The following is a 57,671-nucleotide window of genomic DNA, read 5'->3' on the forward strand; positions in this document are numbered from 1 at the left end:
GCCGGCATCCTACCGGCAGGCAAGCGCCAACCGCGCGATGATCTCGGATGCCGCGCGCCAGGTGCCGCACAGCCTTGTCAATTCTTCGATCATTGCGTTGAGCGCAATGCTGCTCAACATGCTCCTCGGCGCACCCGCAGCCTTCATCTACGCGCGCCATGCATTTCCCGGAAAGAAGCTCAGCTTCATGTTCCTGATCCTGTCGCCGCTGGTTCCGGCGATAGCGCTGGTGACGCCGATCTACATGATGCTCGAGGGCCTGGGGCTGACCGGAACCCGGATCGGGATCATCCTCGTCCACACGGCCAAGGCCCTGCCCTTCACCGTGCTGATCCTCTCCGTCTTCTTCCGCAAGATACCGCAGGAGCTGTTCGAGGCTGCAGTCCTCGACCATTGCAGTCGTCTGCAGGCCTTCCTGCGCGTCGCGTTGCCGCTCGCCTTGCCGTCGATCGGCGCGACCGGCCTGTTTGCCTTCATGCTCTCCTATTCCGAATTCATGTTCTCCATGGTCTTGTCCGGCGACGCCGCCACCCGGCCGGTATCGGTGGTGATGGCCGCCCTGGCGCGCAACACCGATGTCTCGTGGAGCCTGCTCAACACGGCAATCTTCATCGCAATCGTTCCGACCCTGGTGCTGGTCGTCCTCGTATGGCGCTTTGTCGTCGAAGGCCTGCTCAACGGCTCGGTCAAGGGATAGCATCATGGACGAGACAATCGGTAACGAAGCGCTGCATCCGCTGAAGAGCCGCCCGCGCGGCACCACACAGCATGTAACCGCCGGGCCCTATTCGCCGGCGCTGCAGGTGGACGCCCGTCATCTCGTCGTCATTTCCGGCCAGGTCGCCGTCGATATGGACGGCAATGTCGTGGGCGATACGATCGAGGAGCAGGCCGCCGCGACGCTGCAGAACTGCGAAAGGCAGCTGGCCACCGCTGATTGCGGGCTGCGCGACGTCTTCAAAGTCAACGTCTACCTCGCCGACCTTCGCCATTGGGCGCGCTTCAACGCCTCCTGCGAGAAGGTAATGGTAGAGCCCCTGCCCGTGCGCACTGCCGTGCGGTCCGCTCTTCTCCCAGGCTTCCTGGTGGAGATCGAAATGTGGGCCGTCGCTGCGAAGGGGTCGTGACTTGGCGTCCGTCGAACTGAAGAACGTCTCGAAGACTTTTGGCCGTGTCGAGGCCGTGCGCGACGTGTCGCTGACCGTGCACGACCGCGAGTTCGTTGTCTTCGTCGGCCCCTCGGGCTGCGGCAAGTCGACTTTGCTCCGGATGATCGCCGGGCTGGAATCCGTCAGTTCGGGGGAGCTCAGCATTGGCGGCAAGCCGATGAACGCGGTTGCGGCGGCCGACCGCGGCATCGCCATGGTGTTCCAGTCCTACGCGCTGTACCCACATATGAGCGTGGCCGAGAATTTGGGCTTTGCCCTGAAGATGCTTGGCACGGACAAGGCCGAGATCGACCGGAAGGTCGCGGAGACGGCGGCCACATTGCAGATCGAAGAGCTTCTTGCGCGCCGGCCGCGAGAGCTCTCCGGTGGCCAGCGGCAGCGGGTCGCGATCGGCCGCGCGATCGTGCGCAAGCCCGACGTCTTTCTCTTTGACGAGCCGCTCTCCAATCTCGATGCCGACCTGCGCGCGCAGATGCGGGTCGAGATGGCTCGGCTCCACAGGCAGCTCGAAACAACCATGATCTATGTCACCCATGACCAGGTTGAGGCGATGACGCTGGCGGACCGCATCGTCATCCTGGACAAGGGTCGGGTCGTGCAACAAGGCCGGCCGCTCGATCTCCACGAGCGGCCGGCCAACCGCTTCGTCGCCGGCTTTCTCGGCCAGCCGAAGATGAACTTTCTTCCGGCCGTCGCGGAGCGCGTCGGCGATGCCATCGCCTTCCGTCTCGCGGCGGACCGCCAGCCGCTCTTCTCCACGCGCGAAGGCCTGCGCCTCGCGCCCGGCGGCACCGCGGAGATCGGCGTGCGTCCCAACGCCATTTCGCTTGTCGCGGACAAGGGCATTGCGGCCGAGATCGTCCTCGTCGAGCGGCTCGGCGGCACAAGTCTGCTCTACCTGAAGGTCGACGGCCTGCGCCAGCTCCTGACAGTGGAACTGCAAGGCAAACCGGCCGCAACGATCGGTTCGTCTGTCCGCTTCCGCTTCGACCCGGCCGACGCTCATGTTTTCGACGGTCAGGGGCGCAGTTGCAGGCTCTAGGTAAATCATCGGCCAGATAGCCACGAGCCGGCCTTAACGGGACCGCCGGCTGCGGAATTCAAGCTAGATAGGGACTTGCCGGAGCGGGAAGACCGGCCCAACGAATCCCCTCGCGAGGGCACCGCCGATTCCCCGCCGCCGCTGAAACAACAGCCAGAGCTCGATCTTCGTCTCCCGACGATGATAAGGACATTCAATCAGCCGCACCCGGCCCGCGCGCCCGCCGGACCGCGGAAGATCCGCGGCCCGGCCTGTCGCTCAGTGTTTGAATTGGGCGACGTTATCCTTGGTAAGGCGCATCACGCCAGTCTCGACTTTTTCCGGCAAGGGGTTGACGCCAGCCGCTTTGTAGTCCGGCACGACCTTCATGCCATCGGTATTCAGCCAATGAAGGAGATGCACGGCGAGAAAAGCTTCGACATAGGATTTTTGAACCACGGCGCCGACGATCGTTCCATCCTCTATGTAGGGAAGCATGTCGTCGTTCCGGTCCATCGCGACGATCTTGACCTGACCTTGGCGACCGGTCTCATGCACCGCGATGGCAGCACCTTTGCCGCTGTCGCCGTCGGTGCCGCCGATACCGACCACGTCAGGATGAGCGAGGAGCGACTGGCTGTAGGCCGTGGGGGCATAAGACGGGTCCGCTTTGTCGTTGACCACGTCGACTACTTCGATTTCGGACGCGGATTCCTTGAAGTAGGCCTTGTATCCTTCGACCCGCTCCAGAACCGAAGGCGCGGGGAACGAACCGAGGATCACCTTGCCTTTGCCGCCGATCGCCTCGGCAAGCATCTTGCCCCCGACCTTGCCGGCTTCGAGGTTCGAGATGCCGAGATACACGGCGCGCTTGGTGCCCGGCGCGTCGCCGATGATCATGGCGACCGGAATTCCTGCATCGACGGCGCGGTCGATGCCGGCCGCAAGCGAGGCGGCGTCGCCAGGAAAGATCAGGAGGCCGGCCGGCTTCCGCGCGATCAGCTCATCGAGTTGCCGCGCCTGGGCGGCGGTGTCGAAGTCGAGCGGGCCAGTGAAGTTCGTCTTGATGTTTAGCGATCTAGCGGCGTCTTCGAGCGCTTTGCGGTGGTCGACCCAGAACGGCACCTGCGTGACGATGGAGAGAAACACGTATTCCATGCCCTCGCCCTGAGCGAGCGCTTCATCGCTGAATTGAGGTACGAGGCCGAGTCCCGTCCCGGCAAGGCCAATCCCGCCGAGCTTCATCAGGCTGCGGCGGTCGAGATCGAGTGTCGTCATCACTTTCCTCCCTTCTTCGGTTGGGGCCCCTGTAGGCCCTGGCTTATTCGTCGCCGCGGCGCACCAGCATGTCGAGCGCAACGGCCACGACAAGAACGGCGCCGGTGACGATCATCTGCCAGTAGATCGAAACGGCGAGCATGGTCATGGCGTTGTTGATCAAGGCGACGAAGACGACGCCGAGAAACGCACCTAGGACGGTGCCCTCCCCGCCGCGCAGGCTTGCGCCGCCGATCACGGCGGCTGCGAGCACCTGCAATTCGAGCGCGTTGCCTGCCGTAGGCGTACCGCTCATCAGCCGCGACGCGAGGAGCACGCCGGCAAGCGCGGCCAGCAGACCGCTCAGCATGTAGGCGAGCGTGCGGACGCGATCGACGGCCAAACCGGACAGACGCGCCGCCTTCTCGTTCGAGCCGATATAGTAGAGTTGCCGGAAGAAGCTTCCATGCCGCATGGCGAGGTCGAAGACGACCACCAATGCGAGCGCGACCCAAAGAAGAAACGGCAGGCCGAGAATCTCGGCGCGGCCGGCCCACCCGAAGGCCGGCGGTAGATTGATGAGCGAGAATCCTTCCGTCAGCACCAAGGCGATCCCGCGGGCGATCGACATCGAGCCGAGAGTGGCGACCAGGGGATTGACACCGATCCTGGTGACGACGATGCCGTTGGCAAGGCCGATGATGACGCCAAGAGCAAGCGCACCAAGAATCGCCAGCGGGATGGAGGCGCCGCTTAACAGAAGAAGCGCGGTCACGGTGCTCGCCAGCGCCAGCACGGAACCGACCGAGAGATCGAATCCACCAGAGACCAGGAGCACCGTCATGCCCACAGCGATGATCACGGTCGGCGCCATGCCGATGGCTATCGCACGGAAGTTAGCCAGCGACAGGAAGACCGGCGAAGCCAGCGACATTCCGACGATGATCGCAACGATAAGAACCAGGAGCGTCAACTCGCGCGTCTCGACGAAGCGCCGAAGGACACGGCTGCCGATACGCAAAGGCCACCGACCGACCTCGTCGACGCTCATGCCGCCTCCCCTTCGTGCTTGTGACCGGTGCCGGAGGCAAGAGCCATTACGCTCTCTTCCGTTGCCAAACGTGTCGGGAGATCGCCGACGATCTGTCCCTCTCGCATGACGACGATCCGATCGGAGATGGTGAAGAGCTCCGGGAGGTCGGAGGAGATCAAGAGAATCGCCTTACCGGCAGCAGCGAGGCGGCGGACTTCCTTGTGGATCTCCCTTTTCGCTTCGACGTCGACGCCCTTGGTCGGCTCGTCAATCACGATGATCGCCGGGTCGCTCGCAAGCCACTTCGACAACATCAGTTTCTGCTGGTTGCCGCCGCTGAGTTTTCCGGCCGCCGCCGCAAGGCTCGGCACTCGTATCCGGAAGCGTTCGACCGCCTCACTCGCCGCCGCCTTCGCCGCCGCCCTTTCGATCCAACCGAGCCGCGCGAACCGACGAAGCGCAGTCACGACGAAATTATCGGTGACCGACATCGACAAGAACAGGCCTTCGGCTTTGCGATCGTCCGGCACATAGGCAATGCCGCGGGTCATCGCGTCGCGGAGACAACGCAGGCGCGTCGGACGGCCCTTGATCTCGATCGCAGCGCCTCCTGGCGGCCGCTGCAGGCCGACGAGGCTGCGTGCGAGCTCGCTGCGGCGCGATCCCATCAGGCCCGCAAGACCGACGACCTCACCGAACCGTATTTCAAGTTCGAGATGCCGCGAGTTGCCCTTGGCTCCGTTGCCACGGACTGCAAGCGCCACCGGACCCGGCACGAGCGCCGTCGCGGCTGCGAAGATTTCGAGGTTCCGGCCGACCATGGCGCGCACGACGTCGTCGATGGAAGTCTCCGGCACGGCGCGCGTGGTCATCCTTCGGCCATCGCGCAGCACGGTGATGCGGTCGGCGATCTGGAAGACCTCGGCCATGTGATGGCTCACATAGACGATGCCGATGCCCCGGGTCTTAAGCCGAGTGATGATGTCAAACAGCGCTGCGACCTCATCGGAGGTGAGCGCCGAGGTTGGCTCGTCGAGGAGAAGGATGCGAGCGTCGAGCGACAGCGCCTTGGCAATCTCGACAAGCTGGCGCGTGGCCGCGGGCAAGCGGTCAACCGGGCGACCGACATCGATTTCGATGCCGAAGGGGGAGAGGATCTGCTGGGTCCGCCGCCGGAGCTCGCTCCAGCGTATGACCCCGCAGGCCGTCGGAGCTCGGCCGACAAAGACGTTCTCGGCGACCGTTAGGGCCCCGGCGAGGCTAAGCTCCTGGAAGACTGTGCTGATGCCGAGCGCCTGCGCTCTGGATGGGTCGTCAATGGTGACCGCCCGCCCGTCTATGTTGATCGTACCCTTGTCGGGCGCGACCACACCGGAGAGGATGGCGAGGAGTGTCGATTTCCCGGCACCATTTTCGCCGACAAGCGCATGCACCTCGCCCCGCTTCAGATCGAAATCGACGTCGCCAAGGGCCCGCGTCGTGCCGTACCACTTCGTGATGTCGCTGAGCTCGAGGAGCGGTGCCGCCATCAGCTCGCCTCCGGAATTCCTTTATCCGCGGCGGCAATGTCCTCGATACCGTTGGAATAGGTCTCGCGCGTCCGTCCGATATGGATATCCAGAACCGCTATCGTTGCGTCTGCGTCGCCACGCCGGATGGTGTCGAGCATCTGTCGATGCTCCTGGAACGACAGCTTCGTGTGAAGCGGCTTGCCGGCAAGGTGGGTCCGGAGCGCTGCGATCTTGCCGACATAGCGCGCATAGCTGTCGCGCAGATAGCTATTGCCGCAGTGCTCGAAGAAGGCCGCGTGATAGCGGGTGTCCAGGGACAGATAGAGCCGCTGGTCGCCCTGCCGCTGCGCGGCTGCCATGCCGCGCACGATGTCTTCAAGCTCCGCCGCGAAGCCATCCGGGCCGCGCGCGATGGCGAGCCTCAGCGCCGCCGTTTCTACCGCACTCCGGAATTCACAGATCTGATGAACCTCGCGAGCGCTCAGCGTGAAGACGAAGGCGCCGCGCTGCGGATAGATCAGCACCAGGCCCTCGGCGCGGAGCTGGGCGAGCGCCTCTCTGACAGGAGTCTTCGACACGCCGAGATCGTCGGCGAGCTGACGTTCAGAGAGAGGCTGACCCAACGCGAGGTCACCGTGGACGATCGACTCGCGGAGCTGGTGGAGCACGGTTTCCGCGAGCGATTTGGGTCGCTTGATCCTGGCGACGGGAAGCCGGCCGCTGATTTTGGTATTGCCTGCCATCTGCAAGGTGATATACCAGACACCAGAAAGTTCGGCAACAGGAAGCGGCTTCGCTGACGGCCCGTTACGAAGCCAAGGTACGTGCTCCGGGGAGGAGACATGGACAGAGCCGAGCTCGCGCTCGATTGCCGTAACCTGCACGGCGAGGGAATTCTGTGGCACCACCATGACCGCCGGGTCTGGTGGACGGACATCCACGGGAAGCGTCTGTGGTGGCTCGAACCCTCATCAGGTGCTTCGGGTTCAATCGCCATGGCGGACCGCGTCTGCTGCTTCGCGCCCCGCGAGAAAGGCGGTTTCATTCTCGCCCTCGCAAAGGAGGTGGCGTTCTTCGACCCCGGCACCGGCGAACTCGCGACGATCCATCGCTTCGAGCCCGACAAACCGGCGACGCGTCTCAATGACGGCCGCACGGATCGCCAGGGCCGGTTCATCGCCGGCGGAATGAACGAGGGTTCCGGACCGGAAAAATCGACCGTGTTGCGGATCGACCCCGACGAATCGGTAACGACGATCATTACCGGCGTTGGCTGCGCCAACTCGACCTGTTTCTCGCCCGACGGGCGCCGCATGTATTTCGCCGACACCTCCGTCGGAACCATCTGGGTCTATGACTACGATCCGGGCACCGGGGTTCCAGGCAACCGACAAGTCCTCAACGATTTCAAGGGAGAGCCGGGCATTCCGGACGGCTCGTGCGTCGACGCTGAAGGCGCCGTGTGGAATGCCGAATGGGAAGGGCGGCGAGTCGTCCGCATCCTGCCGGACGGGAGCATCGACCGGGTGGTCGAGGTGCCGGTGCTGAAGCCGACCTGCTGCGCTTTCGGCGGGCCTGAGCTCGAGACTCTCTACATCACCACATCGCGACTGGAGGCGACGCGGGAGCAGATCGCCGCCGAGCCGACGGCCGGCTCTCTCTTCGCTTTCAAACCCGGCGTGCGCGGCGTCGTGGACGCGCCGTTCGCCGGATAGAACCCGTCAAGCGTCCAAGGGAGGAAAGACATGAGCTTCAGCTTTCGATCGTTGATCGCGATAGCAGCGACAAGCGCGGTCGTAGTACTCACGGCGACCGGTATTGCCCTCGCCATCGACTACGCCGCACCGCAACCGCTTCAACCGGGCGCACAGGCGCCGATCACCAAGGGCGCCGGCAAGGACAAGATCCGCATCGCCTACATGCCGCCGGCGACCGAGTTCAACTACTACATCGCCATCGGCGAGGGCCTCAAAGCCGCAGCGGCCGAGAAGGGCAATGTTGAGACCTTCATGCTCGCCCCGCAAAGCGGCGCCGACATCAACGGCCAGATGGGCATGATCCAGGACGTGATCACGCAGGGCGTCGACGCCATCGTCCTGTCGACTCATGACGAGGCGGCCGCCGCTCCGCTCGTCAAGCAGGCCGTCGACAAAGGCATCTCCGTCGTCATCGTCAACTCCGACATCGCCAACTTTCCGACCCCGGTCCATGCCGTGGTCGGCTATTCGCAACGCAAAGGCACGCATAAGATCGGCGAATACCTCCTTGAGAGGCTCGCCGATAAATCGGTCAAAGCCGCGGTCATCGAAGGCCAGCCCGGCTACCATTCGACAGAGCGCGTCGGCGGCTTCCTCGACGCCGTCAAGGGCAAGCCGAATGTGGATATTGTTGCGAGCATTCCCGGCGGCTGGAATGTTGAGGGTGGCAACACCGCCGGCATGGACCTGCTCCAGGGTCATCCGGACGTCGACGTCATCTTTGCCGCGAACGACTACATGATCATGGGTGCCCAACTCGCCGCTAAGTCGCTCGGTCGAAACGACTTGATCCTGCTTGGCAATGATGGCGACACGGCCGCTCTCGAGGAGATCAGCAAAGGTACGGTCACCGCGACTGTCAACACGACACCATTCGTCATGGGCCAGATTGCATTGCAGGTCGCGATCGACGTGCTCGACGGCAATTTCGCAGGAGGGTTTGTCGAAACACCGACGACGATTGTCGACAAGGCCAATGTGCTGCCGGTTCTGCAGGCGCCCGACAAGCTCTATCCGAAGCCGTCGATGCAGTATTGAGACGAACTCATGTTCCCTAAGCAGCACCCCCCTCGCTCGGCCGGACCACTCGGTCGGGCGAAGCTAGGATCGCGTGGAGAGCTATGGAAGAGAGCGTTCCCGTCTGGGAGCTGAGGAACGTGACCAAGCGTTTCCCCGGCGTTGTGGCGAACGATTCCGTGTCGCTCAGCCTCGTTGCCGGGCGGATTCACGGCCTGCTCGGCGAGAATGGCTGCGGCAAGTCCACGCTTGTCAAGGTGCTGTGCGGGGTGCATCAGCCCGATTCGGGCGAGATCCTGTGTGCGGGCCGGCCGGTCGTGCTTGCCGACCCGATCGCCGCGCGGCGCGCAGGGATCGCCACGGTCTTTCAGGAGTTCTCGCTCGTCCAAACGCTATCGGTCGCGGAGAACATCTATCTCGGCCGGCTTCCGCGAAACCGATGGCGGATAGACTGGCCGGCAATGCGCGAGGGAGCCCGGCGCGTGCTTGGCCGCATCCACGTCGCGATCGACCCGGACGCGATCGTGGGCGAACTCTCAACCGCCGGCCAGCAAGTCGTGGAGATCGCCAAGGCGATCGCGGCCAACGCCTCGATGATCATTCTCGACGAGCCGACCACCGCCCTCGGCCCCGACGAGATCGCCGAGCTTCATCGCCTTCTCCTGCGCCTCAGGGACGATGGCAGGATCATCCTCTACATCTCGCATCGCCTGGACGAGGTCGTTGAACTCGTCGACGAAGCAACGATCCTCAAGGATGGGCGCGTGGTATCGAACGCAGCGGAAACGCCGGTCGAGATCAGGGCCATTGTCCGTAAGATGGTCGGCCGCGTCGAGGAACACTTTCCCAAGGCGGCGAATGCCACGGGTGACGCCCTCCTCGACGTGCGCTCCATCCACACCAGCAACCGCGTCGCCGGCGCTAGCTTTACGGTTGGCCGCGGCGAGGTCTTCGGCCTTGGCGGCGTGCTCGGCTCCGGCCGCACCGAAATCGCCCGCGCCCTGTTCGGGGTCGATGTGCTTCGGCAAGGCGAAATCCGGCTTCGCGGCAAATCGCTCAAGCTTCTGTCCTCGCGCGACGCGATCGCCGCCGGGATCGCGCTTGTGCCGGAGAATCGAAAATCCGACGGGCTCTTCTTCAATTTCAGTGGGCTCGAGAACATCTCGATCGCCGGGCTCGGCCGGATCACGCACCGAGCCATGCTCGATCACGCCCGCGAACGACGCCTTACCCACGGCCTGATCCAGAGCCTCAGAATCACGCCGACTGCCGGGACGGCGCTGGTCGGCGAGCTTTCTGGCGGCAACCAACAGAAGATCGTGATTGCCCGGTGGCTGTTCGCGGAGGCCGAGCTTTTCGTTCTCGACGAGCCGACCCAAGGTATCGATGTCGGCGCCAAGATCGCTGTGTATCAGCTCGTCAACGAGCTTACAGCTGCCGGCAAGGGCGTCATCCTGATCAGCTCCGACTATGACGAGCTGCTCGCGATGAGCGACCGGATCGGCATTGTAAGCCGCGGAAGGATCGTCGCAATCCGCGATGCCAGGAGCCTCGACAAGGCCGACCTGGTCAAGGCCTCCGCCGACCAAGAGGAGCTTGCCGCATGAAGCGGTTGGTGAGCAACCAGATCGTCGGTCCGCTTGCTGCCCTTCTCCTGGTGGCTGTCGTCGTGGCGCTCACCACCAACCGCTTTCTCGATGTCGGCAATCTGTCCAACCTCATTCTGCAGGTGAGCATCGTTGCGATCGTTGCGATCGGCTCGACCATCGTGATCTTCACCGGCGGCATCGACCTTTCCCCCGGTTCGGCCATCGCATTGATGACTATGGTTTTCGCTATGACGATCAAATTCGGGGGCGTGCCGCTGCCGTTCGCGGTTCTGCTCGTCCTTCTGATCGGCGTGTTCCTTGGCGCCGTGAACGGCGTCCTCACCGCCTACTTTCGTATCCCGTCGTTCATCACCACGCTCGCGGCACTCTCGGCGTTCCGTGGCAGCGCCTTTATGTTCAACAACGGCTCGCCGGTATTCTCTGTGCACCCGAAGCTTGAGCCGATCTTCTACGGCTCGCTCCTCGGGGTGCCACTGCCGCTCTTCTACGTTATCGGCCTCTACGCACTCGCCTTCTTCGTCATGCGCTACACCGCCTTCGGCCGCACGATCTACGCGGTCGGCGGTAACCCGCAAGCGGCGGCGCTCTCCGGGCTCAATGTCGCCCGCACGCGCTTCCTTGCCTTCGTCATTGCCGGCGCGATGGCGGCAGTCGGCGCTGTGCTTATGGCCGCACGGCTCAATTCCGGCTCGCCCAATTATGGCGTCGGGATGGAGCTATCGGCGATCGCCGCCGCAGTGATTGGCGGCGCAAGTCTCGCCGGCGGTCGCGGCCAGATCGTGAGCACCGTGATCGGCGCGCTTACCATCGTCATCGTCCAGAACGCGCTCAACCTTAACGCCGTGCCGGCGTCGGCCCAGAACGTCATCATCGGCGCCATCATCGTGACCGCGGTCGGCGTCGACATGTGGCGCGGTGAGATCGGTCGCGCACTCGCCTTCATCGTCGGCGCGCTCACCTCGCCAGGACAAAAAGGAAAGGTAGATCAATGACCGCCATAACCTTTTCCCACGTCGGCATCACCGTGCCCGACCTCGAAAAAGCAGTCGAGTTCTACTCGATGGCCTTCGACTGTTATGTGATCATGGGTCCGACCAGGGTCAGCCAGGACGACAGCGCTATCGGCCAGATGTGCGACGACGTCTTCGGAGCCGGCTGGGGAAGTTTCCGGATCGCCCACCTCTCGACCGGCGACGGCATCGGCATCGAGCTCTTCGAGTTCCCCAAAACCCGTCCGGAGGAGCGGCCCTTCGAATATTGGCGTCCGGGCATCTTCCACATCTGCTTGCAGGACCAGCATCTCGAAGAGCGCGTCAAGCGCATCGAGTCCCTCGGCGGCCGCCAGCGGATGAGCCAGGTCCGCTCCTACTATCCCGGTGAAAAGCCTTACCGCATGGTTTATTGCGAGGATCCCTTCGGCAACATCATCGAGCTCTACAGCCATTCCTACGAGCTCACCTATTCGGCCGGCGCCTATGTCTGAGGCGCGGGAGGGAAGTGGCATGGCGGCACACCCCAAGGTCGTCATCACCGACTACGATTACGGCAATCTGGATATCGAACGGGCCGTACTGGACGCAGTCGGCGCGCGCGTCGTGGGGCTCCAGGCCAAGTCGGAGGAGGAACTGGCTGCCGAGACGGTCGACTGCGACGCGGTGATGAACCAGTATGCCCGCATCGGCGCGAAAACGATCGAACGCATGCAGAGCTGCCGTGTGATCGCGCGCTATGGCGTCGGTGTCGACATCGTCGATGTCGACGCGGCGACCGCCAAGGGCATCCTTGTCACCAATGTCCGCGACTATTGCACAGACGAGGTCGCCGACCATGCGATCGGGCTATGGCTCGCGCTCGCCCGCAAGCTTTTTCAATACAACGTCGCGACCCATGAAGGGATCTGGCGTTGGCAGACCGGGCAACCGATCCATCGGTTGAAGGGGCGCACGATGGGCATTGTATCCTTCGGCAAGATCGGCCAGGCGATTGCCGAGCGCGCCAAAGGCTTCGGCGTCGATATCCTCGTTTACGATCCTTACATCGAGGAGGGCGTCGCCGAGGCGAGAGGCGCGCGCCGCGTCGGCAAGGCAGAGATCCTCCAAAACTCCGACTTTCTGATGATGCAGGTGCCGATCACCCCCGAGACCCGGCATTTCCTGGGCGCGGCGGAATTCCGCCAGGTGAAGAAGGGGGCAATTATAGTGAATACCGGCCGCGGTCCAACCATCGACAACCGCGCGCTCTATCGGGCGCTGACCGAAGGCCGCATCGCCGGCGCCGGCCTGGATGATCCTGAAGAGGAGCCGGCCAAGCTCGCCAAGTGGAACCCAAGCGGCAATCCGCTGTTCTCGCTCCCCAACGTCATCGTGACGCCCCACACGGCGTACTATTCCGAAGAGTCGATCCGGGTTGCCCGCGAAACCGCCGCGTCTGAAGTCGCGCGCGTGCTGACCGGCGGCATGCCGCTCAACCCGGTTAACGCAGTAGAGCTGACGCGAACGCCGGCTCGAAGATAAGGAAGGTCATGCAATGCTCAAGGTTTTCAACGATTTCAAGCGGCAGCCGGCGCTGCTTGCAAAATTCGATGAGGTCGCCAAATGCTATAGCGCCTCATGCGTCTTTGCCGACGCGCAATACCGTCAGGGCGTGATGGATTCGGAGATCAAGCCGCCGTTTCCGGCGAAAATCGTCGGCCAGGCTCTCACGGTCCAGCTCTCTCCGGGAGACCTCGTTGACCCGCTCAGGGCAATCGAGATGGGCAGGGATGGTGACATCATCGTCGTCGACGCGGGCGGCGACCGGCAGACCTCGGTGTGCGGCGGGCTGATGGGCGGGCTCGCCAGGAACCGCGGCATTCGCGGCATGATCATCGATGGCTCCGGCCGCGACATCGACGAGCTTGAGGCGATCGGCTGGCCGATCTGGACCCGCGCCATCACGGCGCGAGGCACGCACACAATGTTTTCAGGCCGAAAGGATGAGCTCTCGATCAACGTGCCAATTCAATGCGGCGGCGTACGGATCAGTCCCGGCGATTTTGTGGTCGCCGACACGATCGGCGTGACCGTCGTGCCGATAGCCAGCGCCGAAACCGTCGTGGAGCTCGCGCGCGAACAGGCAGCGCGTGAACAGAAGACCCGCGAATGGGTCGCCCAAGGCAAAACACTCGAAGAGCTGCTTAACGAGTTCGGTCGTCTTTGAGACCGAGGATCTTTTCGCGTCCGGCCGGCCCCTATATGCTTGTCCTATGGCGACGCCGTTTGCCCGTGAACGGCGAGAGACGCATCGATATCGGCACGTAAACCGATCACCAGCGGTATCATCAATTATCTTGGCCCGTTCCGGATGTCTTGATGCAATCCGAACGAAAAATTCACCATTGCGGAGATGCCGAACAACGCGGCGGCCGAGAAACCCGGTTCCACCGAACACGCTGACGACGCGATGGTTCATGGCAGCCATGGCTTAGACTTTGTCAGCTCATGTCGACCGTCTCGACCCGGCGGTTCAGGTCACGTGGACGGCACGCCTACTGACCACTATCTATCACTTGGGCTACCTCGTACAGATTGGGATCGATCTCGTCCGTCAACTGATCGAAATGACCCCACTCCTTGCGGAATTCCGGCGATTGATGAGCCGACCGTAGCAGATCGCGATTCTGCCATTGGACGTAGTTGACGATGCGCCGCCCGTCGAGGCTGCGATGCAGGCTGATTGAGATGAAGCCAGGCTGGCGCGCCATAAAGCGCGCTCGCTCGATCATGACCGACAATGCCTCGGCCTGCTTGTCCGGTTCGGAATCGACGATGGTGATTTGGGTCACGTGCTGGTTGTCGGCTCGGATCTGTGTCATAGGGACCTCGCTAGATTGGCAGTTGGATGAGCTGGCCGAGTTTGGGAATGGCGATGCCAAGTAGTCTCTCGGCCGGAAGGCAGAACGCATGCTCTTGGTTCATCGGCGCGACGTAATCGAGCCGGTTGAAGTAGGGCGGCGAGTCTCACGGAATCCGCCCAGTGGCCAACACGTGGCGGAATAGCAGGAGGCAACGATGGATTTCAACGACAGGCGTCTCTGGTACGGCGTGGCAGTAGCGATCGTAGTATTGCTCGTCATTGCGTATGCGGCTGGCTGGCTTGGCGGCACACCACCACCAGCGCCGCCACAGTGAGAGCGATCATGACCTGGATGGACCCAAGCAGGTTCACGACCCTGTCACGCCCCTGATGGTTTCGCTGGGCATGTCGTTCGCGCAGCAATCGTTTGAAGCCGCAGCGGCAGAAGCCCTCCTAATGTATCGGGCAAGCCTTCGTGCATCCGAAGATGTCGAAGCCAAGCTGCACAGGGTTCACTACGGCCAGCGAGCGGCTCCGATCCAAATGAATTTGACGAACTGCGGGCCGCATATCTTCGCTCATTTGAGCCTGCTCCGTGCCAGTCGAAGCGTCCTTGCGGCGTTAATCGACAACTCGGCTACATTCCGGCGAATTGGCGAAACCGGGCAACCTGGCGTTCGGTCGCGATGGCTCCAATGACATTGACGCAAATGCGGTCTGGTGGAGCTCCGTAGCGAGCGTGCGGGAGAGATTACCAGGTTGGTGACATTCAAAATTTCAGTTCCTCCATGTGTCGCATGGCCTTGGCGAGGTCATCGTCTTCACGGCAGCAATGGGTGCCAGCAGTCATGACATCTCGCGCCGTCGGCTTGCGGCCATCAAAACCATCCTCTGCCGTTCCTTTGCAATCCTGTTCAACATAAGCGGGCAAGATCATCGATCCCGGCGTTGCCGACGAAATCAGGAACTCGTATCCGAGTCCGGCTTGACACCGGTGGTGATCCTCGGTGAAGCGGATGATCTCACACAAGTCCTCAAAGCGCTCGAATGTGGCACGTACGGCTATATTCCAGTCTCGGTCGGCATCGAAATATGCGTCAAGGATCAATCTGGCATTGGCAGGGGGCATTTTCGTGCCGGCAAGCAGCGTGTTTGCCAAGCAGAAGACAATCGACTCCGTCAGACCAGACCGTTGTCCCACAACTGACATATTCACACCGCGTCAGACGACGGTCGCGGATGCTCTCCGACGGGGCAAGGCAAACAAGATCATTGCCTATGAGCTCAACCTTCGTGAAAGCACGGTGAAGGTCATATCGGCAACATAATGCGGAAACTGAAGGCCATAAATCGTACCGGGGTCGCCTACAAGATGAGGGACCTTTTGCCGCTCAAATACGCCACCCTTGTTCTTTACGGCGGTCCGCCGGCTCAGACGAGCCCGCTTCAACAATGATGCCGCGAAACGTCGCCGGCTTATCCGACGAACGCCTCACGAATCCGAGCGAACATGCCGGGCTGTCTCCCTGCAATCGCCGCACGGACGTGACGGGCGGCCGTTACGGCGTTCACCGTCGCGCCGAAATGACAATAGCAGATGATCTCATGCAATTGCCTGTCGGTCAGTTCGAAGAACCGCTTCGCTTCGCCGTAGTTGTCGTTTTCCAACCCGGCGGCACGGAGAACAGGATCCTCGAAAGCGACTGAGATCGGCGAGCCGTCGCCGCGCATGGCCCCGCGTGCTGTAACCGGCTGATACTCGGTCTGGTGCAGCGTCGAGAGGCACCGGTCAGGGTTCCGTTCAAGGAGCTCCGCCCAGCGTTCAAGACGTTCGCTGCGCGACATGGCCTGGCGCGGACAGGCCTGATCGATCTCGGCGACGATCTGCAGTTGCTCGATCGTCTGGTGTTTCATTTTGGCCTCCTATTCGAACGATAGTCGGTCCACCCATATCCTTCTTATACCTGCAGCCAGCGTGACTCCAACCGATCGTGAAGTCCAATCACGATGATGCTGGGAGGGCTCCGCTCACGAAAATACGGAGGCCTCGCAAGGGTTCGGCCAGTTCAATTGGCGAACGCGGTCAACAAGCGCGGCTGCTCGCCGCCCCCTACCATGGCGGCTAAAAAGGTCGCCCGAAATTCGATATGCCAAGAGCAGCGATATCCGCATCTCGGGCACAAGCAGAACGTGATCGACCTTATGCACCGCTGGATGCAGGAGGGAGAAACGAGTGATAGAACTGAACCTGGCCGAGCGCCCGCCAGAAAAGGACTACCGGCACATCGTGCGCCTCGAGGGGGTGCAGAAATTCTTCGGCGCAATCCAGGCGGTCCGCGACATCGATTTTTCGGTCGGCAGGAATGAAATTGTCGGACTGATCGGCGACAACGGCGCGGGAAAGTCCACGCTCATCCGTGACCGGGAGCTCAACCTCGCCGAATATTCGGTGCGTGATGAACCCAGCGCCGGTAGCGCCAGCCGTGCCTTTGGATGAGAGCATCGCGACAAGCAGCAGAAGGATCTGGTCACCAATCGAAAGGTGGATGTTGGTCGCCTGCGCGATGAACAGGCAGCCAACCTCATGTAGATGTGGCCCAGCCTTTTCGCCGCCAACGGACAGTCGTCGTTTGCAAGCGATTCAGCACCTGCTAAAATTGCCAAAACTTCAGCGACGATCTGGTGAGCGTCGGCTGAGCATCAAAGGTCAACTCGGGAGGTGAAAAATGTCCAAGAGACAGCTTTGCCTTGCACTGATCACAGTGCTGGCTCTCGCGGCAGCTCCGCAGGCTGCTGCCGCACAACACAAGGTCAAGATCGGCTTTCTGCCTGGCGTCGTCGATCCTTTCTATCAGGTGATGCAGATTGGCGTTGAGGCTGCGGCGACGGACCTCGGCGTCGAGGTCGTGACGCAGATCCCGCAGACGTGGGGCGTCGAGGCCCAGACGCCGATTTTGGACGCCATGGTGGCGCGCGGCGACCTCGACTACATCGTGACCGCGCCGACTGACAAGGACCAGATGATCGGTCCACTCAAGGCGGCGGTCGACGCCGGTATCAAGGTCATCACCGTTGATACGTTCCTCGGCGACGGCGACTACGTGAACGGCCCGGTGACCTTCCCGATCAGCTATATCGGCTCCGACAACGTCGAAGGCGGACGCATTTCAGCCCGGGGCCTCGCCAAGGCAATCGACGGAAAGGGTATTGTCTACATCAACTCCACGAACCCGAACGTCAGCTCGGTCGAGGGTCGCGAGCAGGGCTTCAAGGAGGTGATGGAGAAGGAATTTCCAGACATCAAGGTCCTCGGGCCGGACTACAATCTCGATGACCAGAACAAGGCGACGCAACAAACCGCGGCGGTCCTCGAACGCGAACCCGACCTCGCCGGGGTGTTCGGCACCAACGTGTTCAGCGCTCAAGGCGCCGGAACGGCCGTCGTCAACGCCGGCTTGGGCGGCCACGTTCAAGTTGTCGCCTATGACGCGACGCAATTGGCAATCGAGCTGATGAACAACGGCGTCGTCTCGCTGGTATTGGCACAGAAACCGTTCGACATGGGTTACATGGCTGTGCAGTTCGCCGCGGCCGATGCTGCCGGCGTCACGAGCCTGCCGCGTCGTGTCGAGACCGGGTTCGCCATCATCGACAAGGATAACGTCAAAGACCCGGCGATTGCCCGCTTCATCTATCAGGTTCCGGCCAAATAGCGGGCGACGGTTGACTGGCCTGCCGGGAGCGGCGCTCCCGGGATTAGCTCGCGTCCGCTCATGAGGACAAGGTTTCGTGGCCCGCGTGGAAATGAAGGCGGTGGCGGAGATGGCCCCCGCAGCGCAAACCCTAACGCCGCCGAAGCGATTCGTGCTGGCGCTGAGCCGGTCCTGGGCCTGGGCTTTCCTCGCCCTGATGATCGTCTTCTTCGTCGTGACAGTACCGATCGTCAGCTTTGGCGCCGTCAATTTCCTCACCGTGCGCAACTCGCAGAACATCCTCGTCGCCATCACACCGATACTTTTGCTCGGCCTCGGCCAGACCTTCGTCATCATCGCCGCCGGCATCGACCTCTCCGTCGGTTGGGTCATGAGTCTCGCCTCGGTGTTGTCGGCGCTGGCGATCCGCGCTGTCTTCAATGCCGGACTGCCGCTTTTTCCCTCGGTCGTCGTCGGATTCCTCGCCGCGGTGGCTGGCGCCGGTGTCGTCGGTTTCGTCAATGGCGTCATCATCGCCAAGCTGAAAGTGCCGGCCTTCATCGTGACGCTGGGGAGCTCGTTCATCGTGCGTGGCGTCGCGTTGTTGATGTCCGAGAACACGACGGTGATCGGCCTGCCTCCAGGAATTCGCGCCTATGGCAATGACGCTCTCGTCTATTTCATACGCGGCGAGGCCGGCGGCCTCCATTTCCTCGCAGCGCCGGAGGTAAGCGGCGAGCTGCTCCGTCGCATGGACCGCATCCTTCCTTATCCCGTGGTGCTCACCGCCATCATTGTCGCGATCGCGATCTTCGTTTTGCGAAAGACCCAGTTCGGCCGGCACACCTACGCCATCGGCGGCAATGTCGAGGCGGCCATCCGCACCGGCATCCCGGTCGACCGCCATATCATCTCGCTCTACATCCTCTCCTCCGCAACGGCCGGTATCGCCGGTTTCCTGTCGACACTCCGCTTCACTGCCGGCTCGGCGGTGATCGGCGATGCGTTGCTTCTCTCCTCGATTGCCGCCGTCATCATTGGCGGCGTCAGCCTGTTCGGCGGCGCCGGAAGCGTGATGGGCACCGTCATCGGCGCTTTGATCATCGCAGTGCTAACTACCGGTCTTGTCATGCTGAACGTCGAGGCGTTCTGGCAATTCATCGTCGTTGGCGTTGTCGTGATCGTCGCCGTTCTGATCGACCAGTCGCGAGACCTGATTATCGGCCGGGCGACACGAGGGCCGCCGACGTGACGGAGCCTGTCCTTTCGATCAGGAAGCTGACTAAGCGCTTCGGCGGCCTTGTGGCCGTCGACGACGTAAGCTGGGATGTCTACCCTGGCGAGGTCGTTGCTCTGCTCGGCGACAACGGCGCCGGCAAGTCGACCCTTATCAAGTGCGTGTCGGGCGTTTATCAGCCGGACGAAGGCGAGATCTGCTTCGAGGGCCGGCTCAGCCATTTTGCCCGCCCGATGGATGCGCGCCGGCAAGGCATCGAGACGATCTATCAGGACTTGGCGCTCGCCAACAATCTCGATGTCAGCGCCAATATCTTCCTTGGGCGCGAAGCGAAGAAGCGCTACCTCGCCGGCCTCATCCGGACGCTCGACGAGCAGATGATGCTTCGGGAGTCCCGGGCGGCGCTGGAGTCGCTCGCGATCCAATTCCCGAGCCTCACGCAGCCGATCGAGAGCCTGTCCGGCGGACAACGTCAGGCCGTCGCAATCGCTCGCGCCGTCTATTGGGACGCCCGGTTGATGATCATGGACGAGCCGACCAACAATCTCGGCGTTCCCGAGCAGCACAAGGTCCTGGAGCTCATCAGGAAGCTGCGGGACCAGGGGGTCCCCGTCATCCTGATCACGCACACGCTGCCCGATGTTTTCGCGGTCTCAGACCGCCTCATGGTGATGCGCAGGGGGCACAAAGTGACGGAGAAGCGGACGACGGAGACGCATACTGAGGAACTTGTGCAATACATGGTGGGCGCCCTGGACGATACGCGCGTACAATAGATGGCGGCGCTCGATGTACTGGAAGAGATGACACCGAAGAGTGACACGAACACAACGCGCCCCAGCGGGGGAAGCGCTCAAGCACGGCCATCAGTGCGAACGATACGTCTTCGTCGCGGATAGGAAGCGGTTCGTTGCGAACAACGGTGCGCTCCTGGCCGCTGCCGCCACCGCGGGGACCGACAATCTCGTACTGACCCGACCGGGGCGTATTCGTCACACCGTGGAGCCCGCATCCACTTCAACTGAAGCAGCCAAGATGTTAAAATGGTATGCAGCGCACCTCGGTGCACCTACGGGAGATGTGGGTTGTGACGACCCACGAGTTGCCCCGCAGTATTGATGCTTTGGCGGTCCAAGTGGCCCCCTGCGCCGTTCGTACCCCCCTTTCAAACGTTGCCGTCTGCGACGGAGCGCTCGCGCGCTTCGTAAGCGGTCAAACGCGTGCGAGCGGTTCTGGCACCGGCCGCCCGACGGGCTGGAGCGGAAAAGGGAGGAATAAGATGGTCAGAAGATTTCTTTTCTCCGTGGTCTTCGCGCTGTCGTCGCTGATGGCGACGCACGCGTGGGCCGACATAACCGTGCTCGTTCCCTCGGGAAGCGAGGGCGACGGCCTGAGAGCCGCTGCCGCCGACTATGCCAAGCTGAAGGGCACCAAAGTCGAGATCGTCCAGGCTCCCTACAGCAACGTCTTCGAACAGGCGGCCAATGCCGGCCAGACAAAATCGGGCGCCTTCGACATCGTTCTGATGGACGATCCGTGGATTCCGTTCTTCGCGGAAAACGGGCATCTTGAGGATCTGACGCCCTATTTCAAGAAGGCCGGGCTCGAAGGACCGGACAGCGACTTCCTGTCGAAATCCCTGGCGGTCTGCCGCAATCCTTACAACAAGGGGCCCTACGTGTGCCTGCCCTATGTGGGAAACGCGCAGATGTTCTTCTATGACGCCGCCAAGTTCAAGGAAGCAGGCGTTGAGGCACCGAAGACGTGGGACGACGTGCTGAAGGCAGCCAAGGCGCTCTCCGAAAAAGGCGGCGGCCGCTATTTCGGCTACGTTTTCCGGGGCGGCCAGGGCAACCCCGTCGTCGCCGACTTCATGCCGATCTTCTGGTCCTATGGCGCCGACATGTTCAACGCTGACCGGACAAAAGTGACGATCGACACGCCCGAAGGTGCGGCCGCGATGAAGACCTTCATGGCCCTGCGCGACGTCTCGCCGAAGGGTGTCGAGAGCTACAACGCCAATGAGGTCGGCCAGGCGCTGGCGGCGGGCACCGCAGCCTCGTCGATCAACTGGCCGAACTGGGTCGCGACCTTCGAAGATCCCAGCCAGTCGAAGATGGTCGGCAAGATCTCTTACTCGCCGATCCCGGCGGGCACCAAACCGGGCAGCTCGGAAATCGGCCACTGGACGATGGGCATCATGGCCGCTGCGAAGAACAAGCAGGAGGCCTTCGACTTCATGCTGTGGGCGACCTCACCGGAACAGATGAAAATCTCGGCCCAGCGCGGCAACCCGCCGGTGCGCAAGTCGATCTTCACTGATCCCAGCCTGACCGGCCAGGAAAAATTCCGGCATTATCCAGTGCTCATGCAAGCGATCGAAGCCTCGACGCCGCGTCCGCGTCATCCGAAATGGCCCGAGATCGAGAACGCGTTCGGGATCGAGCTTTCCAAAGCTGTAGCTGGCACCGAAACGCCGGAGGAGGCGCTGAAGAGATCCCAGGCTGCGGTCGAAGAGATAACCGGCATCAAGTAGCTGGCCGCATATGGTGAATTGAAGTGGAGCGGTATCCGGTGATGCTGCTCCATTTTGCCGGATCAGCTCTCCGGGCAAGCACGAGCGCGTACGCGCCGGTTTGGATCTCGGGTTCGCCATGCTATGATTGATTGATATGACGGATAGAACTTCCGATGACCGTCTCTATCGGTGCGAAGTTCGAAAATTCGTTCGAGCGGTGGTTTGAGCGCCACCTCCGGGTATTGATGCTTGCGCCAGCTATGCTCGTGCTCCTGGCGCTCACGATATTCCCGTCGATCTACATGATCATTGCGGCGGCAACGCGGATCAGCCCGAATCCAGACCTGCCCTGGCAATTTGCCGGCGCTGACAATTTTCTGCGGCTTCTCACCGACGAGCAGTTTCACGTCGGCTTGTGGAACACGCTGGTGTTCACCGTCTTCGCTGTCGGCACCGAGTTCCTTTTTGGCCTCGGCCTCGCCTTGCTGCTCGACCGATACATCCGGCGCTTGAATTTCCTGAAAACGATCCTGATGCTGCCGATGATGCTGCCGCCGGTTGCGGTCGCGATCACCTGGAAGCTCATCTACGAGCCGCAATTCGGCGTGCTCAACGAGATCATGTTCCGGCTCGGCCTGCCCCTCCAAGCTTGGGCCGGCGACGTCCGACTGGCTATGTTCTCCGTGATCGTCGCCGACGTTTGGCAATGGACGCCGTTCATGTTCCTGCTGATGCTTGCCGGGCTCGCCAGCCTGCCGGACGAGCCGTACGAGGCGGCGGCGATTGACGGCGCCTCCGCCTGGCGGCAGTTCTGGGATCTGACGCTGCCGTTCCTGAAGCCGGTCATCGCCATCGCGCTGCTGTTACGCATCATGGACGCGCTGCGGCTCTTTGACCTCGTCTTCATCTTGACCGGCGGCGGCCCCGCCGACCGGACCAAGACGCTCAGTCTCTATATTTACCAAGTGGCGTACCGCTTCGCCGACCCCAGCTATGCGGCCGCCATCTCGCTTTTCGTGCTGTTCACGACCGTCGCGTTCAGCACCTGGTTCATCAAGCGCATGCGGCTTGCCGACTAGAGGACCTATGGCGCACCGCCGAAAGAGTATCGGAATCCAGCGCATCGCCGCCTATGCGGCGATCGCCGTAGCGCTCGTGGTCACCCTCTTCCCGGTCTACTGGATCGCGGCCAACTCGTTCAAATACGACATCGACATCTTCTCGATACCGCCGCAATGGGTCCCCGCCAATCCGACGTCGAAGCATTACCACGCCGCCTTCGTCGAGCGGCCCTTCCTAATCTACGCATTGAACAGCCTGATCATCGCGGTCTCGACGACGCTTGTCTCGGTCGTCTTCGGCTCCCTGGCCGGCTATGCGCTCGCCCGTTTCCAGTATCCGGGCAGATGGCGCTACCAGATCTCGTTCTGGATCCTGTCGACGCGCATGATGCCACCCATCGTGACGATCATCCCGCTCTACATCGCCTTCAACCATCTCAGCATGCTGAACACGAAGCCTGCGGTGATCATCGCCTATACGGCGTTCAACCTGCCTTTCGCAACCTGGATGATGAAGAGCTACTTCCAGGACCTGCCGGTCGAGCTCGAGGAGGCGGCGATGGTCGACGGCGACACGCGATGGGGCGCGTTCCTGCATGTCGCTTTGCCGCTCGCCCGTCCTGGGCTGGCGGCCACAGCCATCTTTTGCCTGATCATTTCGTGGAACGAGTTCCTGCTCGCCCTCATCCTGACCCTGACCGAACGATCGCAGACGCTACCGATCGGCATTGCCGGGCGCGTCACGCAGTACAACACCTATTGGGGCGAAATCAGCGCCGCCGGCTTCACCGCCTGCATCCCGATCATGATCTTCGCCTTCGTCGTCCAGAAACACCTGGTTCGCGGCATCTCGTTCGGCGCGGTCAAGGGGTGAGCCATGGCCTCGGTCGTCTTCCAGGACGTGGTCAAGAAGTTCGGCACCTTCACCGCGGTCAGCGACCTCAATCTTGAGGTGCGCGACAAGGAGTTTCTCGTCCTACTCGGACCTTCGGGCTGCGGCAAGACCACGACCATGCGCATGGTAGCCGGCCTCGAGGAGGTTACGGCCGGAGAGATCTTCATCGGCAGCGACCCGGTCAACGACGTGCTGCCGAAATATCGCGACGTCGCGATGGTCTTCCAGTCCTACGCGCTCTACCCCCACCTCAGCGTCGCCGATAACATCGGCTACCCCTTGAAGATCCGCAAGGTGCCGCAGGACAAGATGCGCCAGATGGTCATGGAGGTGGCGCGCCGCGTCGAGCTCGACGGCCTGCTCGACCGGCTGCCGAAGCAACTCTCCGGCGGGCAGCGCCAGCGCGTCGCGCTGGCCCGCGCCATCATCCGCACACCAAAGGTCTTCTTGATGGACGAGCCGCTGTCCAATCTCGACGCCAAGCTGCGGGTCCAGATGCGGGCCGAACTCAAGCACCTCCAGCACGAGCTACAGGTGACGACGATCTACGTCACCCACGACCAGATCGAGGCGATGACCCTCGCTCACCGGGTGGCGGTGATGAACAAGGGCGTGATCGAGCAGCTCGGCACGCCGAAGGAGATCTACAACGACCCGCGCACTCTTTTCGTCGCGGGCTTCATCGGTTCGCCGCCGATGAACCTGATCGACGGTGAGGTCAAGGACGGGGTCTTCACGAGCTTCGGCGGCGTCAGGGTCGACGGCCTCGGGAGCGCGACCGTTGCGAGCGCTGTACTGGGCGTCCGCCCGGAGGACATCCACGTCCTTCCTGCCGGAAGCGAAAAGACCAATATCGTGGCCCCGATCTATTCGGTCGAACTGACCGGCGAAAGCACGCTGGTCACCCTGCGCGCCGGAGCGGCGTTGCTCACTGTTCGCGCCGACAAGAATTTTGTGGGCGACTTTGATCAGATGGTGGAGGCCGGCTTTGCGCCCGGACGGGTGTTCCTGTTTGATCGCCAGAGCCAGGACCGTGTTGACTTCTAGGATGCTCCTCGCCGTCGCGGCACTCCTGTGTACCGGAGGCGCCGCGGCAGGCGAGGATGTCATTGCGGACAATCCGCTTGTCGAAATATCGGGAGGCCCGTTCGTCTTCGGCAACGACACGGGCGATGAAAACGAGCGGCCGCGACATGTCGTCGAAGGCCAGGCCTTCGCCATGAACCAGACCGAGATCACCAACGCGCAATACCGCCGCTTCGTCGCGGCGACGGGACATCGCGCCGCTTTCTACGACCGGCATCCGGCCCTCGGCCTGCCTGACCACCCGGTCGTCGGCGTCAGCTTTGCCGATGCAGAGGCGTTCTGCGCCCATTATGGCCTGAAGTTGCCGTCCGAGCAGGAATACGAACGCGCGGCGCGCGGGCCGCAGGGAGCACACTTCCCCTGGGGTGATGCGCCGGTCGACGCGACACGCGCCAATTTTGGACGCGGCGCCTGCTGCGACGAGGACGCCAGCGACGGTCATGACATGACCGCACCCGCCCGGTCGTTCCCACTTGGGGCGAGCAGGGAGGGCCTGCTCAACCTCGTCGGCAACGTGTGGGAATGGACCCGCGACTTTTATGCACCCTACGGCGGCCAAGCGCTGCCCGAAATCGCCGGAAAGTATCGGGTGCTTCGCGGTGGCGCGTGGAACAGCGACCCCACCCGCCTGAGCACGACCCGCCGGCTTGCCTATGACCCTGATTTTCGCTTCGCCGCCAACGGAGGCTTTCGATGCGTACGCTCACCGGATTGATTGCCCTTTCGCTCATGGCGATCGCAACACAAGGGTCAGCGGAGCCGAAGGCAGCGTCGGGATACGAAGTCGAAATCGTGCGAAAGCCGGGGGCGATCTTTGCCGGCCTTGTACGCGACGGCGATGCGCTTCTGGTGACCGACCTCGCCGACGGCCGCCTCTACAGGCGCTCCCCAGACGGCCGTTTCACCGCTTTCGGGCCGGTCCTGCCGCATGGCACCGACGTCATGGGCGACCCGACCGGGCCCTATCGAGTCGAGCGCCATGGCAACGGCTATCTCGTCGCCCAGGGCTGGACGCCGGCGGACCATGACGAGGACTCCAACGACCACGCAATGCTCGAGGTCGACGAGGGCGCCGTCACGAGGGTCGTCAGCAACGACTTCTGGAACCCGTACGACTTCGCCTTGTCGGGCGACACGCTCTATGTCGTCGACGCCGCGCGGAACTCCGTCGAACGCCTTCTGGCCGACGGGAGCGACCGGACGCAGCTTTTCGCCTTTGCCCGGCTGAGCACCAGCGGCCAGGCCCTAACGGCCCTGTCGCCGACCGAGTTCGGCGACAAGCAAAAATACGACTTCGACGCGGTTCCGACCGGCATCGCCGTGCACGGCGGCCGGCTTTACGTTTCCCTGTTCGGCGGATTTCCCTTCGTTGCCGGCAGCGGCCGTATCGTCTCGCTGCCGCAGGCCGGCCAAACAAGCAGCGCCCGCATCGAGGCCGTCGGCTTAAATGCTCCGGTCGATGTCGTCTTCGATACGAAGGGCGGGATGCTGGTCCTAGAGCACGGCACTTTCGATCAGTCGGATGGCTGGGCTTCTGGCAGCGGCAGGCTTCTCGGGTTAGACCTCGTCTCAGGAAAAAGGCAGGTGCTTCTCGATGGGCTGACCCGACCGGTCGACGTGCTCCCCTTCGACAATGTCGCTATCGTCGTCTCGCAACTGGACGGGAAGCTCGTCTTTCTCAAACAGGCAGGGCCTGCCCAGCCGCACCCCTAAATATCTGTTATCGATGGCGTCGCCGGCGCTATAGGAAGGCGCACCGGCGCCGGCGCGCTTGCCGCCATCGACTCTCAGATATTCCTCGCGGATTGGCCGGCCTTCCTTTGCCGTTCGCCATAGGCCTGAGCAACACCAAGACAGGTCGCTTCACGCGCAACAACGGAGGAGATATCGGAGATTTTGATACCTGTGTAATGCTCATCGAGCCCTACCAGGCAGGAGGCGATGTCGCCATGATCATGCTGTGGGATCGACGCGGTCTTTATCCCGAGCATGACCAATAGTCAGTCCGCGACGGTTAGACTGAATGTCATGGACACGCCTGCTTCCCTTTCCGGGGACCGCAGATCATTCAGCCTACAGTTGGTCATGCACGGCAATCGAATTTCGTTCCACGAGGTGGGCCGCCAGGACACGGTGCTCGAAAGGTAACGTTGCCTCCGTTAGCCTCTTTAAGAGAAGCTCCGCCGCCGCCGCTCCGATCAAATGCGCTGGCTGCGCGATGGCGGTGAGACCCTGGGCCACGAACTGCATCCAGTCGAGGTCGTCGAAGCAAAGCAGCGAAACGTCTCCTGGAATCGCAAACTTCAGTGCGGAAGTCGCCTCCAGAACGCCTGTCGACATCACACCGTCGGCGGTAAATAGAGCGGACGGTGCATTGCGCATTGTCAGCAGATCGAGCGCTTCCTTGCGGGCTGCCTCGCTAGAATAGACCGCCACGCGGCGGATCAACCGCGGATCCGGCGTAATGCCTGCGGCGCGATGGGCTTCGAGGTAACCCAACAGCCTCTGCCAGCTTGGATGATGGTAGCGAACATCAGCACTGGAGAGATCAGCGTTCGCCACAAACGAGCCAACATCATCGCGTTGGCCTGGGCCTAGTTCCGCCAGTATACCGATGCGACTGTGTCCGGCCTCGATCATGGTCGCGATACTGCTGCGCGTTACAGACACATTGTCGACCACGACTGAATCGGTTTCCAGGCCCGGCACGATGCGGTCGAACTGCACGACGGGACAGCGGGCCGCGACTGCCTCACGAAGATGATCTGGCTCGTCGACGAAGGTCGATGAGACGATCAATCCGTCGACCTGCTTTTCCAATAGCAGCTGCACCGCCTCTCGCTCGAGTTCGGCATTTTCATCGCTATTCGTAACGATAACCCCGAAGCCGCCATGGCGCGCGACATCCCCTATTCCGCGCAGGACGCTCGCGTAGAAGGGACTTTCAATGTCGCCGACCACCACTCCGATGGTCTGCGTCTTGCCGGTGATCAAGCCCTTGGCCAGGCGATTGGGGCGATAGCCCAGCTCAGTTGCGGCGGCGCGTACCTTCTCCTGAACCTCAGGACTGCTGTAGCCGTAGTCGCCAAGCACCCGTCCCGCCGTGGCAGAGCTCACTCCGGCACGGCGAGCGACCTCGATGATGGTTGCGTTTTTCGACGATCTTTGAGTCACTCAGCAAGCCCCGCCGCGCACGCGTGCGTCGTGACGAGGAGCTAGCGGCAGTTGGGCCCGCCCCGCAAGGCAGAACAGCGCAGTACTCGCCGTTGCGCACACCATTGCAATCACAGCACCTCGGACAGAAAGCGACGAAGACGTGGGCTTTGCGGATTGTCGAAAAGGTCCGCTGGTCGTCCTGCCTCGACAATTCGTCCCTCATCCATGAATACGACTTGGTTCGCAACCTTGCGAGCGAAGTTCATCTCGTGCGTAACGACCACCATCGTCATCCCGCCCCGTCCGAGATCGGCCATCAAGTTCAGGACACCTTTCACCAATTCCGGATCGAGAGCACTGGTGACTTCGTCGAACAGCATAACCTCGGGTTCGAGGGCCAGCGCGCGCGCGATAGCCACCCGCTGCTGTTGTCCGCCCGAAAGATTTGCCGGCCTATGGTCTTTGCGCTCCAGTAGTCCGACTTCATGCAGCCTCGCCAAGGCCGCGCCCTCAGCCTCCTCGCGCGACATACGTTTTACTTTGCGCAGCGCCAGGGTGATGTTGGCGAGCGCGCTGCGGTCGGGGAACAAGTTGAATTGCTGGAAAACCATGCCAACCCGCCGCCGGAGTTGATCAGGGGTCTGCCTGTAGATGCTGTCGCCATCGAGAAGAATGTCACCGGCTCGACACTCTACGAGGCGGTTGAGGCAGCGCAGCAAGGTTGACTTGCCCGAGCCGGACGGCCCGATCAGGCAGGTGACCGTCCCAGGCTCCACTTTCAGACTGACGTTATGGAGCACCTGGACGGCGCCGTAGGCCATGTCGATATTCTTGACCTCAATACCGCCGCCCTTGAAGCGTGTGGGCGCTGCTGCGGGCAACGTCGCTGCGCCCGGCACGACGGCTTCGGCAAGCTCGGCGACCTCCTTGAGGCCGCTCTGCACAGCGGTGATACGTTTGCCAACGCGCATGCGCGTGTCGATGTAATTGACGAGGTGGGTTAGCGGTACCGTGATCACGAGATAGAACACGCCGGCCAGCAACAGCGGTGACAAGTTGCCGGTCAGCACGGCCTGGTCTTGGCCGACGCGGAACAGTTCGCGTTCGGAGGCGAGAAGGCCAAGAAAGTAAACAAGACTGGAATCTTTGACATTGCCGATGAACTGGTTGACCAGTGCAGGCAGGACGCGGCGGATGCCTTGCGGGATCACCACCAAGCGCATGCCTTGGCCATATGTCATGCCGAGAGTGCGGGTGGCGTCGATCTGACCACGCTCGACGCTCTGAATGCCGGCGCGGAAAATCTCTCCGATGTAGGCGCCGGCAATCAGGCTGAGTGCCAGAATGCCCAGCGGGTAAGGCGATGGACCGAACAGATCTCGGCCCAACCGCGCGAAGCCTTGGCCAATGATCAGGATCGTGACAATGGCGGGCAGCCCACGGAAGATATCGGTGTAGACTCGCGCAAGGAGTTTCAGCGGCCGGTTCTCGGAAATCCCCATGACCGCCAGAACGATACCGATCAGCGTCCCGAAAAACGTCGAGGCGAGGGCCAGGACCAGGGTGTTCTTGAGGCCGACCATCACCATGTTTGGCAGAACTTCTGCCATCGCCTGGAAATCAAGGAAGCTGCGCGTGAAGGTATCGAACCAGCTCATATCAAGTCCATCTATAACTCGGCCGGGCACCGTTGCTCACGGGCCCGGCCGGAACGATAACGGATACGCGCGAATTTATTTCTTGGGCAGATATTGATCCGGCATCGGAGTGCCTGGGAACCATTTTTCGTGCAGCCGTTTCCAGGTGCCATCGTCCATGGCCTCGTGCAGCCCTTTGTTCAGCGCCTCGCGGAAGGCGTCGTTACCCTTCTTGACCACGAACCCGGCTGGCGCATCGAAGGACGGCACATTCATTGTTATCTTCAGGTTTTTGTAGCGCTCCACGTACTGCTTGGCCGATTCATAGTCGGTGAAATGGCCATCGATCGTCCCATTGTTCAGCGCCGCCACCGCGGTGTTGTTGTCGGGGAATTTGACGATGTCGCCCTTCAGATTCTTCTCGGCATAGATTTCCTGCAGCGTTCCCTGGATCACGCCGATACGCTTTCCGGCGGTGCTCTCATTGCTCGTCAGAGCTGGATCCGCCGAAATGATCGAAAGGTAGCCCGCGAGATAGCCATCGCCAAAATCCACGGTCTTCTTGCGCTCCGCGGTCGTGCCAATGGCGGCGACGGCGACGTCGAAGCGGCCGTTGGCGACGGATGGCAGCAGGGCCGAGAATTCCTGGCCGGTGAAAACGACCTGCTCCTCCTTGAACCCGAGCCGGCGCGCCACGTCGCGGAAGAGTTCAGCGTCGAAGCCGGTGAAATTGCCGTTGGCGTCGGTGAAGACATAGGGTTTCGCATCGCCCATCGTCCCGACACTGATCACCGCAGGGTCGATGAGATTGTAGGGATTGTCGGCCGCCTCTGCCTGCGTTGATGCAGCCAACGTGCTAAGTCCTGTTACCAGGGCGATAGTCAGCGCCAGACCGCATTTCACCAGTTGGCGCCTGCTTGAATTCGTTTGCATGTCTTCTCCTCTTACGATTGGCCGAACCCGGCCTGCGGTCCCACTCGACGTCTAATCCATCAAAACGCTCTTAGGCGGCGTTCAGCTAGATGAATGAGAACGTTATCACTTTATCTAGCATTGTCCGTTTCTCGCGTCAATTGTTCCGGAGAATTTCGCAGCTAGGCCGTTTTCTCATCTTGAACGTGCCGCGCTCCGCGGAGGATCTCCGGCGTCATCTTTCCTATATCGATTGCTGACGCATGGCCGATCGCCCCGTAGTACTGGCAGGTAGCGGCCGCTGCCTCTGCGGCATGGTCGAGGATGTCCTGAGGCGCCTCTTCCTTAAGCAGGCCGAATAGCGTTCTGGCGATGAAGGTGTCGCCCGCGCCAAGGGTGTCGACAGGTTCGACCAGCCGCGCCGGCGTGCGGTAGGAGACGGAGTCGCTGTGAAGCACGGCGCCGGCTCGACCACGAGTCACCAAAACCCACTTTGAACCACATGCAAGCAGTTCGGATGCGATTGCAGCCAATTCATTTTCGTCGAGACCGGCACCCGAGACGGACGCCAGATAGCAATAGCGCCCAATCTCGCGTCGGTGTTCCGGCTCTCGCCGTGTGGAAAAATCGTAAGATAACAGTGATTTACTCGATACCGCGGCAACCCACGGGTCTAACCCGCTGGATTGGCCGATGTGGACGGCCTGAAAGCTCGAGAGAAAATTCAGATCTTCTTGCGTCGGCGTGAACATCGAGACGCCGAGGTCGAAGTCCAGGAAGATCCGATCAGCGTTTCGGTGGCCAATGAGGCAGTAAGCGGTCGACCCTTCGAGGCGCCGCAATCGGGTGACGTCCACGCGCTCCGACGCCAGTGCGGCGTGGATCAAGTCCCCGGCCCGGTCTTTGCCGATCGCTCCAACATAGGCCGACTGCCCTCCGAAGCGGCTCACATAGACCGAGACGTTGAGGCAGTTTCCGCCAGGAAACATCTCGCCGCGAGCAAGATAACAATCGACCACGTTATCGCCCATCATGGCAATCTTGACCATTGCATGACTTTCAGTTTAAAGGATGTGATAACGTTCGCACAAATTGCTAGTGTCTGTCAATTGTGCGCCTGCCCTAAGCTCTGCCAACGAGATGAGGAAGCTCATGATATCCGCCCTGCCCGCCGACGTAGAACGCGCCCTGACCGCTACGGCGGGCAGGCGGTTTTCGCACCTGTTTCTCGTGGCGTGCGGCGGCTCGCTCTCGATCATGATGGCAGGCAAATACTTCGTCGACCGTCACAGTGGCACATTCGCCTGCGACATCTACAACGCGGATGAGTTCGTCTGCCGAGATCCGATGCGGTTGGGACCTGACACGCTCGTTGTCCTTTGCTCGCAGACAGGAACCACCAAGGAGACCGTGCGGGCGGCCAATCACGCAAGAGATCGAGGCGCAACGACGGTCGGCATGACGCTCGACCAAATCTCGCCCCTCGCGCAGGCGGTCGACCACTCAGTTGCTTACCTGGCCTCCTACACGACGGGCAAAGCGATTGATGCAGCGTACAGCAATTACGGCGTACTCTACATGTTGCTCGCTGGCCTGATTGATGCCCACGAGAAAGCTGGGCTGACCGCTGATTTGCTAATCAGTCTCGGCAATCTTCAACCGGCCATTGAGCGAGCACACCGGACCTATGCCGACCGGTTCCAGGCCTTCGCCCCTCGCTTCGCGCCTCAAAGGGCAATCTACACGCTAGCCAGCGGTGCCAACTACGGTGCGGCCTATTCCTACGCCATCTGTGTGTTGATGGAGATGCAATGGTACGACTCGCAGGCGATACACGCGAACGAATTCTTTCACGGCCCATTCGAGGTGGTGGATAGGGATGCTTGCTTCGTTGTTTTGCTGGGTCTGGACGAAACACGAAACCTGTCCGAACGTGCCCGCGATTTCCTTTTCAAATACGGCAGCCCGGAGAACATCCTCCTGCTCGACGCAGCAGAACTCGACCTGACCGGCATGGTCGATCGCCTCAAGCCGTATCTGGTGCCCTTGGTCTTCTTCGATACTTTGTGGCGCTTTGCCTACAAGCTGGCTGAGTTGCGCAATCAGCCGATGCTGGAAGGCCGACGCTACATGAAGAAGCTGACTGACTATTAGACGATGCTGGGTATTCCGTCCGCAACCGAACCTGAACCGATAGGGACAACAGACCCCATGATTTCATCCCCCAACCCTCGCCGCATCGTCGTTGTCGGAGCTGGCATCTTCGGTGTTTCCTCGGCGGTGCACTTGGCACGGCTCGGTTTGGACGTGACCATCGTCAACGACGGCGTCCCCGCCAATGGAGCATCAGGCCGGTCGTTGTCATGGCTGAACGCTGCTCGGCGAGCGGATACGCCATATTTTCGGCTGCGGATGGCCGGGATCGACCGCTACCGCACGCTGGCAGCCACGCACCCGGAAACGGGCCCATGGCTGCGCTTCGACGGTGGCCTGACCTGGGACGCCGACAACGAAGCGACCCAAATCGTGTCGGCCTGGCAGCTTGAACAAAGCATCGGTTATGATGCGCTACTGCTCGATCCCACCGAAGTCGTCGCAGTGACGCCTGGCGTCGATGCCAGTGCGATCACCCCGCAGGGCGCCATCTTCAATCCGGGCGAAGGATGGGTTGACCTGCCCTCCCTGATCGATCTGCTGCTCAATGAATTCCGCGCCCGCGGCGGCAAGCTGGTTCAGGACGCTGGACGCGTGCGCATCGATGCCACAGGTGGTCGCGCGCGTGGCGTCGTCACTGCTGATGGTGTGTCGATTGAGGCGGATGCAGTGCTGCTTGCCGTTGGGCCGGCCACGCCTGCCATGCTCGCTGAAATTGGCGTGCATATCCCCGACGCCACGCCTATTTCATTGCTCGTGAAGACCAAGCCGATCAAAACCGCTCTCCGCGCGGTGCTGAACACACCGCGCGTGGCCGTGCGTCCAACGCCCGACGGCGCACTCGTCTTGGATTCGGCATGGTCGGAAGAAGAAGTTGTCGTCAATCCCGATGGCACCTGCACAGTTCGTGATGAGACCGTCCAAGGTCTGCTCGACGAGGCCAGTACCGTACTGGAAGGCAATCCCCGGCTCCAACTCGCAGGTTATGGGGTAGGTCCAAAGCCGATCCCCGGCGATGGCGAGCCGGTGCTTGGCGCCGTCGAGGCTGTCACCGGCGTACACGTCGCCTTCAGCCATAGCGGCGCCACGCTCGGACTAATTGCTGGTGAGTTGCTTGCCAGAGAGATCGCCTCCGGCAATCCGCATCCCATGCTTTCTAGCTTCCGCGTGCACCGTTTCGCCTAGTCTAAAAGTCGATCGACCTCAATGTTCAGCCGCCCAGGCAGACTGCGGCATCTCACATTCACCCTTGCATGGGGATTATTAAGCCCGCTGAACGCACGAATAGCCGTTTTGTGGACGCTGCGCCTTCGAGGCCGCTGCGATGTCACGCGGCCATAGCTTGGGCCCACGGTGCGACGGGCTGCCCAAACTAACCGCACATATTCGGCCTCTGGCTGCCCATGGGAGCCGTTTGCCAAGATGATTAGGCCGGCTCGGTCGCGGATAATGACCTCACCACGGCGTGACCAGATCAAGCCGCGCCCCCAGCAACTGGAGCGCTGTTCACGCGCCTCAAAGGCATCCTGAAGCTCGACAGACTGCGATTGCGAGGTCCCCCTTATGGTGCCCGCGACGAGTACCACCTCGTAGCCATCGCCCAAACCTCAGGAATCGGCTCATCGTGAGATGCTGTGTGGAACAATCCCTGACGGAAAGGAGATATTGGCTCCAAGGGTGGCTGCCCAGCCACGTGACCAACCGGGCGCAGCAAGCCAATTGCTGTCTTCTTGCTGCGAGCCTGGATTACCCGTCTGCAGGAACCCAATAACATTATCACGCCTCAGATACCCTCCCGAGTTGGATCGACTGCCAGCGCGATGGAGTCGGCGACATGCTTGACGTGCTCGTCGCGCAGAATGCTCGTCGCGACGCGGATGGCGCTCGTCTGTTGGGCCGAAAACTTCGCGCCCGCGTAGACTGCGATGCCGCGCGCCGCCAACGTGACCAGCGCATAGGACTCCAAAGCAACCGGAATGAAGACGCTGAGTCCGAATCCGGCGTCAATCTCGACGCTGCGTTTTGCCAGTTCATCCCTGAGGTGTTCGCGGCGGCATCGGTAGATCTCTCGCGCTCGCTCCACCAGAGCGGCTGTGGCCCCATCCTGAAGCAGCCAGGCGGTAGCCGCCTGCAGGATGCGGCTGGTCCAGCCTGCGCTGAAACTGCGATAGGATTGGATCTGCTCGACGATCGTCGCCGAACTGGAGAGCACGGCGAGCCGCAGATCGGGACCATGCGTCTTCGAATAGGACAGGATATGGATCACACGATCCGGAAAGCGCCGGCCGAGGGAAATGCGCGGTGCGTCCGAAATATCACCGATACCATCATCCTCGATGATAAGTACGTTCGTGTCGGCCAGAAGGTCTCCAACGGCCTCGAGCCGCGCCGCCGACATGCAGGCGCCGGTCACCGAATGGACGCGCGGCTGGAACAGGAATGCGGCGGGCCGCTGCTGAAGGGCTCTCGCCAGGGAATTCGGCAAGGGACCCTCCCTGTCGCATTCGACCGGCAGGATCGGGACATCGAGATCTTCCAGAATGTCGAGCAGGCGCAGCGCCGTCGGATCCTCGATCGCCACCGGCGCACCGTGCGGAACCAGCGCGTGGAGCAGCGTGTAGATGGCATTGTAGCCGCCATTGGTGGCCAGGAACGCACCAGGATCATACGGCCATGAAGGGCGCACCGCCGCCTCCAGTTCAGGCAGGATGCGCACGCGCTCGTAGCTGTTGAGCTTCTCGGCGCGCGCGCCACGCGCAAGCGCGACGTCGAGCGGAGGCAGAAGCGCCACATCGGGCTCCGCGATCGCGAGATTCAACACACCGGGGCCATAATTGCCGCCGCTCAGGTGCCGCTCGGGCCGTGCGGCGAAGCGGTCGGCCAAGACCCAGGCACCATTGCGTCCACGGCCGCCTATGATCTTGTACCGGCGAAGCTCGCTCCAGGCCTGCGAGATCGTCGCCGGGCTGACGCCGAGCGCAAAGGCGAGGTCACGCACCGGCGGCAGTTTCGTGCCGACAGGCAACGCGCCGCTTCGGATTAGCGCGCCGGTCTCGCGCGCGATGCCACGCATTGTGCGATCGCCCAGGCGCCCAGCGAACCATTCGGCGTTGAAAGGCCCCGGCATAACGTCCCCTGCTTTTAATGTTCAATAACATAATAACATTTGATTGAGCAGAAATGAACATTTAACAGTCGCCGGTCAACATCTGTCTCGAGTTCCCAATGCCCGTCTCCATAAGGATTGCCACACGCGATTGGGATTATCTCACACCGCTGATCCTCGGCGATGTGAGCTCTCCTCGTGTCGCCGTTGAGGTCGAGCGCGTCGCCACCTTGATTCCCGACCTCGCCACCGATTCCAATTGTGATGCGGCCGAGGTTTCATTCAGCCGCTACGTGTCCACCATGGCCGCAGGTGCGGACTCAATCGTGGGCGTGCCTTGCTTCATCATGCGCGGCTTCCGCCACCGCTGCATCATCACGGCCGAAGCCAGTCCGCTGGAACGGCTTTCGGACCTCGCCGGCAAACGGATCGGTCTCACAGGCTGGCGCGATTCTGGCAACACCTGGACGCGCGCGGCACTGCGCCGCGCAGGCGTTGGCGTGGAGGATGCGTATTGGTTCGCAGGGCGGCTGACATCCGAGCACCCGATCAGCGACCGACTTGATGGGTTTGGGAGACGGGGGCGCATCGAGGTTGCGCCGGGCGAGCGGCCTATGATGGAGCTGCTGGCCGAAGGCCAGCTGGACGCCGTTTTCACGCCATTCATGCCAGGCGGCTTCTTCGGTCCGGCTTCCGGCTTCCGGCAGTTGCTACGCGATTTCCGGGCGGCCGAACGCGCTTATTTCGAGGACGTCGGCTATGTGCCGGGCATGCATCTGGTCGCGGTCAAGGCTTCCGTTGTGGAGCACCATCCATGGCTGCCGCAGGAACTCGCTCGACTGATCGACGAAAGCCAGCGCGTTTGGACGGCCAAGCGCCGCAAATATGCCGAGACCTCGCCCTGGATCATCGAGGAATTGCTTCATGCGGGGCGCGACCTGCCTCCAACGTGGAACGACAGTGGGCTGGCCGCAAACCGACGCATGATCGACGATTTCGTCGTGGAACTGCACATTCAGGGCATTGTAGCTGAGCGGATGTCCGCCGAAGCCCTGTTTCCGTTTGAAGCCAAGTCGCGGGCGACCGCAGCCTGATAGCGCACAACAAGGAACAGGTAAGGAGAACGCCATGAGGACAATAAGCGTCATTTTCGCTTCGCTCGCCACCGTGCTTGCCCAGGCAAGCTTTGCCCAGGACGTCCAGAAGCAATCGGTGAACGAAGAATTGCGGGCCCGGCTGCCCGAAGAGATCCGCAGCGCCGGAAAGATCACGGCGGTCAACAACGGCTCGTTCCCCCCCTATGAGATCGTCACGGGCACCGAACTGTCGGGGGCGACCAAAGATATTTCCGACGCCATCGGCCAGCTGCTCGGCATCGAGGTCGAACATGCCTCGGTCGCCGGCCTGCCGGCTTTGTTGAGCGGCATCAATTCAGGCCGTTACCAGCTCGCAATGGGGCCGATCGGCGACTATCCGGACCGCCAGAAATCGAACGACTTCGTCGATTGGGTGCGCGAATACGTCGTCTTTGCCGTCGACAAGGGCAATCCACAAGGCATCACCTCGCTTGACACCGCCTGCGGCAAGCGCATCGCCGTCATGTCGGGTGGGTCGGCCGAAAAGGTCATCAAGCAACAGTCGCAGAAATGCAGCGACGGCGGCGAGCCGGCTGTTGAGGTTCAGTCTTTTACCGATCAGCCGAGCTCGATCCTCGCCGTCCGTTCCAAACGGTCCGACGCCTTCTTTTCCTCGCAGGCGCCACTGACCTATTTCGTGCAGCAGGCGAACGGCCAACTGGAACTCTCCGGTGTCGGCCAGGCCAATGGCTTCAAAGACATTTACCAGGGCGCCGTCGTCAAGAAGGACTCGCCGTTGGGCGGCGTGCTGCACGATGCCTTCAAGATCCTGATGAAGAATGGCACCTATGCCGCGGCCATGAAGAAGTGGGGTCTCGAGAAAAACATGATCGACGCGCCCGGCATCAACCAAGGCCAATAGAGGATGCCATGACCGACGCGACCGCTGCATACGTTGCCGGGGTAGCGCGACTGCCGGACGACGCCCTGCGCGATGTCAAGCGCGCTCACCAGCCCTTCCCGCTTGTCCGGGTGGCGCTCTGGACGCTCGCCTTCGCGGTGGCGGCCGGCTTCGCCTACATCGTCGCGGTCAATCCGAATTTCGGCTGGCCGGTCGTCGCTCAGTATTTCTTCGATCCCACCGTCATGCAGGGCCTTTCTGTGACGCTCGGCCTGACGGTGGTGGCGATGATCCTGGGCATCGTGCTCGGCCTCCTGCTCGCTATCTCGCGCATGTCGAAGGACAGGCTGGCTTCGTCTCTCTCCGGATTGTTCATCTGGTTCTTCCGCGGCACCCCACTCTTGGTGCAACTGATCTTCTGGTACAACCTCTCGACGCTGTTTCCGCGTATTTCGCTTGGATTCGCGAGCTGGGAAACCAATGACCTGATCACTCCCTTGACGGCTGCGATCCTCGGCTTGGCGCTGAATGAGGCGGCCTATATGGCCGAAATTATTCGCGGCGGGCTGCTTTCGGTCGACAAGGGGCAGGCAGAGACGGCCGAAGCCTTCGGCATGACCCGCGCCCGGGCTCTGTGGCGCATCATCATCCCGCAAGCCATGAAGTCGATCGTGCCGCCGACCGGCAACCAGCTGATCAGCATGATCAAGGCAACTTCCCTTGTCAGCGTAATCGCCATGGCCGATCTGCTCTATTCGGTGCAGTCGATCTATAACCGTACCTTCGAGATCATACCGCTGTTGATGGTGGCGGTGCTTTGGTACCTGCTGATCACTTCGATCCTCAACGTCGGTCAAGGTGCGATCGAACGTTACTACAGCCGCGGCGACCGCGGCGCGCAGAACAGCGCCCCTGAGAAATTAGCGGCCACCAGAGCGGAGACCGCCGATGAGCGCGCATGACACGGCCCTGGTTCGGGCCCGCAACGTTCACAAGGCATTCGGCCCGCTCGAGGTGCTGAAGGGCATCGATCTGGACGTCGTTGCGGGCGAAGTGGTCGTTATTCTCGGACCTTCGGGCTCGGGTAAGTCAACGTTCCTGCGATGCATTAATCATCTGGAAGCGATCGACCAGGGATCGATTGAAGTTGACGGCGAACAAGTCGGCTACCGGCTGCACAATAGCCGCCTCGACAGGCTCTCCAATCGAGAAATCACCGTGCAGCGGCGCAAGATCGGAATGGTGTTTCAGCAGTTCAATCTCTATCCGCACATGACGACCCTGCAGAACGTTATCGAGGCCCCGGTCGGCGTCCATGGACAGAACCGAAAAGAGGCGATCCGCTACGGCCGCGAGTTGCTGACCCGCGTCGGCCTTGCCGACAAGATCGACGCCTATCCGCGTCAGCTCTCCGGGGGCCAACAACAGCGTGTCGCAATCGCCCGTGCACTGGCCATCCGCCCGAAACTGATGCTGTTTGACGAGCCGACCTCGGCGCTCGATCCGGAGCTTATCGGCGAGGTGCTCGCAACGATGCGCGATCTTGCCAGGCAGGGGCTGACCATGATCGTTGTCACGCACGAGATCGGCTTCGCCCGCGAGGCGGCGGATCGGGTGGTGTTCATGGACGATGGCAACGTCATCGAGGCAGGCCCTCCGGGCGCGGTTCTCGCCAATCCACAACATCCGCGCACACGCGCCTTCTTGAGCCGTTTCATCTAACCGAAAGCCGACCAGATGCTTCGCTGCGTCGGCGAAAAGGCCTCCATGTCAAACACCACCAACCAGTTCGCCAGCATCTCCGACTTCGACGATAAAGCAGCCGAGCTTGCAGCGGCTCGCCAGCACCTGCATGCCCATCCCGAACTGTCCTTCCAGGAGTACGAAACGGCTGAATACGTCGCCGGCCGACTGGAACGCTGGGGCTATGACGTGACGCGCAATGTCGGCGGGCTTGGGGTCGTGGGACGTCTGCGACAGGGTTCGGACGGCCGCAGCATTGCCATCCGCGCCGACATGGATGCCTTGCCGATCACCGAAGCGACTGGCCTCCCCTACGCAAGCCGGGTCAGCGGAACGATGCACGCATGCGGCCATGACGGCCACACCGCGATGTTGCTGGGCGCAGCCGAATACCTGGCGCGCACCAGGCATTTCAACGGCACGGTGAACCTCATCTTTCAGCCGGCCGAGGAAGCCGGCAAGGGCAGCGGGGCGCAGGCGATGATCGCCGACGGGCTGTTCGAGCGCTTTCCCTGCGATGCCATATTCGGGCTGCACAACCATCCGGGCGCGCCGGTGGGCTCGTTCCTGATGCGCGCCGGCCCGCTGATGGCGGCGAGCGACACGGTCACGATCAAGATCACCGGGCGTGGCGGCCACGCCTCGCGTCCGCACCTGACGGTTGATCCGATCGTCACTGCCGCCAACATCGTTATGACCTTGCAAACAGTGATATCGCGCAACATCAACCCGACGGAGACGGCCGTCATCACCGTCGGTACGATTCATGGCGGCACGGCCTCCAACGTCATCCCGGAAGACGCCGAGATCACGCTCAGCGTCCGATCCTTTTCGGCCGAGGTTCGCGACATCCTCGAACGGCGCATTCGCGGCATCGTGACATCCGTCGCGCAGGCCCATGGCGCAACCGTCGAGATCGACTACGAGCGCGGCTATCCGGTCGTGACGAACTCCGTACCGGAAACGGCCTTCGCGACCGAGGTCGTGGCCGAGCTCGTTGGTCAGGACAAGGTCTCCGTCTGTCCGCTGATCCCCGGCAGCGAGGACTTTTCCTACTTCCTGGAACACAAACCCGGTTGCTTCCTTCGTCTGGGGAACGGCGAGGACTCGGCCATGCTGCACAATTCGAAATACGATTTCAACGACGGCAACCTGACCGTCGGCGCGGCGCTCTGGGCTCGATTAACCGAGCGTTTCCTGGCCATCTGAATCGCCCCCATCAATGCCGGTGGGAGAATTCTCCCTTGGCTATCGCGAGATGATGCGGCTGATGATGCGAACCCACGACAACCAATCCTATGAAGCCAAGACCGCGAATGCGATGTGCCTCCTTGGTCGCGCTGGAAGTGACCGTAAGAAGGACCCCGTCCGGCAACGGTTCCGTTTTGGCAGACCAGCTGTTCAACTGATCGAGTTCACGGGCGTGCGCCGGGACCATTCGCTGGATCGCGGCGCGCGTACGTATGTTGCCGGTGACAGCGATTTGCAGGCCCCCGTCGATTGACTTCGTCGCCGCATCCGCTTTGAGCGTCACCTCGTTCATGTCGATCAGATGCTGGCGCAACCCCTCGAGGTCCACCTTCGACCAGTCCGTATTGGGATCGGCTTCGAGCATGCGCACGATCTCCTGAATCGCACCAAAAGCATCCTGGCCGGGCAGGGTCGGGGCAGATATGCTCATTTGTCCCTCCTCTTGGTCGCGCACATGCAACATGGCCGGCTTTTCCTCGTGACCTGACATTTGATCAGGCGTCATGTTTGGTTGCTGCGAGAACGCGACCGAAGCCGAACAGGCGAAGGCAACGGCGGAAAGGAGTGCAATAGTTCCGCCGGCAGCGAGCCGACTTTTGTGGTTGACGAAGTCATTGGTCGGCCGTGAAGAATTCGGAAGCCGCTGATATTCCATAGAATTCGACCGATTTGCCGATTTCGGAATTGCAGGAAACGCCCTGCTTGCGGGAGGTTTCCTTGCAATTTTCGTTTTCGGTTTCGCTGGCTGGCGAAGCGTGATTCACTGTTTTTGTGGTGGTGAATCAGAGCCAGGCGATGGGTAAACCGCGCGAGCGGCGCGAGAGCGGGGAACAGGATCTGTTTCGCGCGTGCCTTGATCAGATCCTCAACATGAACCACGAACTGGTGCGGCTGGCGCGCAGCATCGACTGGCCGGTGCTGGAAGCCCGCTTCGGCGAGGTCTATTGCGACGGGCCGGGAATGCCGCCGCTGCCGACCCGGCTGATGGCGGGGCTCGCCATCCTCAAGCACACGTTCAACCTGTCGGACGAGGCGCTGTGCGAGCGCTGGATCGAGAACCCGTATTTCCAATATCTGTGCGGCGAGGAATTCTTCCGTCACGAACTGCCGTTCGACCGCTCCTCGATGACGCGCTGGCGCCAGCGCATGGGCGAGGAGCGGATCGCCGCGCTATTGCAGGAAAGCCTGGCGGTTGCACTCCTGCCAAGGCACCTTTGCTCTCCTCGCAAAGGGCCAGAAGTGTAACCCATGTCTCCGGAATGAACTGTCACCCATCTCTCGGGAAGGGCATACTAAACTGGGCACTCCTGCCGCAGCAGGCTATCGTCTGCGCTATGTGGTTAACCGGCTTCTTTCAGCCTCTACATCGATAAGCCCATGAAGGTGCGCCCGCTTTTGCAGGAAATCGCGCGGGCCTACCCGAATCCACCCGCCCTCGGCGAGGGCCAGGGTGCTGGCCGCACCTTTTAGTCACAGAAGCTGTTCAGCCTCAGCGTCCCATCAGAACGAGGACTACACCAGCTTGCCTAGAGTTCTCCTTTTTGGGGAATTTTTAGCTATTTGATACACTTGACGATACTCGGTGTAATGCTGAACCAGAAATTCACGTTAAACGTGAATTTCTATGATACAATTGTACTACTATGGATTCGCACAAGCTGCTACCGGGAAGGGCGCGTTTGGCCGCAGTCATCAAGACGGCGGGACCGGTCGTGATCATCGATGACGCGGTAAAGGCCCTGCGGGTTTCGCGAACCGAGGCCGCAAAAATGCTGTCTCGTTGGGCGGGACAGGGTTGGTTGCGGCGGGTAGGGGTTGGCGCCTACATTCCTGTCCAGTTGGAGTTCCTCGACGCTGAACAGGTGGTGGAAGATCCTTGGATTCTCGTGCCGCCGCTGTTTGCGCCCGCCTATATCGGCGGGCGAACCGCCGCCGAGCATTGGGACCTGACCGAGCAAATATTCCGGGATGTTGTCGTCTACACGGCGCGGCGCGTAAATCATCCGCTCGTCGAGCGTCAGGGCGCGGTATATTCCGTCAGCCACATCGCCGAAGACAAGATATTCGGGACGCAGCCCGTCTGGCGCGGCCAGACGAAAATAGCCGTGTCCGACATTCACCGCACCATAGTCGATATGCTGAACGATCCGGCGGCGGGCGGCGGCATCCAGCATGTGGCAGACTGCTTCGGCCAGTATATGCGGCGCCCCGACAAGGATGCTGCGAAGCTGGTCAGCTATGCCGAGCGCCTCGGCAACGGAGCTGTCTTCAAGCGGCTCGGCTTTCTGGCAGAGCGTTTTCCAGACGGCGGTGATCTTGTCGAGGCAAGCAAGGCCCGTCTGACCAAGGGCCACGCCCTCCTGGACCCGGGGCTTGCCGGTCCGCGCCTGATAACGCGCTGGCGCCTGCGCGTGCCCGATAGCTGGGTCAGCGGGGCCGGCGCATGATAGGCAAGCGCGAGATTCTTGACACGGCCTCCAGGGTCGGCCTCAATCCCAGCGTGGTGGAAAAGGACTACGCGCTCGGCTGGGCGCTCGCCGGCATTTTCGCGCACCCAGAGTTGGCCGACAACTGGGTATTCAAGGGCGGGACCTGTCTCAAGAAATGCTTCTTTGAAACCTACCGCTTTTCGGAAGACCTAGATTTCACGCTGCTCGATCCCGCCCATCTTGATCAGGCTTTTCTTAAGCGGGTTTTCGGAGAGGTGTCGGCGTGGATCTACGAGCGCACCGGCCTTGAATTTCCGGTAGATCGCCAGGATTTCGAGATGCTGACCAACCCGCGTGGCAACCCGAGCTGCCAGGGCAAGCTCAGCTACCGGGGGCCCGTTTCTTCCAACACCGGCGGTCTGCCGCGCGTTAAGCTTGACCTCACAGCAGACGAGCGGGTTGTCCTGGCTCCCGTGCGGGTGCCGATTTTCCATCCCTATACGGATGCACCCGAAGGCGGCATCACGGTCTTGTCCTACGCCTATGAAGAGGCGTTCGGCGAAAAGGTCCGCGCACTCGCCGAGCGGACACGGCCGCGCGATCTCTATGATGTGGTCAATCTCTAGCGCAACACGGAGGCACGTCCGGCCGCTGCCGTGCTGATGGATGTGCTGCGCCAGAAATGTGATTTCAAGGGGATTGCCGTGCCGCGCGTGAGCGACCTTGAAGGCCACCGCGGCGACCTTGAAGGTGCATGGGGTCATATGCTCGGGCATCAGCTTCCGGCGCTGCCGCCAGTTGATGTGTTTTGGAGCGTCCTGCCGGAATTCTTCGGGTGGCTCGAAGGAGGTCCGGCGCCGGTCATCCCTGCGGCCTATGCAAGCGTGTCCGGAGAGATATTGATCCGCGAGCGCGCGCTCCGGCTTCCTATCGGGCTTCCGGGCCAATCCGCTCTTGAGATCATCCGCTTCGCCGCCGCCAATCGCCTAGTAGTTGAACTGCGCTATCAGGGCGGCACGCGGCGCATTGAACCCTATTCGCTCCGGCAGACCCAGGACAGGAATGTCCTGCTGCACGCCTGGAATGTCGACCGCAATGAGCACCGCAGCTACCGTGTTGACCGGATAGAAGGCGCGCGGAGCACCAACCAGACCTTCACGCCGCGCTACGCGATTGAGCTGACACCGGCCGGTCCGGTGGTCATACCGAGAGCCGCCGCGCCCATCATGACAGTGCGTTCGCCGTTGGTGCCTGTCCGGCGGTCTGCGCCGCCTGCCCGGCCGGCAAAGCCGCGCAAAGTGCAAGGCTCCCACGGTCCGACTTACGTCTTCCAATGCCCCGTTTGCCGCAAGAAGTTCAAACGGAAGTCGATGACAAGTGCCCTGAATGCCCACAAAGGGGCAGCCGGGTATCCCTGCCCGGGGCGTACTGGCATCTACGTGAAAACTGAATATTAGAAACAGGCCGGTCGAGATGGATCAGGACGCACTGGGAAAAATCCTCAATGCTGCGCTAGACACGCTGTATGCCGGCGATCAGGCGATCATAAAGGTGGATGTCGCGGAGAGGACGCTATGTGCCCGTCTGGCCGCGATCCTTCAGGCCTCATTTCAGGACTATGCCGTCCATGCTGAGTACAATCGCCACGGCGTTGATCCCAAAGAGATCAGTCTGCCGAATGCGGATGGTGTCCTCACGGCGACGCGCGTGTTCCCCGATATCATTGTCCACCAGCCTGGCCATGATGGCGACAACCTCCTGGTCATCGAGGTCAAGAAATCAACCAACGTGGTGCCCGATGAGGCCGATCTTCGGAAACTTGAGAAAATCAAGGAGCAGATTGCCTACCGTTTCGCCGTCTTCCTGAGACTGCCAACGGGACAGGACGCCGCCCGCGCTGATGTGCGCATGACGTGGGTAGGCTCGCAGCAGCGGATCACGGAATACCCGTTTCCCTGGCCAGACGAAGATAAGGGATATCGGGTGTTCCCCGATGCTATGGAGAACGACGACCTTGTAGCCTTTCATGGAACCGGGCGCGGCAATCTGGAGTCAATCATCGGAAATCGCTTCACGTTCAACGGACCACTGCAGTCGCTATCTTTTGCCAAGGAGAGTTCCGGCGCCTTGCCCTATGCGTGCAGCAAGCGGTCAGTGGCTTCGCCAGAAGGCTGCATTATTGCGGTTCGTTTTGCTCCCCCGATCCCAAGGCCATACGGGGTGGTCGAAACCTCTGTCATTCACGTTTACCGGCTCGACCAGCAGCCGGAGGTTGTCGGCTACTGCATCGTTCCGGCGGACTACGTTTTCCATTAACGCGGGCGGCGCAAAATCAGACGGCGTTGAATGGAGTCAATGCCAACAGTTCTTACAGAGCAAAAACAAGCGCATACGAGTGCCCAGTTTCATCTCGTCCGGCGCGCCAGTTTCGCAAAATCTTATCAAATGGTTAGCTGGTGACGGTTTTCGTCGCGCGGCGACCGTGCGCCTTCGGTCGCGTCTGTGTCGCGGAATCCAACCCCCCTACCCCGGTACGGCGCTCCGGAGGAGTTGCTCTGGCCATCAGGCTCATAACCTGAAGGTCGTAGGTTCAAATCCTACCCCCACAACCAAATTTCGAAAGGCATATCACTTGCACGAACGCGCCTCGGACCCGCTTCCGGGGCGTTCGTTTTTCAACTCGCCAATACCTCGTCAAACTTGTCGAAGCAGCGCACGATGGTCTCTGGACAACAACCAATGGTCGAGGCTATGAGCTTGGCAGTTTCGATGCGCAGCCCGCAGCCTGGACGCCGAACGACTGTTCGCGACACTAACCCCAGGACCGCGAGCTGGGCTTGTCGAGGTAGCAACGCCTTGGTTACGGAGGCGGTGGCGAAGGTGCGACAGCTCCAAGTGCAGGAACGGTGCAACGATAATGCCCGTAAGTGCGAGGGCGATCAGGAACGCTGGAAGCACAGGGATATTGCCTTTCTCCGACGACCAGAAAAAGAAGTAGGCGTGTAGTCATAAATTGAGCTTCATTTGTGCGGCTTGCCCGATGTCCGCTATCGCCAAACTCCCATCGCACCGAAATGCCCCAATGGGCCATTTTCACCCATTGTTGCATCGCGACCTCTGATGATTTGGACGGGCTGTATCCTTTCTCGAAATCTTCAAATTGAACGGCCCTGTGTCGGTCTCAAAAGCCCATCCTTGACCAACTCGTTGAGGTTTAGGGACTCAAGCCGATGCTCGGTGAACGACTTCGCGGTTTCCTCGAGCGGCCGCTGGACGCTGCGGCGCGATAAGGTGGTCTCCGATAATATCCGACACCATCAGCGAGAGACCGGGACCCGCGGAATCAGAAATTTCCGCCGGTAGGCACCCGGTGTCATGCATACGTGACGTTTGAACACACGGCGAAAGAAGGCGGGATTTTCGTAGCCGACTTCGGAGGTGATTTCGTCGAGTGGTTTGTTGCTGCGCTCCAGGCGACGTTTGGCCGCCTCAATCCGTATGTTCTGTACGTAATCCAACGGAGACAGACCGGTCGCTTTCCTGAAGCGTCGCTCAAGACTGCGTGTCGAATGCCCGCAACGGTGTGACATCTCCTCAATTGGATTCGCGATAGAAAAGTGCGTCTCGAGCCATTTTTGAAGGTCAAGGATCAGGGCATCGCCGTGATCTAAGACCGGAAGAAAGCCTACATACGGCGCTTGTCCCTGCGAATGCCAATCAAGCAACATGAGACGAGCCATTGATTGGGCGGCACTCGGGCCCACGAACCGTGTGATCAGGTGTAGTGCGAGATCGTGCCAGGAGAACACACCGCCGGTCATGACGAAGCGTTCCGGGTCACCCGCCGTAATCAAGACTTCTTCGAGACGCAGCCCGATGTCTGGAAAGTTGCGCTGAAAGGTTGGAGCAAATGCCCAATGGATCGTCGTTTGGCGACCAGCCAACAGGCCGGTCTCGGCCAGCAGAAGAACACCCGTGCACGTCGAACATAGCGTGGCTCCACCACGATACATCCGTTGCAGCCAGTCGACGATGTCGGGATAACGTCCGGTCTTCCAATCGGCTTCGGCAAACATCATCAAAGGCACGATAGCGATATCGGTCTGGTCAACCTCGCTCAAGGACCGGTCGGCCGCGATCGGCAGCCCGCTGGCGCCACGCAATGACCCGACCGTTGGGGCAACGATCTCCACATGGAACGGTTTAGCTGGCACGTCCGGCTCCAACGCTGCCAACAGCCCAAAGGCACTTAGAACCTCATAAAGCCCGCTCAGTGGCGTCACCTGGGCTTCGGCCGTCGCCACGATACTCACGCGTAACGGCTGAGGTTGGCTTGGAGACATTTGCACCCCAATGTCGGAAACGGACCGCTTACGTCGAGTATGACACTAGCGAGTCACGCGGCAACCGGCAATCTTCACATGAGAAAGGCCCCGTGGTTTGTACAGCTCACTCGGAGGGAGCGCCGCAGAGACACCCCGCTTTGTTTGGCGGCAATGTCGTCCGCTTTCAACTTTGTGACTGCAAAACAGCGCCACTGACGGGCGTAGTAACCCGTTCAACAGGGAGGTTCCGATGAAACATCGCAGCATTGATCCCAGTAGGGCGCCGCGCGATTGCGATAGCCCTCCCCGAAAAAGCCCAATAATTCCATGCGGGAGGTCAACCATGACAACGAAATCCACATCGGTCGGCATCGCGGCCGCGCTGGCGGTGATGATCGGCATCTCGGCAAGCGCCGCCGCGGCCGATCGGGGCGCGGCAACGGAAGACGATCACGTGCACCCGCCGGCGGCCGGCGAGAAGCTCGGCGCGGTGCATTTCCCGGTTTCCTGCAATCCCGAGGCGCAGGCAGGCTTTAGCCGTGCCGTCGCGATGCTGCATTCCTTCTGGTACGAGGAGGCGGTCAAAGCCTTCACCGGCGTTGCCGAGGCCGATCCCGGCTGCGCGATGGCCTGGTGGGGCGTCGCGATGAGCCATTGGTATCCGCTGTGGTACCCGCCGAACCCCGCGGCCCTCAAGGCCGGGGCCGCGGCGGTCGCGAAGGCGGAGGCGGTCGGCGCCAAGTCCGAGCGCGAGCGCGGTTATATCGCGGCGATCGCCGCATTCTATCGCGACAGCGATAAGCTCGACCACCGCAGCCGGGCGCTCGCCTACGAGCACGCCATGGCAAGTCTCCACGAGCGCTATCCTGACGATCGCGAGGCCGCGATCTTTTATGCGCTCGCCCTCAATGCGACCGCCCTGCCCACCGACAAGACCCTAACAAACCAGAAAAAGGCGGCGGCGATCCTGGGGCCGATCTTCGCCGAGCAACCGAACCATCCGGGGGTCGCGCACTACCTGATCCACAGCGACGACGCGCCACCGCTGGCTAAAGCCGGGCTTGAGGCGGCGCGCCGCTATGCCGAGATCGCCCCCTCGGTGCCGCACGCCCTCCACATGCCGTCGCACATATTCACCCGGCTCGGCTACTGGCAGGAATCGATCGATAGCAATGTACGCTCGGCAGCAGCGGGCCAGGAATACGCCAAGACGGCGTTCGGCGAGGGCGTAGCCTGGGACCAGTCGCTTCATGCGATGGATTACCTCGCTTATGGCTACCTTCAGCTAGGCCAGAACCGAAAAGCAAAGGCGGTGCTTGACGACATCAGCGCCTTCAAAAAGGCGACCCCGGACAGCCTGCCCGCCGCCTATGCCTTGGCGGCCATCCCGGCCAGGTACGCGATCGAGAGACGCAACTGGGCGGAAGCGGCGAAGGTCGAACTCTCGCCGGCGACGTTCGCCTGGGACAAGTTCCCCTGGGCCACGGCAATGATCGCGTTCGCGCGGGCCCTCGGAGACGCGCATACCGGCGATCTTGCAACTGCCAAAGCCGAGATCGGTAAGCTGGCGGCCGCCCGCGATGCGCTGAAGGCGAACAACGAATACTGGTCCGACCAGGTCGAGGCTCAGCGGCAGGCTGCGGCAGCGATTCTCGCGCAGGCGGAAGGTCGCCAGGACGAGGCGCTGCGCGAGCTGCGCGCCGCCGCCGATCTTGAGGACGGGATGCAGAAGCATCCCGTGACGCCCGGCAGCATCGTGCCCCTGCGCGAGCTGCTGGGCGATCTCCTCCTCGAAATCGGCCAACCCGGCGCCGCGCTGGCCGAATACGAACGCTCGCTGAAGAGCGCCCCCAACCGGTTCCGCACCCTGTACGGCGCAGCCAAGGCGGCGAATGCGGCCGGCGATCCTGCGAAGGCCAAACAATATTTCGGCGAACTCACCCGGCTCGCCGGAAACGCCGACACGCCTCTCCCCGAACTTGCGGAAGCGACGGCCTATCTGGCGCGATGAACGGCATGTACGCCTCGCGGCGTCAGGAGAAGCTCCGCTCTAACCGGCGGCTCCTGACGCCGCAATTTTTCCATGCGGGAGCCTTGTGCAACGAAGAAACCGGCCTGCATTTTACCCACACGATTTCCGGCGGGTGTTTGTGCGGGCCTGCAAAAAAGCGCGGGTCCACTGGCTTACGATCAAGCGCCTGCTCAACCACGCCAAAGACAGCCGTGACGTGACGGAGAAACACTACTCGTCGGAGGAAGGTGATCTGTTCGAGGCAACACAAGCGGCCGCCGATAAGCTGGACAAGCAGTTCGGCTTGGTCAAAGCACCGGAGCCGGTGCAGGAGCCGCAGCAGCGCGTCTATCAAGCGGCGAACGGCAATCTCGCCCGCGAGGCCGCATCCAACGAGAATGCTGCGGCGCGGTGACGATTTCCTTATCTAAGCTATCACTAAGTGGTACAATCCACTTAGCCGCAGAGCGACCTAAACGTCCCCCTAGTCCCCGGGTCGCGGGCGAGTGAATTGGGGCCAGTCGCCCATGCTGGTGGCTGGTCCTCTTCTTGTGCTCACCAGCGATCCCGTTATCCTCTGAAAGCCCGGCTGCCCGGTCAATTACCGAAAACCATCCTGTCCGGCCCGAGGGGCCCACTCCAAAACGGGGTCCTTATTCCACGCCGAAACACACAGGTGGCTTTCATACTGGCATCGGTTGGTATCCAAGATTCGGACGTTGGCGTCGGCAAGGATGGGGTCTGCCTGCTCTGCTCGCTGTCTTCGGCGGCGCAGGCGCCGTCATTGCGGGCTATCTCATTGTGGAGCGGTTTCAGCAGTGGAAGGCGGGATGCACGACGCAACGTCGAGGAAAGTCCAAACAGGGCTAAAACAACTAGGCCCACCTATTCATCCCGCCAGATTACTCGACGCACCACTCTTATCTCGGCAAGCCGCCTAACACGGATTCCCTGGCGTTCTCGCGCCGAAGGGTTTTGCATCTCGACGTGCATGTACTCGTTCTTGTCGCAGCGCTCGCAGCTCATTTTGCTCCCCACCGACTCGGCTTCAATGTCTCCGAAGATTTCCCTCAGGTCACTCGGCTGGTACCAGCGCTTGACGTTGCAGAGGCCGCACTGGACGCGCACAAGCTGCCCACAATCATGGGCGTTGCCGAGCTTCCATTCGCTTCCGCGCCTGGGTCTTCCACCGGTATCGGGCATGACCCAAAATAGGAACCCATTCCTCTTTCGGTCAATTCGCGCTTGACAATTTTGTTCCTTTTTTGTTCTCTTTAGCCATGGAGCGTTGGAGTGACCGCCATGGACCACATTGTGACGCTGGACAGCCGCCAAGAGGCCGCCCTTCAGGCCGTCGCCGATAAGTTCGTTGCCGTGCACAAGGGCGATGTAATGAAGGCGCTCAAGGAAATGATCGTACTCAATGGGCACCTCCAGGACCGCCTCGACGCGTACACTGCACCGCGCCGGGCCAGCCGCTAGGAGGAACGAAATGGGCATCTACCATTTGGACGCAGAGGCCAAGGCGGAGTTGCATTTCGAGGCGATCAAGCTGATCGCCCGGTATGAGAGCCCGTTAGAGACCATAAAGGCGCTCATGGCTTACAATTGCGAATTGGAGACCCAAATTCTCGCCCTCGCTCACCGACATCCGGAGCTGGTTGCGATCAGCTTCGACCCCACGCCGCCAGTTGTGGAATGACAACAGTGGATAGCGTGCTGCCGACGCTTGCGTTCAGCGGCCTCCGCCCCGCGATCAACCAGATCTTCTAGCAAAGTGACTCACATGGAACGCCATCTTTATCGCGGCCGAGTTTGCCGGTGTTGCGCCATTTGCCGTAGCGCGTCGGACGAGCGGCAGGGCGCCCCCGACAACGTTCGGCAAAGGCGGATGCCAGATGGAAACTCATATACGGAGAATTATGGCGCCTCGGAAACACATTGAAGGCACGCAAAGCTTGCGCCGGTCACGGTCTCATGATTGCTTAAGGTTGAAAGTGGGGGATTCAATGCATCGCCGAGATTTCTTGAAGCAGACTTCGCTGTCTGTAGTTGCGCTTGCTGCGGGGTGTACGTCCGAAGATTCCACCGAGCCGGGTCAGGGGCTTCCAATAATCGACGCCCACTGCCACGTCTTTAATGCATCCGATTTGCCAACAACGCGCTTTCTTCGACAGGTCGTCTTCGAGGATTATCCAAAGCAATCGGCAACCCGGATCCTGGCAGTCCGCGATCCTGATGTCACCGACGAATTCATTCAGCTCATCCTGCGACTGCTCGGAGCCAATAACGCCCCCAGCGCCGATCAGGAGATCGCCTATTTGGCAACCGGTCGAAATGGTCTGCCAACCGCGCAATCAGCCGAGAGTGCGCGCGCAGCCGCGATTGAAGACACAGCGCAGCATCTGCTCTTCCTGGATCGGAGAAGAAGACGCGCCGCCACCATGGGAGGCCCCTCTGAACTGTCAAACCGATCACCGTTGCCGGAAGAAAAATTCCTGAACTATATGGTCGGGCAGCCGATGATGACCCTCCGGGCGGAGGAGCCACTTTCAACTGCACAAGCTCGTGCCGCAAGTCAGCGAGCATTCAATCGTCAAGATGCTGTTGGGCGATACTTAAACTGGTTCAGCCTCTTTCGGCTTTACCGGCATGTGTTGGCGGAACGGCTCATTTCCGACACGGAACGACAGGGCTTCCGGCCGGTCATGCTGACCCCCGCGTTGGTGGACTATGACGAATGGCTCTACGAGGACGTCGATGTCTCGCCGCTCACCCGGCAGATGGTGGTGATGGATCGCATATCGCAACGCATGGCGAAGACAAAGACAGGGCCTGTGCTTCATGCCTATATGGGCTTTGATCCGCTGCGGGAGGTTGCTTATCGCGCAGGCAAGAGCTCCGTCAGTTCGCTGACGACGGTCCGCACCGCCCTGGCAGAGCACGGATTCATCGGTGCGAAACTCTACCCGCCCATGGGATTTCGCGCTTCGGGCAACGAACCTCCCTATCCCAAGCGGACCGCCAAGGCCTTGGGCTTCGAGCCAAGTAAACAGCTGGATGCTGCGCTCCATGATCTCTACCATCTGTGCGTGGAACTGGATGCTCCAATCCTTGCCCATGGTTATGCATCGAACGGCTCAGGCCCTGACTACGCAAAACGAGGCGACCCCGCTTACTGGATTCCAATTTTCGAACAGTTTCCGACCTTGCGGGTTTGCCTTGCCCATTTCGGTGGCTTTGATGCGCGGTCTGCAGGGCGCGAAGGTATGCCCCTGCCTGAGGGCAGCTGGGAGTGGCGGCTCGGTGAGTTTATCAAATCTCACCCGCGGCAGAATGTTGTTGCCGACATCAGCTATTTCTCAGAAATTCTGACAGCCAAGGCCGATGCCAGAAAGTCACTCGCTACCTCCTTCAAACGCTGGTTGACAGAATTCGACTCTGGTTGTGACCACATCCTCTTTGGGAGCGACTGGATCATGCTGGGTAAGGAGGCCGGTTACGACCATTACATAGAAAGCATCAACGCCTTCTTGCGGACTGACTGCAACTTGTCCGACGACGCTTGCGACAAGATTTTCCGACGCAATGCAATGCGATTTCTTCCACTCGAGCGCGGGAGTCAGGGGCGGAACCGTCTCGTTGCCTACTATCGAAAAAATGGGCTCGATGACTCACGCTTGCCGTCGGCGAGCACGCGGCTCCTGGCAGACTTATTCGGGCGCTAGCCAAGGGCCGCGTAAATAACTCTGGGGCCGAATGCTGACTAAAACCTATCCGATATTGTGCATCGCAGGGAAATTGCTGATTGGCGCACGTCAGGATAGCTCTGCAGCGTTTCGAGGCCTCAGGGCGGCACCTTCGCCAAATGCCCGCGACGACGCGCGCTAGCGGGCCCTCGCAGGGGCTGTTTGGCGGCCGCTCGCAATTCGACCAAGCGGGTGCCCCCGCGCAATGTCGTCGTCGCAATGGCCCGTGGCTGCCTCAGGCGAGCCCGCCAGCGCGTTTTTTGGGCGCACGCGGTGCGAGGGGCCGGGCGAGGGCAATCGCGCGCGCTGGCACGCCCTGTAAATGGTTCGATGCGTTAGATTCCATCCACTAGAGATATTCGGAGCTCGGTTTGCTGAGAATTCTGATCAAAGCGGCCATTTTCTCGCACCCGCAGCCTTGTTTCATTGGAAAAGGGGCGTCCGGCGTGTCTGCTTTCGGGGGGTGGCAAGCTGAATTCTACGGCAGAGATGAAGGCGCAAAGCTGCTACTCCCCGAGCGTAGCGCCAAGATCTGCCGAGGGTCACGGTCTGCCGCTGGGCGGTCGCGAAGGAAAGAGTATTGAAAGGGGTCAGATCTTCTCTTTGGCCTGATCGTGATGGATACGAACCCGGCACAGCTCCGCTGTTCGGTTCCGGTCCGCAATCTTATGCAACATGACTCGATGTCGGTCGGCAACTCCGCGCCACGAAACAGCCGTTCCCTGAGTGGGGTGGGATGTCCGTTTTCGCGCCAAAGAGGGTCGATCGGTGCGGTTGGAATATCTTGGTTGAATTTGTGATGTGGATGATTCCTTGACCTTTATTGGGCCACGGCCTCTCGAAGCCAGTTGCGAAAGTTCCGGAAACCGTTGGATCGCAGTTTCGATTCGTGGAATACGAACGAATAATAATCGCGTACCACGTCATTTGCAAATAGAGCTACCAATTGCTTGTTCATGAGTTCCTGCTTTACCAGGGTTAGCCTTACGATGGCGATGCCGAGCCCCTCGATTGCGGCCGGCAATTCGAGGCCCGAACTTTCAAAATCAATGAAGCGCGTGTTGGAGAAGATCCTGGCGGCACGCGGGCCGAGCCAGCACTCCCAGTTCTTGGTGAATTCCGCCGAACGCAGAAGGACGTGGTGCTCCAGATCGTCGGGACCGGCCAGCGGCGGAGCTTTGCGCAGATAGGACGGGCTGCAAACCGGGGACAAGTCCCCGTCGGCGAGGATTTCCGACACGTAGCCCTTGGACGTAACGTCGGTTCCGACCCGGATCGCCCCGTCCATAATGCCGTCGTCCTCTCCGCCGATAACGAACTTCACTGCGATTTCAGGATGAGTTGCATAGAGCGTCCCGAGCACCGGCAGGACACATTTCTGAAGAAAGACCCTCGGAGAACCGATGACAAGCGGCCGGCTGCCGGCACTGGCCGAAATATCCTGAGTCACGAAGCGGATTTCGCCCAAAGCGGCATGTATTTTCGACCAATACTGCTTGCCAGCTTTGGTGAAAACAATACGGCGGTGGGCGCGCTCGAAAAGCGGGCAGGCCAAAAACGATTCGAGATTGCGCACCTGGCGGCTGACCGCGCCGGGCGTTAGGCACAATTCCTCCGCCGCTTTGGCGACGCTCAGATGCCGGCCGACCGCTTCGAATACCGGAAGCGATGTCATCGGCGGCAGGGTCCTGATCGGCTTTCGATTCAACAAGTACAGCCTGCTGCCGCCCGCCACCCACACGGAAACCCCGTAGGATTTCTCCTGGCGAGAAAGTAGGCGATCATTGAGTAAAACTCAACTGAATGCAAAAAATTTCGATTTTCGCCAGCCTGCGGGCTTCCTATCGTCTGGCGCGACCGTTGGCCTCCGACGGTTGATTGGGAGGATAGTATGGAAAAGACAAAGTTCGGGCTGGCTCTCGCCGCCGCCCTGTCGCTTGCCCCGATTTCGGCTAAGGCTGAGGAACTACGCGTCGGGCTTGCGGCGATTGCAACGTCGGTGGATCCGCATTTTCACCGCGCGGGATATAATTTCGATCTTCGCGAAAATATTTCCGACGCACTTGTCTATGCGAACGGAGCTACGGGAGAAGTGGAGCCGCGGCTGGCAGCATCCTGGGAAATCACCAGCGATACAAATTGGCTCGTCATCCTCGAACCCAAGGCGAAGTTCGACAACGGCAATCCGCTGGGGGCAGACGACGTCATCTATTCGCTTTGCCGGGTGCGGAACGTCCCTAACAGTCCTGGCCTGTACAGCGGCTTCATCGAGACGGTCGCCAATGTCACCGACGCGGGCAACGGCAAGATAATGATCGAAAGCCGAGAGCCGGATCCCAACCTTCTGCGCAACCTCAGCAATATCGGCATCGTCGAAAACCCGACCGGCCGGACGCTCACCTACGACGACAAGACCTGCGGCAATGACAGTTGGCTCGACACCAACGGGTTCAACAATGGCACGGTCTCGGCAGGCATCGGCCATTATCGCGTCACCAAATTCACGCCCGATGTGGAAATAGTGCTCCAGCGTAACGATCAGTATTACGGCAAGCCGGCGCACTATGACACGGTGGTGATCAAGGCGTTGCCCGACAACAGCGCCCGTATCGCGGCTCTGCTCGGCGACTCGGTGGACGTAATCAACTCCGTGCCGATCAACGCCGTGGAGAGCGTCCAATCCGCGGGCAAGTTCCATCTTTCCTCCACGCCTTCGACCCTGCTGATATTCCTGCTGGCCGACCAGCATCAGGAGCCCACGCCCAAGGTTTCCGATGCGGACGGCAAGAACCCGTTCCTCGATCCGCGTGTGCGCAAGGCGCTCAATCTGGCGATCAACCGTAATGAAATCGCCGAAACGGTAATGGGCGGCATGGCTCAGCCCGCCGGCCAGATCATTCTCGACGGCATTTTCGGGCACAATCCGGATCTAGCGCCATATCCCTACGATCCAGCCAAGGCCAAGGCGCTGCTCGCCGAAGCCGGCTATCCGAACGGCTTTTCTCTCGTGCTGAGCGCGCCCAGCGATCGCTACGTCAACGGTGCCCAGGTTGCGCAGGCGGTGGCCGCGATGCTCTCGCAGATCGGTCTCCAGGTGACGCTCGAGACGTTCCCGCGCAGCATCTATTTCACCAAGGCCAGTGACTACGAATTCAGCCTCTATCTCGCCGGTGCGGCAGCCGACACGGGCGAAGGGTTGAGCCAGATGATCAATCTGGCCGGCACCCGCGATCCGGATCGCGGGTGGGGCGGGGCGAACCGTGGCCGGTATTCGAGCGAGGTCACCGACAAGCACCTGGCGCAGGCGCAGGCCACGCTCGACGATGCCGAACGCGAAAAGCTGATCCAGGCCGCCTCAAAGCAGGTTTACGAAGACGACGGCTACGTACCGCTCTACCACGAGCTTGGCGTCTGGGCGGTCCGCAACGGCATCCAATACGAAGCCAACGCTAACCTCATCAATATCTTCTACACCGCTCGTCCCGAATGACGCGCTGCGGGAAGGCGGGCCGCCGATTGCCGCGCCTTCCCTTTCAGGAAAGTTCCGAGCCAAATGGGCACCGAATTCAACGACGCCTTGTCGTCGCAATATGACTACAGGGGTCTGCGCGAAGCCTTCTCGCCTGCGTCGACGTACCACGCATTTCTCGATGTCGAGAAAGCGGTCGCATCGGCCCAGGCCGAACTAGGCATGATCCCTGCGGCGTCGGCCGAAGTGATCATCCAGAACTGCCGGTACGAGCGGCTCGACATGGACCGGTTGGCCAAAGGCTACAGCACCACTCGCCATCCGCTGATGCCGCTCATCAACGAGCTCGTCCGGCTTTGCGGGCCGGCGCATGGGGGTTATGTGCATTGGGGCATCACCACGCAGAATGTCGTACAGACAGGGCTCCTGCTGCTGGCCAAGCGCGCGCAGGAAACGCTGGACGTAATCGTGGCCGACATCCTGCGGCATCTGGGACGACACGCCCGTACGCACGCGACGACGGCCATGGCTGGCCGGACCCATTACCGCCATGCGGTGCCGATCACCTTCGGTTTCAAGGTCGCCGTCTGGATCGAGGAATTCCTGCAGGCTATCGACCGCCTACACGAAGCGCAAAAGCGCGCCTTCGCCGTCATGACCGGCGGCGCGGTCGGCTGCTTTTCGGCCTTGGGAAAAAAAGGGCCGGCTTTCCAGTCGCGGGTCGCCGAATTGCTGGGCATGGAGGAGATGGCCATCCCGTCGCGGGCCATTCGCAGCCATATCTGCGAATACGTCAACGCATTGAGCCTACTGGCGGCCGCATGTCACAAGATAGCCGAGGAGATCTATCAAAGCGGCTCGGAAGAATATGGCGAACTCCACGAACAGCGGGTCGAAGGGTCGATCGGCTCGTCAACCATGCCCCAGAAGATCAATCCGATCCTCGGCTATGGCATCATTTCCGGCAGCAACAAGCTTTACGCGCTTGCGGGGATGTTGATGGCCAGCGCCCATCGCCCCTTCGAGTCGGATGGCAGCACCAACCAGCTTTTCG

General features: G+C 61.2%; 53 protein-coding genes and 4 pseudogenes (2 of these 57 cut by a window edge). 40 read left to right on the top strand and 17 right to left on the bottom strand.

Annotated features, from left to right (window positions below; genetic code table 11):
• The 3 genes in view from EN859_RS04425 to EN859_RS04435 are tightly spaced (at most 4 nt apart) and all read left to right on the top strand, a layout consistent with a single transcriptional unit that may run on beyond the window.
• Positions 1-697: the 3' portion of a carbohydrate ABC transporter permease gene (locus tag EN859_RS04425; protein ID WP_127851704.1), read on the top strand. 191 nt of this gene lie to the left of the window's left edge; the window shows 697 of its 888 coding nt (coding positions 192-888); the start codon falls outside the window, past its left edge; the stop codon is at positions 695-697.
• Positions 698-701: 4 nt separating this feature from the next.
• A complete protein-coding gene (locus tag EN859_RS04430; protein WP_189501696.1) occupies positions 702-1,127 on the top strand; it encodes a RidA family protein in 426 nt (141 codons plus the stop codon).
• A 1-nt stretch (position 1,128) separates the two neighbouring features.
• On the top strand, positions 1,129-2,211 hold the full coding sequence (locus tag EN859_RS04435; protein ID WP_127851706.1) for an ABC transporter ATP-binding protein: 1,083 nt from the start codon (positions 1,129-1,131) through the stop codon (positions 2,209-2,211).
• A gap of 258 nt (positions 2,212-2,469) precedes the next feature.
• On the opposite strand, the gene EN859_RS04440 is transcribed toward EN859_RS04435, so the two are convergent.
• Genes EN859_RS04440 through EN859_RS04455 form a run of 4 tightly spaced genes read right to left on the bottom strand, consistent with a single transcriptional unit; the run spans position 2,470 to position 6,734 of the window.
• Positions 2,470-3,468 carry a substrate-binding domain-containing protein gene (locus EN859_RS04440; protein WP_127851707.1) on the bottom strand — a complete coding sequence of 333 codons (999 nt, stop codon included), beginning with the start codon at positions 3,466-3,468 and terminating at the stop codon, positions 2,470-2,472.
• Positions 3,469-3,511: 43 nt separating this feature from the next.
• On the bottom strand, positions 3,512-4,498 hold the full coding sequence (locus tag EN859_RS04445) for an ABC transporter permease (RefSeq protein ID WP_127851708.1): 987 nt from the start codon (positions 4,496-4,498) through the stop codon (positions 3,512-3,514).
• The gene (locus EN859_RS04450; RefSeq protein ID WP_127851709.1) at positions 4,495-6,009 is read right to left on the bottom strand and encodes a sugar ABC transporter ATP-binding protein; all 1,515 of its coding nucleotides are present in this window, start codon (positions 6,007-6,009) and stop codon (positions 4,495-4,497) included. The genes EN859_RS04445 and EN859_RS04450 overlap by 4 nt, the downstream gene beginning before the upstream one ends.
• Entirely contained in the window at positions 6,009-6,734 is a 726-nt protein-coding gene (locus tag EN859_RS04455) for a GntR family transcriptional regulator (RefSeq protein ID WP_127851822.1), read from the bottom strand. The genes EN859_RS04450 and EN859_RS04455 overlap by 1 nt, the downstream gene beginning before the upstream one ends.
• A gap of 99 nt (positions 6,735-6,833) precedes the next feature.
• Here EN859_RS04455 and EN859_RS04460 point away from each other — a divergent pair, with 99 nt between their 5' ends.
• From EN859_RS04460 to EN859_RS04490, 7 genes are all read left to right on the top strand, one after another.
• A complete protein-coding gene (locus EN859_RS04460) occupies positions 6,834-7,706 on the top strand; it encodes an SMP-30/gluconolactonase/LRE family protein (RefSeq protein WP_127851710.1) in 873 nt (290 codons plus the stop codon).
• A gap of 30 nt (positions 7,707-7,736) precedes the next feature.
• Complete coding sequence (locus tag EN859_RS04465; protein ID WP_127851711.1) at positions 7,737-8,786, top strand: sugar ABC transporter substrate-binding protein; 1,050 nt, start codon at positions 7,737-7,739, stop codon at positions 8,784-8,786.
• Positions 8,787-8,905: 119 nt separating this feature from the next.
• Complete coding sequence (locus EN859_RS04470) at positions 8,906-10,372, top strand: sugar ABC transporter ATP-binding protein (protein ID WP_210237680.1); 1,467 nt, start codon at positions 8,906-8,908, stop codon at positions 10,370-10,372.
• Positions 10,369-11,367 carry an ABC transporter permease gene (locus EN859_RS04475; protein ID WP_127851713.1) on the top strand — a complete coding sequence of 333 codons (999 nt, stop codon included), beginning with the start codon at positions 10,369-10,371 and terminating at the stop codon, positions 11,365-11,367. The genes EN859_RS04470 and EN859_RS04475 overlap by 4 nt, the downstream gene beginning before the upstream one ends.
• Complete coding sequence (locus EN859_RS04480; RefSeq protein WP_127851714.1) at positions 11,364-11,858, top strand: VOC family protein; 495 nt, start codon at positions 11,364-11,366, stop codon at positions 11,856-11,858. Before EN859_RS04475 ends, EN859_RS04480 begins: the two co-directional genes overlap by 4 nt.
• Before the next feature lie 19 nt (positions 11,859-11,877).
• Complete coding sequence (locus EN859_RS04485) at positions 11,878-12,888, top strand: C-terminal binding protein (protein WP_127851715.1); 1,011 nt, start codon at positions 11,878-11,880, stop codon at positions 12,886-12,888.
• 13 nt (positions 12,889-12,901) lie between these two features.
• The gene (locus tag EN859_RS04490; RefSeq protein ID WP_127851716.1) at positions 12,902-13,573 is read left to right on the top strand and encodes an RraA family protein; all 672 of its coding nucleotides are present in this window, start codon (positions 12,902-12,904) and stop codon (positions 13,571-13,573) included.
• A gap of 328 nt (positions 13,574-13,901) precedes the next feature.
• On the opposite strand, the gene EN859_RS04500 is transcribed toward EN859_RS04490, so the two are convergent.
• Positions 13,902-14,228, bottom strand: a complete 327-nt coding sequence (locus EN859_RS04500; protein ID WP_189501698.1) for an antibiotic biosynthesis monooxygenase family protein — start codon at positions 14,226-14,228, stop codon at positions 13,902-13,904.
• Between the two features lie 945 nt (positions 14,229-15,173).
• Here EN859_RS04500 and EN859_RS04510 point away from each other — a divergent pair.
• Positions 15,174-15,665 (top strand): annotated as a pseudogene (locus tag EN859_RS04510) (response regulator transcription factor); the annotation flags it as partial.
• A 20-nt stretch (positions 15,666-15,685) separates the two neighbouring features.
• Here the strand turns inward: EN859_RS04510 and EN859_RS04515 are convergent.
• On the bottom strand, positions 15,686-16,123 hold the full coding sequence (locus EN859_RS04515; RefSeq protein WP_127851718.1) for a hypothetical protein: 438 nt from the start codon (positions 16,121-16,123) through the stop codon (positions 15,686-15,688).
• 388 nt (positions 16,124-16,511) lie between these two features.
• Between EN859_RS04515 and EN859_RS04520 the strand changes: the two genes are divergently transcribed.
• Complete coding sequence (locus tag EN859_RS04520) at positions 16,512-16,706, top strand: ATP-binding cassette domain-containing protein (RefSeq protein WP_245525478.1); 195 nt, start codon at positions 16,512-16,514, stop codon at positions 16,704-16,706.
• Here EN859_RS04520 and EN859_RS40435 read toward each other — a convergent pair.
• Positions 16,662-16,808, bottom strand: a pseudogene (locus EN859_RS40435) (cation:dicarboxylase symporter family transporter); the annotation flags it as partial. The gene EN859_RS04520 and the pseudogene EN859_RS40435 overlap by 45 nt on opposite strands.
• Before the next feature lie 127 nt (positions 16,809-16,935).
• Here EN859_RS40435 and EN859_RS04530 point away from each other — a divergent pair.
• The 9 genes from EN859_RS04530 (at position 16,936) to EN859_RS04575 (ending at position 26,411) form a co-directional block, all read left to right on the top strand.
• Positions 16,936-17,922 carry an ABC transporter substrate-binding protein gene (locus tag EN859_RS04530; protein WP_127851719.1) on the top strand — a complete coding sequence of 329 codons (987 nt, stop codon included), beginning with the start codon at positions 16,936-16,938 and terminating at the stop codon, positions 17,920-17,922.
• Between the two features lie 76 nt (positions 17,923-17,998).
• A complete protein-coding gene (locus tag EN859_RS04535) occupies positions 17,999-19,153 on the top strand; it encodes an ABC transporter permease (protein WP_245525468.1) in 1,155 nt (384 codons plus the stop codon).
• Positions 19,150-19,914: an ATP-binding cassette domain-containing protein gene (locus tag EN859_RS04540; protein ID WP_127851720.1), complete on the top strand. Its 765-nt coding sequence runs from the start codon at positions 19,150-19,152 to the stop codon at positions 19,912-19,914. Before EN859_RS04535 ends, EN859_RS04540 begins: the two co-directional genes overlap by 4 nt.
• A 503-nt stretch (positions 19,915-20,417) precedes the next feature.
• The gene (locus EN859_RS04550; RefSeq protein ID WP_127851722.1) at positions 20,418-21,674 is read left to right on the top strand and encodes an ABC transporter substrate-binding protein; all 1,257 of its coding nucleotides are present in this window, start codon (positions 20,418-20,420) and stop codon (positions 21,672-21,674) included.
• A gap of 155 nt (positions 21,675-21,829) precedes the next feature.
• Positions 21,830-22,735 carry a sugar ABC transporter permease gene (locus EN859_RS04555; protein ID WP_127851723.1) on the top strand — a complete coding sequence of 302 codons (906 nt, stop codon included), beginning with the start codon at positions 21,830-21,832 and terminating at the stop codon, positions 22,733-22,735.
• Between the two features lie 7 nt (positions 22,736-22,742).
• Positions 22,743-23,591, top strand: coding sequence for a carbohydrate ABC transporter permease (locus EN859_RS04560; RefSeq protein ID WP_127851724.1), 849 nt, complete (start codon positions 22,743-22,745; stop codon positions 23,589-23,591).
• A gap of 3 nt (positions 23,592-23,594) precedes the next feature.
• Positions 23,595-24,659: an ABC transporter ATP-binding protein gene (locus tag EN859_RS04565; protein WP_127851725.1), complete on the top strand. Its 1,065-nt coding sequence runs from the start codon at positions 23,595-23,597 to the stop codon at positions 24,657-24,659.
• 1 nt (position 24,660) lies between these two features.
• Positions 24,661-25,413 (top strand): SUMF1/EgtB/PvdO family nonheme iron enzyme, encoded by a 753-nt coding sequence (locus EN859_RS04570; protein WP_127851726.1) that lies wholly within the window; start codon positions 24,661-24,663, stop codon positions 25,411-25,413.
• The gene (locus EN859_RS04575) at positions 25,392-26,411 is read left to right on the top strand and encodes a ScyD/ScyE family protein (RefSeq protein ID WP_127851727.1); all 1,020 of its coding nucleotides are present in this window, start codon (positions 25,392-25,394) and stop codon (positions 26,409-26,411) included. Before EN859_RS04570 ends, EN859_RS04575 begins: the two co-directional genes overlap by 22 nt.
• A gap of 15 nt (positions 26,412-26,426) precedes the next feature.
• Here EN859_RS04575 and EN859_RS39050 read toward each other — a convergent pair.
• From EN859_RS39050 to EN859_RS04605, 6 genes and pseudogenes are all read right to left on the bottom strand, one after another.
• A pseudogene (locus EN859_RS39050) lies at positions 26,427-26,513 on the bottom strand (formate dehydrogenase); the annotation flags it as partial.
• On the bottom strand, positions 26,486-26,689 hold the full coding sequence (locus EN859_RS04585) for a hypothetical protein (protein ID WP_127851728.1): 204 nt from the start codon (positions 26,687-26,689) through the stop codon (positions 26,486-26,488). The gene EN859_RS04585 and the pseudogene EN859_RS39050, both read right to left, overlap by 28 nt.
• 82 nt (positions 26,690-26,771) lie before the next feature.
• A complete protein-coding gene (locus tag EN859_RS04590; RefSeq protein WP_127851729.1) occupies positions 26,772-27,872 on the bottom strand; it encodes a LacI family DNA-binding transcriptional regulator in 1,101 nt (366 codons plus the stop codon).
• 110 nt (positions 27,873-27,982) lie between these two features.
• Entirely contained in the window at positions 27,983-29,512 is a 1,530-nt protein-coding gene (locus EN859_RS40195; RefSeq protein WP_127851730.1) for an amino acid ABC transporter permease/ATP-binding protein, read from the bottom strand.
• Between the two features lie 75 nt (positions 29,513-29,587).
• Complete coding sequence (locus EN859_RS04600; protein ID WP_127851731.1) at positions 29,588-30,424, bottom strand: ABC transporter substrate-binding protein; 837 nt, start codon at positions 30,422-30,424, stop codon at positions 29,588-29,590.
• A 161-nt stretch (positions 30,425-30,585) separates the two neighbouring features.
• Positions 30,586-31,452: a PfkB family carbohydrate kinase gene (locus tag EN859_RS04605; RefSeq protein WP_127851732.1), complete on the bottom strand. Its 867-nt coding sequence runs from the start codon at positions 31,450-31,452 to the stop codon at positions 30,586-30,588.
• Positions 31,453-31,555: 103 nt separating this feature from the next.
• On the opposite strand from EN859_RS04605, the gene EN859_RS04610 reads away from it, so the two are divergent.
• Together EN859_RS04610 and EN859_RS04615 are read left to right on the top strand one after the other, a co-directional pair.
• Positions 31,556-32,557 carry an SIS domain-containing protein gene (locus tag EN859_RS04610; protein WP_127851733.1) on the top strand — a complete coding sequence of 334 codons (1,002 nt, stop codon included), beginning with the start codon at positions 31,556-31,558 and terminating at the stop codon, positions 32,555-32,557.
• 57 nt (positions 32,558-32,614) lie between these two features.
• Positions 32,615-33,742, top strand: coding sequence for an FAD-binding oxidoreductase (locus EN859_RS04615; RefSeq protein WP_127851734.1), 1,128 nt, complete (start codon positions 32,615-32,617; stop codon positions 33,740-33,742).
• 598 nt (positions 33,743-34,340) lie between these two features.
• On the opposite strand, the gene EN859_RS04625 is transcribed toward EN859_RS04615, so the two are convergent.
• Entirely contained in the window at positions 34,341-35,630 is a 1,290-nt protein-coding gene (locus EN859_RS04625) for a PLP-dependent aminotransferase family protein (RefSeq protein ID WP_245525470.1), read from the bottom strand.
• A 152-nt stretch (positions 35,631-35,782) separates the two neighbouring features.
• On the opposite strand from EN859_RS04625, the gene EN859_RS04630 reads away from it, so the two are divergent.
• The 5 genes from EN859_RS04630 to EN859_RS04650 are packed head-to-tail and all read left to right on the top strand — an operon-like array spanning position 35,783 to position 40,592.
• Entirely contained in the window at positions 35,783-36,757 is a 975-nt protein-coding gene (locus tag EN859_RS04630; protein ID WP_127851736.1) for a nitrate ABC transporter substrate-binding protein, read from the top strand.
• A gap of 34 nt (positions 36,758-36,791) precedes the next feature.
• Positions 36,792-37,661: an ABC transporter substrate-binding protein gene (locus EN859_RS04635; protein ID WP_127851737.1), complete on the top strand. Its 870-nt coding sequence runs from the start codon at positions 36,792-36,794 to the stop codon at positions 37,659-37,661.
• Positions 37,662-37,669: 8 nt separating this feature from the next.
• Positions 37,670-38,602, top strand: coding sequence for an amino acid ABC transporter permease (locus EN859_RS04640; RefSeq protein ID WP_127851738.1), 933 nt, complete (start codon positions 37,670-37,672; stop codon positions 38,600-38,602).
• Positions 38,589-39,362 carry an amino acid ABC transporter ATP-binding protein gene (locus EN859_RS04645; RefSeq protein ID WP_127851739.1) on the top strand — a complete coding sequence of 258 codons (774 nt, stop codon included), beginning with the start codon at positions 38,589-38,591 and terminating at the stop codon, positions 39,360-39,362. The genes EN859_RS04640 and EN859_RS04645 overlap by 14 nt, the downstream gene beginning before the upstream one ends.
• Positions 39,363-39,407: 45 nt before the next feature.
• A complete protein-coding gene (locus EN859_RS04650) occupies positions 39,408-40,592 on the top strand; it encodes a M20 aminoacylase family protein (RefSeq protein WP_127851740.1) in 1,185 nt (394 codons plus the stop codon).
• Between the two features lie 10 nt (positions 40,593-40,602).
• Here the strand turns inward: EN859_RS04650 and EN859_RS04655 are convergent, their stop codons facing one another.
• The gene (locus EN859_RS04655) at positions 40,603-41,289 is read right to left on the bottom strand and encodes a hypothetical protein (protein ID WP_127851741.1); all 687 of its coding nucleotides are present in this window, start codon (positions 41,287-41,289) and stop codon (positions 40,603-40,605) included.
• Positions 41,290-41,429: 140 nt separating this feature from the next.
• Here EN859_RS04655 and EN859_RS04660 point away from each other — a divergent pair.
• From EN859_RS04660 to EN859_RS04680, 5 genes and pseudogenes are all read left to right on the top strand, one after another.
• Positions 41,430-41,834 (top strand): annotated as a pseudogene (locus EN859_RS04660) (transposase); the annotation flags it as partial.
• Between the two features lie 479 nt (positions 41,835-42,313).
• Complete coding sequence (locus EN859_RS04665) at positions 42,314-43,081, top strand: hypothetical protein (RefSeq protein ID WP_245525471.1); 768 nt, start codon at positions 42,314-42,316, stop codon at positions 43,079-43,081.
• Complete coding sequence (locus tag EN859_RS04670) at positions 43,078-43,689, top strand: nucleotidyl transferase AbiEii/AbiGii toxin family protein (protein WP_127851743.1); 612 nt, start codon at positions 43,078-43,080, stop codon at positions 43,687-43,689. Before EN859_RS04665 ends, EN859_RS04670 begins: the two co-directional genes overlap by 4 nt.
• Before the next feature lie 36 nt (positions 43,690-43,725).
• Positions 43,726-44,520, top strand: a complete 795-nt coding sequence (locus tag EN859_RS04675; protein ID WP_245525480.1) for a WYL domain-containing protein — start codon at positions 43,726-43,728, stop codon at positions 44,518-44,520.
• 16 nt (positions 44,521-44,536) lie between these two features.
• Positions 44,537-45,379, top strand: a complete 843-nt coding sequence (locus EN859_RS04680; protein WP_127851745.1) for a hypothetical protein — start codon at positions 44,537-44,539, stop codon at positions 45,377-45,379.
• Between the two features lie 1,001 nt (positions 45,380-46,380).
• Here EN859_RS04680 and EN859_RS04685 read toward each other — a convergent pair.
• Positions 46,381-47,367 carry a helix-turn-helix domain-containing protein gene (locus EN859_RS04685; RefSeq protein ID WP_245525472.1) on the bottom strand — a complete coding sequence of 329 codons (987 nt, stop codon included), beginning with the start codon at positions 47,365-47,367 and terminating at the stop codon, positions 46,381-46,383.
• A 364-nt stretch (positions 47,368-47,731) separates the two neighbouring features.
• On the opposite strand from EN859_RS04685, the gene EN859_RS04690 reads away from it, so the two are divergent.
• The 5 genes from EN859_RS04690 (at position 47,732) to EN859_RS04715 (ending at position 53,127) form a co-directional block, all read left to right on the top strand.
• On the top strand, positions 47,732-49,399 hold the full coding sequence (locus EN859_RS04690) for a hypothetical protein (RefSeq protein WP_245525473.1): 1,668 nt from the start codon (positions 47,732-47,734) through the stop codon (positions 49,397-49,399).
• 85 nt (positions 49,400-49,484) lie between these two features.
• Positions 49,485-49,814, top strand: coding sequence for a hypothetical protein (locus EN859_RS04695; protein ID WP_127851747.1), 330 nt, complete (start codon positions 49,485-49,487; stop codon positions 49,812-49,814).
• 887 nt (positions 49,815-50,701) lie between these two features.
• A complete protein-coding gene (locus tag EN859_RS37990; RefSeq protein ID WP_189501700.1) occupies positions 50,702-50,881 on the top strand; it encodes a hypothetical protein in 180 nt (59 codons plus the stop codon).
• 10 nt (positions 50,882-50,891) lie between these two features.
• Positions 50,892-51,101, top strand: coding sequence for a hypothetical protein (locus EN859_RS04710; protein ID WP_127851749.1), 210 nt, complete (start codon positions 50,892-50,894; stop codon positions 51,099-51,101).
• A gap of 325 nt (positions 51,102-51,426) precedes the next feature.
• Positions 51,427-53,127, top strand: coding sequence for an amidohydrolase family protein (locus EN859_RS04715; RefSeq protein WP_245525474.1), 1,701 nt, complete (start codon positions 51,427-51,429; stop codon positions 53,125-53,127).
• 841 nt (positions 53,128-53,968) lie between these two features.
• Here EN859_RS04715 and EN859_RS04720 read toward each other — a convergent pair.
• On the bottom strand, positions 53,969-54,823 hold the full coding sequence (locus EN859_RS04720) for a LysR substrate-binding domain-containing protein (RefSeq protein ID WP_127851751.1): 855 nt from the start codon (positions 54,821-54,823) through the stop codon (positions 53,969-53,971).
• A 216-nt stretch (positions 54,824-55,039) separates the two neighbouring features.
• Between EN859_RS04720 and EN859_RS04725 the strand changes: the two genes are divergently transcribed.
• Complete coding sequence (locus EN859_RS04725; RefSeq protein ID WP_127851752.1) at positions 55,040-56,638, top strand: ABC transporter substrate-binding protein; 1,599 nt, start codon at positions 55,040-55,042, stop codon at positions 56,636-56,638.
• A gap of 63 nt (positions 56,639-56,701) precedes the next feature.
• Positions 56,702-57,671: the 5' portion of an adenylosuccinate lyase family protein gene (locus EN859_RS04730; protein WP_127851753.1), read on the top strand. The gene runs 434 nt beyond the window's last position; 970 of the gene's 1,404 nt are visible here — the first part of the coding sequence; the start codon lies at positions 56,702-56,704; its stop codon lies off the right edge, out of view.

This window comes from Mesorhizobium sp. M00.F.Ca.ET.216.01.1.1 (genome assembly GCF_004010325.2).
Taxonomy (GTDB): domain Bacteria; phylum Pseudomonadota; class Alphaproteobacteria; order Rhizobiales; family Rhizobiaceae; genus Mesorhizobium.

Bases quoted from the DNA above. Each gene is read 5' to 3' on its own strand.
- EN859_RS40195 (WP_127851730.1), bottom strand. From the start codon at position 29,512: ATGAGCTGGTTCGATACCTTCACGCGCAGCTTCCTTGATTTCCAGGCG.
- EN859_RS04550 (WP_127851722.1), top strand. From the start codon at position 20,418: ATGGTCAGAAGATTTCTTTTCTCCGTGGTCTTCGCGCTGTCGTCGCTG.
- EN859_RS37990 (WP_189501700.1), top strand. From the start codon at position 50,702: ATGGACCACATTGTGACGCTGGACAGCCGCCAAGAGGCCGCCCTTCAG.
- EN859_RS04710 (WP_127851749.1), top strand. From the start codon at position 50,892: ATGGGCATCTACCATTTGGACGCAGAGGCCAAGGCGGAGTTGCATTTC.
- EN859_RS04645 (WP_127851739.1), top strand. From the start codon at position 38,589: ATGAGCGCGCATGACACGGCCCTGGTTCGGGCCCGCAACGTTCACAAG.
- EN859_RS04630 (WP_127851736.1), top strand. From the start codon at position 35,783: ATGCCCGTCTCCATAAGGATTGCCACACGCGATTGGGATTATCTCACA.
- EN859_RS04465 (WP_127851711.1), top strand. From the start codon at position 7,737: ATGAGCTTCAGCTTTCGATCGTTGATCGCGATAGCAGCGACAAGCGCG.
- EN859_RS04690 (WP_245525473.1), top strand. From the start codon at position 47,732: ATGACAACGAAATCCACATCGGTCGGCATCGCGGCCGCGCTGGCGGTG.
- EN859_RS04615 (WP_127851734.1), top strand. From the start codon at position 32,615: ATGATTTCATCCCCCAACCCTCGCCGCATCGTCGTTGTCGGAGCTGGC.
- EN859_RS04445 (WP_127851708.1), bottom strand. From the start codon at position 4,498: ATGAGCGTCGACGAGGTCGGTCGGTGGCCTTTGCGTATCGGCAGCCGT.
- EN859_RS04575 (WP_127851727.1), top strand. From the start codon at position 25,392: ATGCGTACGCTCACCGGATTGATTGCCCTTTCGCTCATGGCGATCGCA.
- EN859_RS04625 (WP_245525470.1), bottom strand. From the start codon at position 35,630: ATGCGTGGCATCGCGCGCGAGACCGGCGCGCTAATCCGAAGCGGCGCG.
- EN859_RS04605 (WP_127851732.1), bottom strand. From the start codon at position 31,452: ATGGTCAAGATTGCCATGATGGGCGATAACGTGGTCGATTGTTATCTT.
- EN859_RS04560 (WP_127851724.1), top strand. From the start codon at position 22,743: ATGGCGCACCGCCGAAAGAGTATCGGAATCCAGCGCATCGCCGCCTAT.
- EN859_RS04635 (WP_127851737.1), top strand. From the start codon at position 36,792: ATGAGGACAATAAGCGTCATTTTCGCTTCGCTCGCCACCGTGCTTGCC.
- EN859_RS04515 (WP_127851718.1), bottom strand. From the start codon at position 16,123: ATGAAACACCAGACGATCGAGCAACTGCAGATCGTCGCCGAGATCGAT.
- EN859_RS04720 (WP_127851751.1), bottom strand. From the start codon at position 54,823: ATGACATCGCTTCCGGTATTCGAAGCGGTCGGCCGGCATCTGAGCGTC.
- EN859_RS04680 (WP_127851745.1), top strand. From the start codon at position 44,537: ATGGATCAGGACGCACTGGGAAAAATCCTCAATGCTGCGCTAGACACG.
- EN859_RS04530 (WP_127851719.1), top strand. From the start codon at position 16,936: ATGTCCAAGAGACAGCTTTGCCTTGCACTGATCACAGTGCTGGCTCTC.
- EN859_RS04585 (WP_127851728.1), bottom strand. From the start codon at position 26,689: ATGCTCGGGATAAAGACCGCGTCGATCCCACAGCATGATCATGGCGAC.
- EN859_RS04675 (WP_245525480.1), top strand. From the start codon at position 43,726: ATGGATGTGCTGCGCCAGAAATGTGATTTCAAGGGGATTGCCGTGCCG.
- EN859_RS04565 (WP_127851725.1), top strand. From the start codon at position 23,595: ATGGCCTCGGTCGTCTTCCAGGACGTGGTCAAGAAGTTCGGCACCTTC.
- EN859_RS04460 (WP_127851710.1), top strand. From the start codon at position 6,834: ATGGACAGAGCCGAGCTCGCGCTCGATTGCCGTAACCTGCACGGCGAG.
- EN859_RS04655 (WP_127851741.1), bottom strand. From the start codon at position 41,289: ATGGAATATCAGCGGCTTCCGAATTCTTCACGGCCGACCAATGACTTC.
- EN859_RS04490 (WP_127851716.1), top strand. From the start codon at position 12,902: ATGCTCAAGGTTTTCAACGATTTCAAGCGGCAGCCGGCGCTGCTTGCA.
- EN859_RS04480 (WP_127851714.1), top strand. From the start codon at position 11,364: ATGACCGCCATAACCTTTTCCCACGTCGGCATCACCGTGCCCGACCTC.
- EN859_RS04500 (WP_189501698.1), bottom strand. From the start codon at position 14,228: ATGACACAGATCCGAGCCGACAACCAGCACGTGACCCAAATCACCATC.
- EN859_RS04725 (WP_127851752.1), top strand. From the start codon at position 55,040: ATGGAAAAGACAAAGTTCGGGCTGGCTCTCGCCGCCGCCCTGTCGCTT.
- EN859_RS04600 (WP_127851731.1), bottom strand. From the start codon at position 30,424: ATGCAAACGAATTCAAGCAGGCGCCAACTGGTGAAATGCGGTCTGGCG.
- EN859_RS04640 (WP_127851738.1), top strand. From the start codon at position 37,670: ATGACCGACGCGACCGCTGCATACGTTGCCGGGGTAGCGCGACTGCCG.
- EN859_RS04670 (WP_127851743.1), top strand. From the start codon at position 43,078: ATGATAGGCAAGCGCGAGATTCTTGACACGGCCTCCAGGGTCGGCCTC.
- EN859_RS04430 (WP_189501696.1), top strand. From the start codon at position 702: ATGGACGAGACAATCGGTAACGAAGCGCTGCATCCGCTGAAGAGCCGC.
- EN859_RS04450 (WP_127851709.1), bottom strand. From the start codon at position 6,009: ATGGCGGCACCGCTCCTCGAGCTCAGCGACATCACGAAGTGGTACGGC.
- EN859_RS04475 (WP_127851713.1), top strand. From the start codon at position 10,369: ATGAAGCGGTTGGTGAGCAACCAGATCGTCGGTCCGCTTGCTGCCCTT.
- EN859_RS04485 (WP_127851715.1), top strand. From the start codon at position 11,878: ATGGCGGCACACCCCAAGGTCGTCATCACCGACTACGATTACGGCAAT.
- EN859_RS04555 (WP_127851723.1), top strand. From the start codon at position 21,830: ATGACCGTCTCTATCGGTGCGAAGTTCGAAAATTCGTTCGAGCGGTGG.
- EN859_RS04650 (WP_127851740.1), top strand. From the start codon at position 39,408: ATGTCAAACACCACCAACCAGTTCGCCAGCATCTCCGACTTCGACGAT.
- EN859_RS04455 (WP_127851822.1), bottom strand. From the start codon at position 6,734: ATGGCAGGCAATACCAAAATCAGCGGCCGGCTTCCCGTCGCCAGGATC.
- EN859_RS04610 (WP_127851733.1), top strand. From the start codon at position 31,556: ATGATATCCGCCCTGCCCGCCGACGTAGAACGCGCCCTGACCGCTACG.
- EN859_RS04440 (WP_127851707.1), bottom strand. From the start codon at position 3,468: ATGACGACACTCGATCTCGACCGCCGCAGCCTGATGAAGCTCGGCGGG.
- EN859_RS04570 (WP_127851726.1), top strand. From the start codon at position 24,661: ATGCTCCTCGCCGTCGCGGCACTCCTGTGTACCGGAGGCGCCGCGGCA.